Consider the following 56,520-nt stretch of genomic DNA (forward strand, 5'->3'; position numbering starts at 1 on the left):
GTCGGCACTTATGGGGACGGCCGGTTGATCCCGCCGCCGAATACGCCGGAGCGGCTGCGCTATACCTATTGGCTGCACTACGCCGAGGGCTCGGCGATGCCGCCGCTGCTGCTGAAACTGCTGTTCTCGATGATGCCGAAGCGTGCCCCGGCGCTGGTGCGGCCGCTGGTGAAGATGGTGGCGTCCGGCGCGCTGACCGGCTTCGTCGATCCGCAGCTCAAGCTGCACATGGATTATTGGGAAAGCGAGCTCGGCAAGGCCGCGTATTTCGCCGGCGACGAATTCACCGCCGCCGACATCCAGATGAGCTTCCCGCTGGAAGCAGCCGCCTCCCGCGGCGGCCTCGACCAGCGCTACCCCAAGGCGCTGGCCTGGCTCGACCGCATCCACGCCCGCCCGGCCTACAACCGCGCGCTGGAAAAAGGCGGGCCATACGAAATCGGCAAGGCGTAGTCTCTCAATCTCGTCATTGCGAGGAGCGCAGCGACGAAGCAATCCAGCTCAGTGCACGGAGCCTGGATTGCTTCGCTTCGCTCGCAATGACGATCCGGTCTTATGCCCTCACCCCATCGGCAGCGGCGTGACGGTGACGCCGGGCGGCGGCACGCTGTCGTCGGGCACGAAGAAATCCGACATCAGCGGTACGCTCGGATCGACCCGGTACGGCTCGAAGTCGCGCACGCCGGCCTCGTACAGCACGGTGTCGTCGATGCAGAACTGCCCGGTGAAGTCGCGCGACGGCTTGGTCAGGATCGCGTGGGCGGCGTCGCCCATGATCTCCGGCGTGCGGCTGGCGCGGATCATCGCGTCACCGCCGAGCAGATTGCCGACCGCGGCGGTCGCGATCGTGGTGCGCGGCCACAGCGCGTTGACGGCGACGCCGGCGTGCTTCAGCTCGCCCGACAGGCCGAGCGCCACCATGCTCATGCCGAACTTCGCCATGGTGTAGGCGGTCGATGCCGCGAACCACTTCGCCTTCATGTCGAGCGGCGGGGACAGCATCAGGATGTGCGGATTGGCGGCCTTCTTCAGGTGGGGGATGCAATATTTCGACACCATGAAGGTGCCGCGGGTGTTGATCCCCATCATCAGGTCGTAGCGCTTCATCTCGGTCGCCTGCGAGTTGGTCAGGCTGATTGCGCTGGCGTTGTTGACGCAGATGTCGATGCCGCCGAACTCCGAGACCGTCTTGCCGATCGCGTCGATCACCTGCGCCTCGTCGCGGATGTCGCAGACCAGCGGCAGCGCCCTGCCACCGGCCGCGACGATCTCCTCGGCCGCTGTATAGATCGTGCCCTTCAGCTTCGGATGCGGCTCGGTCGTCTTGGCGGCGATCGCCACATTGGCGCCGTCCCGCGCCGCCCGCAGCGCGATCGCGAGCCCAATGCCGCGGCTCGCGCCAGTGATGAACAGCGTCTTGCCCTGCAGTGATGCCATCTGACGTCCTCTCTCCTCGTGCAACCCGGATCGGTCTCCCGCGAAGGTAGCGCCGGTTCTCTGAAAATCGAAGTCATCGAAGGCTAGCAGGCGCCCGCCGGGTCCACTTGCGGCGAGAGGTTGCGTATCAATACCCCGCCGCCGTCGCGCCGCGGGTCCGCGGATCAGGCGCGCCGTGGAAGCCGTCGGCGTCGATCAGAATCGAATTCACCGAAGTCTGGCCGAGCGGGGTGACGACGCGGTGGCCCATGGCGCGAAGCGCGTCCAGCGTCGCGTCCGGAAATCCGTGTTCGACCCGCACCTCGTCCGGCATCCACTGATGGTGCAGCCGCGGCGCCGCCACCGCGGCCGCCACGTTCATCCGATAATCGATCACATCGACGATCACCTGCATCACCGCCGAGATGATGCGGCTGCCACCGGGCGAACCGGTGACCAGCACCGGCTTGCCGTCCTTGAGCAGAATCGTCGGCGACATCGAGGACAGCGGCCGTTTGCCGGGCGCCGGCAGATTGGCGGCGAAGCCGACCAGCCCGTAGGCGTTGGAGGCGCCGGGCGCGGCGGTGAAATCGTCGAGTTCGTTGTTGAGCAGCACACCGGTGCCGTCCGCCACCAAGCCGACGCCGTAGGAGAAATTCAGCGTGTAGGTATTGCTGACGGCATTTCCGGCGGCGTCGGCGACCGAGAAGTGCGTGGTGTTCTGGCCCTCGCGCGGCTGCGGCAACGGTTGGCTGACAGGCGTGGCGCGCTGCGGATCGATGCCGGCGCGCAGGCTCGCCGCGTAGTCCTTCGACAGCAGCTTCGCCACCGGCGCCTCGCTGAATGCCGGATCGCCGAGATAGCGGGCGCGATCCGCATAAGCGCGCTTCATTGCTTCGATCAACAGATGCAGCGACGGCGGTGTGCCCTGCCCGAGGTCGCGCATCGCGTAGCCTTCGAGGATGTTCAGGCTCTCGATCAGCACGACCCCGCCGGACGAAGGCTGCGGCATGGCGACGATATCGTAGCCGCGATAGCTGCCGCGCAGCGGGGTGCGCAGCACCGGCCGGTAGCCTGCGAGGTCTTCCGGCGTGATCAGCCCGCCAGCGTCGCGAATGCCGCGCGACAATTTCTCGGCGATCGGGCCACGGTAGAACCCGTCCGGCCCCTGTTTGGCGATCGCCTCGAGCGTTGCAGCCAGATCGGGCTGCACCAGCCTGTCACCCGGCTGCAGCGGCGAGCCATCGGGGCGGGCGAACACCTTGCGTGTCGACGGCCAGCGCGCCAGCCAGCGGTGCCAATCCGGCAGCGTATCGGCGGTGTCGTCGGCGATCTCGATGCCGTCCCGCGCCAACGCGATCGCGGGCGCGACCACGTCCGCGAGCGTGAACTTGCCGGAACCATATTTGTCCAGCGCCAACGCCAGACCCGCCACGGTGCCGGGCACGCCGATGCCGAGTGCGGATTTGCGCGATTTGTCCGGGTCGGGTTTGCCATCGGTCAGGAACATGTCCTGGGTGGCGGCCTGCGGCGCGGTTTCGCGATAGTCGACCGCCACGTCCTCATTCTTCGCCGCGGAATGAATCACCATGAAGCCGCCGCCGCCGAGATTGCCGGCGCGCGGATAGGTGACCGCCATGGCAAAGCCGGTCGCCACCGCCGCATCGATCGCGTTGCCGCCGCGGGACAGGAAGCTGGCGCCGATTTCGGCGGCCAGCCGCTCCTGCGCCACCACCATGCCGTGTTTGGCGACCACGGCTTGCACCGGCCCGCGGACCATGCCGCCGCGCATATCCTGCGCCGGCGCGGCGAGCGGGATCACCACCAGCGCCAGCGTCGACAGCGTCATCAAAATGCGATGCGGGATGCGCAGTCTGATCATCAAGAGACTCCGATTTCTGCCGCGCAGGCTGCCACGCGCCGGACGAATCCTATAGGCAATCGGAGCGGAGAGGCAAAACGCGGGCCCAGCGCGCGGAAGGAACAAGATGTCGTCATCGCTTGCGGAAGGCATCGCGCAAACTCGTGAACCGATCCGCTATCCGCCGCAGAGCGCCGTCGTCGGCTGGATCCTGTTCGACTGGGCGGCGCAGCCTTACTTCACGCTGATCACCACCTTCATTTTCGCGCCCTATTTCGCCACCTACGTGGCACCCGATCCGGCGACCGGCCAATCGATGTGGGGTTTCGCCACCGCGGCGAGCGGTTTCGTCATCGCGTTGGCATCGCCGGTGCTGGGTGCGATCGCCGATGCCAGCGGCCGGCGCAAGCCGTGGATCGCGCTGTTCGGCGGCATGCTGGTGATCGGATCGATGCTGATGTGGTTCGGCAAGCCCGGCGAACCGCACACGATTCTGCCGCTGCTGATCGCCTACGCGATCGCCACGATCGGGGTCGAGTTCGCCACCGTGTTCAACAACGCGATGATGCCCAACCTGGTGCCGCCGGAGAAGATCGGCCGACTGTCCGGCACCGGCTGGGCGACCGGTTATGTCGGCGGCATCCTGTCGCTCGTCCTGGTGCTCGGCTTCCTCGCCGCCAGCCCGGAGACAGGCAAGACTCTGCTCGGCCTGACGCCGTGGTTCGGGCTCGATCCTGCGCTGCACGAGGGCGACCGTATCAGCGGGCCGCTCACCGCGGTGTGGTTCGTGGTGTTCGTGTTACCGATGTTTCTGCTGACACCGGACTTCCCGGCCAAGATGGCGCCCCGCGCCGCGATCCGCGAGGGCCTGCGCGAACTCGGCGAGACGCTGCGCGATTTGCCACGGCGACGCTCTCTGGCGATCTTCCTGCTCGCCAACATGATCTACACCGACGGCCTGGTGTCGCTGTTCGCGTTCGGAGGCATCTACGCCACCGGCACCTTCGGCTGGAGCACAATCCAGATCGGCACCTTCGGCGTGATCCTGGCAATCGCCGCCACCATCGGCGCCTTCGTCGGCGGCAGGCTCGACGATGCGTTCGGTTCCAAACGGGTGATCACCGGCTCGCTGGTCCTGTTGCTGATCGCAATCGCCGGCATTCTGATGATCGACCCAGGTCACGTGCTGCTGATCGAGGTGACGCCGCCGCAACCGGGCGGCGCACTGTTCGCATCGCCGGCCGAGCGCGCCTACTTGCTGCTCGGCTGCCTGATCGGCATCGCCGGCGGCCCGCTGCAGGCCGCATCGCGCACGCTGCTGATCAGGATCGCTCCGCGGGAGCGGATCGCGCAGTATTTCGGCCTGTTCGCCCTCACCGGCAAAGTGACCTCGTTCATCGGTCCACTGCTGATCGCGAGCGTCACCGCGCTCGCAAACAGCCAGAAGGCCGGCATGTCCGTGCTGGTGCTGTTCTTCGTCGCCGGACTGGCGCTGCTGACCCAGGTGCGGCGCTCGGCGGACTGATCACGCCGGTGCGTGGACAAACATGCCGATCTGGGCTATAGGAGCGGCCATGATCCACCTGTCCGCCTCGTACTGGTACTTTTATTTTAGCAGCTCGCTGGCGGCGGGAGGATTTCGCGCGATCTAACGATTGCAGCATCGAAGTCCGAAAAGCCGCCAGACCTGGCGGCTTTTTCGTTTGAGCCGGCAGGTCTCCTTCACAAGGAGCAAACTGCCGTGTTGACCACCACCGACGACCTTCGCCTGCAGAAACTCACCGAACTCAGCACGCCTGCCGAGGTGATGGGCGAGATTCCGCGCACGCTGACCGCGACACGCACCGTTGCGGCGAGCCGCAGCGCGATTCACGCCATCCTCACCGGAGCCGACGACCGGCTCCTCGTCGTGGTCGGCCCCTGTTCGATTCACGATCCGGCCGCGGCCATGGACTATGCCAGCCGTCTGGCGGCGCTGCGCGAGACCTTGGCCGACCGGCTCGAGATCGTGATGCGGGTGTATTTCGAGAAGCCGCGCACCACGGTGGGTTGGAAAGGCCTGATCAACGATCCCGACCTCGACGGCAGCTTCCGGATCGACAAGGGGCTGCGGCTGGCGCGTGAAGTGCTGTCGGCCGTGAACAATCTCGGCCTGCCGGCCGCCACTGAATTCCTCGACCTGATCACGCCGCAATACATCGCGGATCTGGTCGCCTGGGGCGCGATCGGAGCGCGGACCACCGAGAGCCAGATCCACCGCGAACTCGCTTCGGGCCTATCATGCCCGATCGGCTTCAAGAACGGCACCGACGGCAACGTCCGGATTGCGGCGGAAGCGGTGAAATCCGCCGCGCAGCCACATCATTTCATGGCGGTGACCAAGGGTGGACGCAATGCCATCGCGGCCACCACCGGTAACAGCGACTGCCACGTCATCCTGCGCGGCGGCGTCACGCCGAACTACGACGCCGCAAGCGTCGAAGCAGCTGCTGCGGTGCTCGGCAAGATCGGCCTGGCGCCGCGACTGATGATCGATGCCAGCCACGCCAACAGCAGCAAGCAGCCGGACAACCAGCCGAAGGTCACGGCCGACATCGGGCGTCAATTAGCGGCGGGCGATGATCGCATCATCGGCGTGATGATCGAGAGCAATCTGGTGGCCGGTCGGCAGGACGTGGTACCGGGCCGGCCGCTGCACTACGGCCAGAGCATCACCGACGGCTGCATCGACTGGGCGACGACCGAGACGGTGCTGCACGAGCTGGCCACTGCGGTCGACAGCCGGCGAGCTACGCGGCACGCCGCGAGGGCTCAGGAGGAAGGTGCTGCGGCTTGAGCAGCTGAGCGCGGGGCGGCAATCGTTTCTGTTGCTACCTTACTCTGCGTCATCCTGAGGAGCCCACCGGGCCGCGCTATGCGCGGCACGGCGGGCCTCGAAGGATGAGCCGCCGGCACCCGTAGCCGCATCCTGAGGCGCGCTGCGCGCGCGCCTCAGGATGACGACGCTGACCTTCACTCAGCCGAGGAAACGCCTCAGTGCCGGAAGTGCCTTGTGCCGGTGAACACCATGGCGATGCCGGCGTCGTCGGCGGCCTTGATCACTTCGTCGTCGCGGACCGAACCGCCGGGCTGGATCACCGCGGTGGCGCCGGCTTCGATGCAGGCCAGCATGCCGTCGGCGAACGGGAAGAACGCATCCGAGGCGACCACCGAGCCCTTGGTCATCGGCGCGGCGAGCTTCAGCTCGGCCGCCGCATCCTGCGCCTTGCGGGCGGCGATGCGGGCCGAATCCACACGGCTCATCTGGCCGGCGCCGATGCCGACGGTGGCGAGGTCCTTGGCGTAAATAATCGTGTTCGACTTGACGTGCTTGCCGACGCGGAACGCGAACTTCAGGTCGCGCAGCTCGGCTTCGGTCGGCTGCCGCTCGGTGACGACCTTCAGCGCCATGTCGTCGACCACCGCATTGTCGCGCGACTGCACCAAGAGGCCGCCGGCGACGGTCTTGTAGGTCAGGCCGATCGCGCGCGGATCGGGCAGCGCGCCCGCCAGCAACAGCCGCAGATTCTTCTTTGCCGCGACGATCGCGATCGCTTCCTCGGTGGCGTCGGGCGCGATGATCACCTCGGTGAAAATCTCGGTGATGGCACGCGCGGCTTCCGCATCGAGGGTGCGGTTCAGCGCCACGATGCCGCCGAACGCCGACACCGAATCGCAGGCCAGTGCCTTGCGATAGGCGTCGAGCAGACTCGCGCCTTCGGCGACGCCGCACGGATTGGCGTGCTTGACGATGACGCAGGCCGCGGTGCGCGCCGCATCGAACTCGCCGACGCACTCATAGGCCGCGTCGGTGTCGTTGATGTTGTTGTAGGACAGTTCCTTGCCCTGCACCTGGCGCGCGGTGGCGACGCCAGGGCGCTTCTCCGACGTGGCGTAGAACGCCGCGGTCTGGTGCGGATTTTCACCGTAACGGAGGCTCTGGATCAGCCGGCCGCCGATCGCACGGAAGTCGGGCGCGTCGGTCTTGAGCTGCAGTGCGAACCAGTTGGAGATCGCCGCATCATACGCGGCAGTGCGCGCATAGGCCTTGGCGGCGAGCCGCTTGCGCAAGTTCAGCGTCGTCGCGCCGTTGTTGGCCGCGAGTTCGTCGAGCACCGCCCGATAGTCGTTGGCTTCGACCACCACCGCGACGTCGTCGTGGTTCTTCGCCGCGGCGCGAATCATCGCCGGCCCGCCGATGTCGATGTTCTCGATGCAGTCTTCGTAGCCAGCGCCTTTGTCGACGGTGGCTTCGAACGGATACAGGTTCACCACCAACAGATCGATCTGCGGGATGCCGTGCGCGGCCATCGCCTGCTTGTGGTCGTCATTGTCGCGGATCGCCAACAGGCCGCCATGCACCTTGGGGTGCAGGGTCTTGACCCGGCCGTCCATCATCTCGGGGAAGCCGGTCAGCTCGGAGACGTCCTTGACCGGAAGACCGGCCGCAGCGATCGCCTTGGCGGTGCCGCCGGTCGAGACCAGCTCGACGCCGTGGCCGGCGAGCGCACGGGCGAAATCGATCAGTCCGGTCTTATCGGACACGGACAACAGGGCACGGGTGACGCGACGGGGATTCTGGGTCATGGGGCACGATCTTCTGTTGGAAGGAAAGCTATGCCCAGGCGCGCGGCAGATACGTCCCGCGCTTCCCGATGGTGCTCCATCCTAACGTCGCCAGTCGCGCGAGGCGTGGGTTCGGTAGCAGTTTTCACCGCTCCCGACAACGGCGACCAAGGTCACCGCAAGCCTCATATTTTAAGGAATGCGCTTCAGAGCGGCAGTTCAGGCTCGTGGCGGGCAGCGCGGCGGGCGCTGGTCGCCTGCGGTGAGGCATTAGAGCGGATCAGGCTCCAGCGCACGTTAGGCGCCTCGATCGAATTCTGCCGGATCACGATCTGGGTCGAACGCCGCGGTCCGTCATTGCCGGCCAGGAACACGGTCTCTTCGAGATCGACCTTGTCGTCGGCCGCCTCGAAGGTCCAGACCTCGCGATTGGGCAGCACCAGCATCACCCCGCGGGCATCGTGCAGCCGGCTGGCCTTGACCAGCGGATGCAGATGAAACCGCACGGCGTAATCGGCATGCGCGGCGCGGTGGCGGCCACCCTGCACCGGAGTGAGGCTGTCCTCGCCGTCGACCCGGCTGCCGTCGTGCTTCACCATCAGCACGCGCCGGTGCAGCACGCCGAATTTGTCACGGTAGCCGTCGTGCGACGTCGTCAGCAGGACGCCGCCCGCAACCTCTTCGCGGCGGTTCTCGACTTGACGCGGACCGCCGACCACCGGCGAGCCGTGCAGGAACCGTTTCATTGCGGAGCGCTCGACGAAACTGCAGGACGACGTGTCGTGGCAGGTGACGGTGGAATGCGCCACGGTCGAGCGGGCAAAGCCGCGCCAGCTCTCGCGATTGGTGGTCGGCATGCCGCTATTGATCACGATCCGGCAAGCCCCCGACGACAATTCGAACGACAGGCAGCCGGCGTGCGCCTCCTGGCTGACATTGGCAGGCGGCGGCGTTCCGGCATCGACAATCACCAGCGTAGTGCCGGCGTCGATCCGCTGATAGCCCGAATGCGGCATGCTGGCGAGCGGCGTGCCCTGGCTGTCGTCATAGGCCAATAGCGTCGCGAGCAGATCCGACGGCGTCGCGCTCATGCCGTTGAACAGCGCAAAATTGCCGTCGCCGTGGCGGAAGAACCGCAGCATCGGCATCATCCGGTCGATCGCGTTCAGCAGCGCCGGCGGCGGCGCGATATTGCGAGCCGCAAAGGTCTGGCGCAGCGGCAGCAGATCGATCAACAGTTCGATCAGCGCGCCCGGATTGCGCGAGATGTGGCCGCCATCCGGGAGGATCTGGCGCTGCAGCTCGTCCGACAGCTTCTTGGTGGCGGCGCGGATCTGCCGCGCCTGGTTGGCGAGGCACAGCGACGCGTAGCACAGCGCGATCAGCACCTGCAGCCGCGGCACGCCGTCCTGCACATCGAGCAGTGCGTAGCGCAGCGAGCGGATTTCGCGGGTCAGGCCGCGCAGATAGCGGCGATAGAATTTGCCATCGGTGTCGGACAGCACCAGCGGCGCCTGCGACAGCAGCGAGATCACCCGCCGCGCCAGCACGTCCGGCCGTCGCCCGACCGGCCCGGTCCGCGACATGTTGCTGAGCCAGTCGTCGACCAGGGAACGGGCGTTGGCGCGGGTGATGGCGGTATCGGCGGCGCGCAGATGGCGTAGCCAGCCGAAGCCGAGCAACGCGGCTTCCCAATCGTCGGAAGGCGGCTCGAGATCGAAAATCGAGCGGCCATGGCAGGTGACGATCTTGCCGGCGAAGACGAAGCGGCCGGCATAGATTTCGGCGGCGCGGGTCGCGTCCGCGGTGCGCAGATCATGCGGCGCGATGATCAGCCGATCGGTGCGGCCGGGCCACAGCCGAGTCACCGCCACCGAACCACTGGAGGCGCGCGCCATCATGGTCCGCGCGAAGCGGCCCATGATCAGCGTCGAAATTCCTCTGCGGGGCGCGGCCGACACCTGCGCTAGAGCCCCGGGTCGTTGGTACGCATCACGTTGCTGCCCTCTGCGGACGGCCGACGTCAGGTCGCGCAAGACGTCGGACAATCGTCCAGCCCGGTACAGCTTCGACTGAAACGGCTCTGCAGACATGCGCGCAGCTGAGACGAAAGATTGTTGTGAACCAAAGCAACCTCAAGTTAACGAAAATTCGTTGCGAATCCTTTTAATCTGGAATTCTCCGTCACACACCCTCGCGATAGGCGAATGTGGACGGGCGCTGCTGCGCCACGTCCCGACAGCCGGTCAATCTTGAGGGGTTACAACGACTTCACCAGCCGCGCGGCATAGAAGCCGTCGAATCCGGCGAGCCGCGGATCGCTGTGCGGCAGATGGCACGGCAGGGTTCGCAGCGCACCGTCAGCGGTGACGATCTCCGCGAGCCCGGCGACTTCGGCCGGATCGATCGGCTGCCGGCGCATCGACGGCTCGATGTCGAGCAGCGCGGCGATCGCCTGCTCGCCCTCCTCGGGCTCGAGCGAACAGGTGCAATATACCAACGTACCGCCGGGGCGCAGCAGCGACACCGCCTTCGCCAGCAGCCGGTGCTGAACCGCAGCGAGCGCCCCGATATCGCTCCCCTGCTTCAGCCATGCCACATCAGGATGCCGCCGAATCGTGCCGGTCGAGGCGCAAGGCGCGTCGATCAATACGGCGTCGAACTCGGCGGTCGCATCGCCCCGCCATTCCGCCGCATCAGCCACGGCAGTTTCGACCTCCAGCGACAGCCGCGCCAGATTTTCGCGCAGCCGCGCGACCCGCGCGGGCGACCGATCGATCGCGGTGACCCGGGCGCCGGCCGCGGCGAGCTGCGCGGTCTTGCCGCCTGGGGCGGCACAAAGATCGGCGACGCTTTTGCCGGCGATGTCGCCGAACAGCCGTGCCGGCAGCGCGGCGGCAGCATCCTGCACCCACCACTGGCCTTCATCATAGCCCGGCAGCATCCGCACCGAGCCCTGCAGCAGCGTGCGCACGGTGCCGGTCGGCAGCACTTCGCCATGCAGCCGCGCCGCCCAATGCGCCGAGTCGGCTTTCACCGTGAGATCGAGCGACGGCTCGTGGCTGATCGCCTGCGCGATCGCGCGCGCGGTGTCGGCGCCGTAATGCGCGCTCCAGCGCTCGAGCAGCCATTGCGGCACGTCGGGCGTGCCGGCCGACAGTTCCTCGACCAGCGGCAGGCCTTCACGCGCACAGCGGCGCAGCACGGCGTTGACGAGACCGGCATATTTGGCGGCGCGACGGTCGGACTGCACCAGCCGCACCGACAGATCGACGGCGGCGTGATCGGGCACGTCCATCCAGAGAATCTGCGCAGCACCGATCAACAGCGCGCTCTTGGCGCGCGGCGCGTCGGTCGGCACACCGCGATCTAGCAGCTTGGCGAGCAGGCCCTCCAGTGTTCCGAGCCGGCGCAGAATCGTCGCCACCAGCCGGCGCATCAGCGCGCGGTCGCGATCCGACAGCGTCTTCAGGCCCGGATGCGCGGCCGGGCCTTCGAGCTGGTCGTCGAGCATGCGGCGCTTCTGCAGCACCCCGTCCAGAATGTCCGCGGCGATACGGCGCGCGGCGAGGCCGGGCACCTCGGAAGCTTGGGCGAATCTTGGAGCAGGCATGGATTGAGGGTATCACAGCAGGAGGAGAGACGCCGCGCGAGGCCGCGCGCTGGTCTGCCGTGGATGGCATTCGAATATGCCAAATGTAAGAATCGCTCTCGCGCACCGCGATGGCGACCGCCAGCGCCCCGCGCGATGAAGAAAGGCATCTGCCGATGACCAAACCCGACCCGCACTCCGCAGCCCCGGATGTCACCCTGCGCAAGGATCTCCCCGAAGCTGCCAAGCGTGCGCTCGCTGAAGCCGAAGCCCGCCGCGTCGAAGCCGCCAAGTACGCCGAGGCACGCGCCAAGGAATTTCAGGGTCCGAAGGGTCCCGAACCGACCCGCTACGGCGACTGGGAAGTCAAAGGCATCGCGTCGGACTTCTGAGCGAATTGCCGCAACCTGCGGGTTATTCCGCAGCCCAGCACTGCGGTCGTTGTTGCGTGGTCTCCCGACTCGGCCCATTGCAAAAATATGCGCCCACACTCCAGAACGAACCGGGCACGGATCTCGCGGCTGCCGTGGCGCAGCCGGCTGGGGCCATGGGTGTTCGTGCTCGGGGTTGCGGCCGGCACGATGCTGCCGGCGCGGCATTGGCTGCACCTGCCTTGGCTGCAGCCGCCGGCCTCGCAGGGCATCGATAACGACAGCGAGACGGTGTGGCGGCGCGCCGGCAATCCGACCACCCGGCATCCGGTCGACGTGCTGTACACGATCGACGGCGACACCTTCGATGCAGCAGTGCATCTGTGGCCAGGGGCGGAGCTGCGCACGCGGGTCCGGCTGCGCGGCATCGATGCGCCGGAGCTGAAGGCGCAATGCGCTCGCGAATTGCGGATGGCCGAGGCTGCTGCCGGAGCTTTACGTCGGCTGCTCGCCGAGGGCGAGGTGGCGATCTACAATATCGGGCCCGACAAATATCAGGGCCGCGTCGTGGCGGATGTCGCCACCAAGCGCACCGCCAATGTGTCGAGCGCGCTGCTCGACGGCGGTTACGCCCGCGCCTATGGCGGCGGGCATCGCGACGGCTGGTGTGATGGCCGCTGAGATTCAGGCCACTGCGCCGAACTTGGGTTCGGCGGGAAGATCGCGAGCCGCATCGGCTTCAGCCGTCAGCGGCGCCAGCGACGGCGAAGTTTCGCAATCCTCTATCGACGGGACGAACGGCCCGTCATTATCCGCCACCGGCTTCGGCTTGTCGGCCCAATGCAGCGCCGTGTAGTCGAAGCCGTTGACGATGGTCGGCTTCACCACCTCGAAATACGGCGAGATGTCGAAATCGCGCGGCATGTACAGCGACGAATGCCGGATGTGCAGGATCTCGCGCCGCGCCGCCCGGCTGCCGGCCCTGGTGATCTTCGGCAGGATCGGATAGCGCACCGCCTCGAACGCCTGAGCGATCAGCGCCGAACAGATGATCTTGGTCGGATCGCCGGAGCCGAGCGCAATCATGCGCCGGCGCCAGCGCTGCGGCAACGGCATCGGAACTAGATAGCGCATCAGGTCGATGATGTTCTTGGTGTCGTAGCCGAAGCCGATCCGGTTGATGGCATAGCGACACACCGTATGACGGTCTTCGTAGGAAAGGCCTACCGGACGACACAACCTGGTATGATAGGCCAGATGCCGCGACAGCGGCGAAGAGCTTACCCCCTCGCCGATATTGGCCTCGACCAGGACATGCGGCTCGCCGTCAGGCTCGGTCACGCCATCGATCGGGCCTACATACAGCGCCGCGTGCGACCAGGTCGATTGCGTCAGATACTTGATGATGCCGGCGATCCGGCTGTTGCCCTCGACCAACAGAACGTCGCCGGGCTCCATGATGGGACGCAGATGGTCCGGATCGCTCGGGGTGAACGGCTCGTAGCCCGGCTCTTCCTTCTGCAAGTAGCCGGCGATCAACTTGCCGATGGTCTCGAGCACCACACCCATTGCTGCGCTCCTGCGGGATCATTGGTCCGTCATCGTCACATCGCATTCGTCGATGATCGTCGAGCAAAGCCGTTGCAGTTTAGTTCATCTGGTTGCTCGCAAGTTTACGTATCGTTCACCACGAACGGTTGCCGGGCGGGGGCGACTCCGGCAAGTTGGCCGTATCGGATGGCCGAGCGGGGCCGCCGAGCCGGGCGGCGGACGGCGCGAAACGCGACGGAGTTCAACACATTGGTCACAGTCGCAAGACGCCGTAGCGTCGCCCTTCCAGGGACTCGCCGCGCCGGCCGCCTGGGGCGGTGCCGGTGGCTTGTCCCCGCCGCCTCCAAGCTTTCGGAAACCATGCCATGACGATTTCGCGACGCAGCCTGCTCCAGGGCCTGCTCGGTGCCTCCGCCGGATTGGCGCTGCTGCCGGCGTTCGGCGGGCGGGCGATGGCGGCGTTGCCGCGTGAGGTCGAGATCGTGGTGGTCGGCGCCGGCGCCGCCGGAATCGCGGCGGCACGCCGGATCGCGGCCGCCGGACGCAAGGTGATCGTGGTCGAAGCGGCATCCGAAGTCGGCGGCCGCTGCGTGACCGATACCACCAGCTTTGCGGCGCCGTTCGACCGCGGCGCGCGCTGGCTGCACAACCCCGACAGCAACCCGCTGGTCCGGCTGGCGCGCAGCTCGGGTTTCGCGGTGACGCCGGTCGCACCCGGACAGAAGATCCGAGTCGGGCGGCGCAACGCCCGCTCCCGGGAGACCGAAGATTTCCTCGCCACCTTCGTCCGGGCCAGCCGCGCGATCAGCGAGGCGGCGCGCGGCAAAACCGACATGTCCTGCGCCGCGGCGCTGCCGAACGACCTCGGCGATTGGTCCGCAACGATCGACTACTTGCTCGGCCCGGCGGCGACCAGCAAGGATCTGCGCGCGCTATCGGCGATGGACACTGCGCGGACGCTGGGTCGCTCCGCGCTGATCGGCTGCCCGCAAGGCGTCGGCAGTCTGCTGACTCAGCTCGCATCCTCGCTGCCGGTTGCGCTGTCGACGACGGTGAAGCGGATCGTGTGGAGCGGCCGCGACCTCGCAGTCGAAACCGCGGCCGGCCGGATCGGCGCGCGCGCCATCATCGTCACCGCATCGACCAATGTGCTGACCTCCGGCAATCTGGCGTTCTCCCCCGAACTGCCGAAGCGGCAGCTCGACGCCGCGGCGCGGCTGAGCCTCGGCAGCGCCGACCGCATCGCGCTGCAGTTCAAGGGCAACCCGCTCGGGCTGTCGCGCGACGAAACCATTATCGAACGCGCCGACGACATCCGCACCGCGACGCTGGTGGGCAATATCGGCGGCACGTCGCTGTGCACCGTCGACGTCGCCGGCTCGTTCGGCCGCCAGCTCGCCGCGCAAGGCGAAGCCGCGATGCAGGATTTCGCGATCGAATGGCTCGGCAAGTTGTTCGGCAGCGACATCGCCAGCGCCGTCGAGCGCAAGGCCGCGACGCGCTGGAACGAGATGCCCTACATATTGGGCGCAATGTCGGCAGCGGAGCCCGGCGGCCAACCGTCGCGCAAAGTCTTGGGCGAACCGCTCGGCAATCTGTTCTTCGCCGGCGAAGCCACGCACGAAACGCTGTTCGGCACGGTGCAGGGCGCCTGGGAATCCGGCGAACAGGCTGCCGAGGCCGCGCTGAAGAAGATCGGCGCGATCAAGCAACCGACGCCGGAAAAGCCCGCACGCAAGCAGAGGCCGCGGCGCGAGCCGAGACGCCGGCGCGAACAGCGACCGCCCGCGGCCGCGAACTCGGCGCCGTCATGGTGGCGCTGAGCGGACTTTAGCCGCGCAAGCTGCCACCGGTCTTCTTGGCGACTTCCGCCACGATCTTGGCCGCGACCGCTTCGATCTCCTGATCGGTCATGGTCTTGTCGCGCGGCTGCAGCGTCACGGCGATCGCCACCGACTTCTTGTCGGGATCGATGCCCTTGCCTTCATAGACGTCGAACACGCTGACCGAGGTGATCAGCCTCTTGTCGACGCCCTGCGCGGCGCGGACGATGTCGGCGACAGCAACCTTGCGCTCGACGATGAAGGCGAAGTCGCGCGACACCGGGTGGAACGCGGAGAGCTCAAGCGCCGGCTTGGCGCGGGTCGGGCGCTGCTTCGGATCGGGGATCTTTTCCAGGATCACCTCGAACGCCACCAGCGGGCCGTCGGCGCCGAGCTGTTCGAGCACCCGCGGATGCAGCTCGCCGAAATAGCCGAGCACGTTCTGCGGCCCGATCTGGATCGCGCCGGAGCGGCCCGGATGCAGCCAGGCCGGCAGCTTGCCCGTCGCGACCTGCAGTCCCGCCATTGGCGCACCGGCCGCAGCCAGCACCGCGAACGCGTCGGCCTTGGCGTCGAGCGCCGTCGCCTGCGCCGAGCCGGACCAGTGCCGGCCGAGGCCCGCGGAGGACGCGACGCCGCGGCGGACGCCGCTCGCGGCCATGAACTGATCCTGCGGCCGGTCGCCCTTGAACACCTGCCCGACTTCGAACAGCGCCAGATCGGGCGAGCCGCGATCGGCGTTGGCCTGGGCGGCGGCGATCAGACCGGGCAGCAGGCTCGGCCGCATGTCGGACAGATCGGACGCGATCGGATTGGCGAGCGCCAGCGCGGGCTGGCCGCCGCCGAACGCTTCGGCGAACGGCTTGGAAATGAACGACCAGGTCACAGCCTCGGTCAGGCCGCGCGCCGCCAGCGCACGCTTGGCGCGGCGGGTACGCGTCTGGATCTGGGTCAGCACCGGCTTGCGCGGGTTGTCGCCACGCTCGAACGGCGTCAGCGGCACCTTGTCGACGCCGACGATCCGAACGATTTCCTCGACGATATCGGCTTTGCCGTGAACGTCGCTGCGCCACGACGGCACCGCGACCTTCACCACCGGGGCCTGACCAGCGACGGTGAAGCCGAGATGGTTGAGGATGCGGCGGATCTCGGTCAGCGACACTTCGATGCCGGCGAGCCGCTTCACCTCGGCGAGCGGGAAGTCGATGATCTTGTCGTCGGCGAACGGATTGCCGACCACCACCACGTCCGACGGCGTGCCGCCGCAGAACTCCATCACCAGCTTGGTGGCGAGCTCGAGCCCGGGCAGCATGAAGGCCGGATCGACGCCGCGCTCGAAGCGGTAGCGCGCATCGGTGTTGATGCCGAGCTTGCGGCCGGACTGGGCGATGTTGATCTCGTTCCACAGCGCCGATTCGATCAGCACGTCGGTGGTCTCAGCCGAACAGCCGGACAGCTCGCCGCCCATGATGCCTGCGAGCGACTCGACGCCGTGATCGTCGGCGATCACGCAGACCGACGAGTCCAGCGTGTAGGTCCGGCCGTCGAGCGCGAGCAGCGTCTCGCCGTCCTTGGCGTGGCGCACGACCAGATCGCCCTTCACCTTGGCGGCGTCGAACACGTGCAGCGGACGCGAACGGTCGAACGTCAGGTAGTTGGTGATGTCGACCAGCGCGTTGATCGGGCGCAGCCCGATCGCGGCCAGACGCTTCTGCAGCCATTCCGGCGACGGGCCGTTCTTGACGCCCTTCACCAGCCGCAGCGCGAAGCCGGGGCACAGCTTGCTGTCTTCGACGGTGACGCTGACCGGGCACGGGAATTCGCCCTTGATCGGCTTGATGCCCGGGTCTTTGAACTTGCCCATGTCGGCGGCGGCGAGATCGCGCGCGATGCCGTGCACGCCGGCGCAGTCCTGCCGGTTCGGCGTGAGATTAATGTCGAGCACCGGATCGCCGAGCCCGGCCCAGGCGGCATAAGCCGTCCCGACCGGCGCGTCCGCCGGCAGCTCGATGATGCCGTCGTGGTCCTCGGAGATTTCCAGCTCGGCCGCCGAACACAGCATGCCACGGCTTTCGACGCCGCGAATGTTGCCGATGCCGAGCGTGAAGTCCTTGGCCGGAATGTAAGTGCCGGGCGCCGCGAACACGGTGACGAGGCCGGCGCGCGCGTTCGGCGCGCCGCACACCACCTGCACCGGCGCAGCCCCGTCACCGACGTCGACGGTGCAGACCTGCAGCTTATCGGCGTTGGGGTGCTTGGCGGCGGTCAGCACCTTGGCGATGGTGAACGGCGCCAGCACCTTCGCCTTGTCCTCGATGCCCTCGACCTCGAGCCCGATCATGGTGAGCTTGTCGGCGAGCGCGTCCAGCGTCTCGTCGGTGTCGAGATGATCTTTCAGCCAGGAGAGGGTGAGTTTCATCGTTTGTTACTTCCGTCTGGCGCAGTGCGTGGATCGTTCTTTGTCGAGAGGCTCTGCCGCGCCTCGCCCTCACCCCAGCCCTCTCCCGCAAGCGGGAGAGGGAGCCGGCCGTGCCGAATGGAGAGGTTGCGGGCCATGTCGTTAGTCCGAATCGTCCGATGACGGGCGCTGCGTGCGTGTAGGCCGCTGCTTCACCCCTCGCTCGGCGCGCCCCCTCTCCCGCTTGCGGGAGAGGGTTGGGGTGAGGGCACTTGCCGCGAGCACATCTGCAATGCTCTGCAACACCCCTGCTCGATTAGTCATGACCTCATGATTGCTGAAGCGGATCACCCGAAACCCGCGGGCCTCGATCGCGGCTGTGCGCGCCGCGTCCGCGCGTTCTGCCTCGTCGGGAAAATGCTGACCGCCATCGAGTTCGACCACAAGCTTCTTCGCGTGGCAGGCGAAGTCGGCGATGAACGGCCCGATCGGCACCTGACGCTTGAACGAGAAGCCGTTGAGCTGCTTGTCGCGCAGCGCCGTCCACATCAGCCGTTCGGCGTCGGTGGATTTCTTGCGCAGCTCGCGCGCGTGGCGGCGCTGGCCCGGGGAGACGTTCCAGGTCGGTTTCGGCGTCGGCTGCTTCGGATCGTCCATCGCAAGCTCCGTGCCCGTGTCGCCCTCACCCCACCCCTCTCCCGCAAGCGGGAGAGGGAGCGCGCCGTGCGCAATGGCGAGGTCTTCAATCATCTCGACGACAAATCTTCTTAACTAACCGGCCGCATTTGAGCTGAGCTCCCGCAAACACAGCCTGCTCCCTCTCCCGCTTGCGGGAGAGGGCTGGGGTGAAGGCCCTGACGCCAAGCACGGCGCGCGCAACACTCACGAACTCAATCCCCCCGCCAGCGTCGGGATGTCGAGCGGCTTGAAGCCGTAGTGATTGAGCCAGCGGGCGTCGGCTTCGAACAATTGCCGCAGGTCGCTCATGCCGTATTTCAGCATCGCGATACGATCGATGCCCATGCCCCAGGCGAAGCCCTGATACTCGTCCGGATCGAGGCCGCAGGCGGTCAGCACGTTGGGGTGCACCATGCCGCAGCCGAGAATCTCCAGCCAGTCCTCGCCTTCGCCGAACCGGATCTCGTCCTTGCCGCGGCGGCACTGGATATCGACTTCCAGCGACGGCTCGGTGAACGGGAAGAACGACGGCCGGAACCGCATGTTGACGTTGTCGACCTCGAAGAACGCCTTGCAGAACTCGTGCAGGATCCACTTCAGGTGGCCGAGATGGCTGCCCTTGTCGATCACCAGCCCTTCGACCTGATGGAACATCGGCGTGTGGGTCTGGTCACTGTCACTGCGATAGGTCCGGCCGGGACAGATCACCCGGATCGGCGGTCGCTGCGACAGCATGGTCCGGACCTGCACCGGCGAGGTGTGGGTGCGGAGCAACAGGCGCGAGCCGTCTTCCTTCGGATTGAAGTAGAAGGTGTCGTGCATCTCGCGGGCCGGATGGCCCTCGGGGAAGTTCAGCTTGGTGAAATTGTAGTCGTCGGTCTCGATGTCCGGACCTTCGGCGATCGAGAACCCCATGTCGGCGAAGATCGCGGTGAGCTCGTCCCACACCTGGCTGAGCGGATGCAGCCGGCCCTGCTCGGCGAGCGGCTCGCGCATCGGCAGCGTGACGTCGATGGTTTCGGCGGCGAGCTTGGCGTCGAGCGCGGCGGCCTTCAGCACGTCGCGGCGGGCGGTCAGCGCCTCGGTCACCGCTTCCTTGGCGCGATTGATCGCGGCGCCTTCGGTCTTGCGCTGCTCCGGATCCATCTTGCCGAGGGTGGCGAGCAGCGCCGAGATCGAGCCCTTCTTGCCGAGCGCCCCGACACGGACCGCTTCCAGCGCGGCTTCATCGGCCGCCGCAGCGATGTCGGCGAGGATCTGGGATTGGAGGTCTTGAAGGTTCGACATGGCGAAGCCACTCCCCAATGTAGTCATGCCCGGGCGTGACCCGGGCATCCATCGCACTTGAAAGATGGATCGCCGGATCAAGTCCGGCGATGACGATCAACCCGGTAGCGGGCCTTTAGGCTGCGAGCGCAGCCTTGACCTTCTCGGCGATCGCCTGGAACGCCGCCGGCTCGTTGATCGCGAGGTCGGACAGCACTTTGCGGTCGACGACGATGCCGGACTTGGCGAGGCCGTTGATGAACACGCTGTAGGTCATGCCGAGCGGACGCACCGCGGCATTGAGGCGCTGGATCCACAGCGCGCGGAACGTCCGCTTCTTGCGCTTGCGATCCCGGAACGCGTACTGGCCGGCCTTGTCGACCGCAGCCTTGGCGGTGCGGATCGTGTTCTTGCGACGACCGCGATAGCCCTTGGCGAGCTTGTAGACCTTCTTATGCTTGGCGTGAGCCGTCACACCGCGTTTGACGCGAGCCATGACTGATCTCCTTCATCTGAATTTGGTTTGGACGGCCGCGCGGACGCGGCCCGATGATGAGGTTGCCGCGCGCAGGCGCGGCCAGAACGGTCAGGCGTTCGGCAAGAAGTACTTCTTGATGTTGTCGCCGTCGGTCTTGAAGATCACGCGGGTGCCGCGAAGCTGACGGATCTGCTTCTTGGTGCGCTTGATCATGCCGTGGCGCTTGCCGCGCTGGGCGGACACCACCTTGCCGGTGGCGGTGACTTTGAAGCGCTTTTTGGCGCCCGATTTGGTCTTCAACTTGGGCATTTGGCTCTCCTTTGCCACGCGCGAAAAGCGCCCCGGGGGCGCTCTGCGGCGGCGGACATGCTCGTTAGAGCGTTGAAATTGCACGACCATTCCCAAAATCGAGGCAGGTCGGCAGGGCCATCGCCACGGCAGCCCTTGATCAGCCGGGCGATGAAGGCTGCGCTTATGGCAGAGCGGAGGCCGGTTGGCAACGTATAAGGCGGAGGATCACTCCGCGCCGACACAGGCTGACCAACCGATCGACCAAGTGGCCGGCAAAGAAAAAGGCCCGTCAGATCGCTGGCGGGCCTTGTTCGTTCTGAAATCGAAACTCGGATCGGCGTCAGCGCGGCGCCAGCACCATCACGACCTGTCGGCCTTCGAAGCGGGCATCCTGCTCGACCTTGGCGATTTCAGCGACGTCGTTCTTCACCTTTTCGAGCAGCTTGGTGCCGATCTCCTGGTGAGCCATTTCGCGTCCCCGATAGCGCAAGGTGATCTTGACCTTGTCGCCTTCCTCGAAGAAGCGCTGCATCGCCTTCATCTTCACGTTGTAATCGTGGTCGTCGATCATCGGGCGGAGCTTGATCTCCTTGATCTCGACGATCTTCTGCTTTTTGCGCGCCTCGGCGGCCTTTTTCTGCGCCGAGTACTTGTATTTGCCGTAGTCCATGATCTTACAGACCGGCGGCGACGAGGTCGGCGCAATCTCGACCAGATCCATGCCTGCATCCATCGCCATTTTGATCGCGACGATGGTCTCGACCTTGCCCTGGTTCACACCGGTCTGGTCGATCAGCTGGATCTCGAAGTTGCGGATTTCATCGTTGGTGCGCGGCCCGTCCTTGGCTACGGGGGGCGGCGCTCTGTTGGGACGGCGAATGGGTTCTTCTCCACACTTGTGAACGTTGACGGCGAACGATGGATCGATGCACGACTGCTGCTGGTCGGATCCACGCGCTTCATATAGGGCGAAGCACGACCCGACGCAAAACCAACCGCGTCGATACCAGGGTCAATGCCCTTTTTGATCCGCGCGCAGTTTGGCGGAAGAACCGCCGAGCGGCAAGCAGACTTCCGCATAAACGCAGAATCAGACGCTCCGCCGCGCAGCTTCCGTCACGCTACGCCCTGAAGGCGCCCGGCATTGACGGCGCCTTGCCGCGTACTGCAAACCAACCCGGCAACGAGGTTGTTGATCCATGACAAAATCATCCGAACCGGCGCCGGGCTTCGTCATCGTCGGCGACGGCGCCACGGAGCGGCGAATCGCGGTCCGCCCCCGCCCCGGCGCCTCCCCCGGCCTGTTTTGGCTCGGCGGCTTCAATTCCGACATGACCGGCACCAAGGCGACCGCGCTCGACCAATGGGCCCAGGCCCGCGGCCGAGCCTGCGTCCGGTTCGATTATTCCGGCCATGGCGAATCCTCCGGCAGCTTCGCCGAGGGCACCATCGGCCGCTGGCTGGAAGAGAGCCTGGCGGTGTTCGACGCCCACTGCCGCGGTCCGCAGATCGTGGTCGGCTCGTCGATGGGCGGATGGATGGCGCTGCTGCTGGCTCGGGCGCTGCGCCGCCGCGGCGGCGAGTCGGGCGCAAGCTTGGCCGGACTGGTACTGATTGCACCGGCGCCGGATTTTACCGAAGCGTTGATGTGGAAGAGTTTTTCGCCCGAGATCCGCGCCGAGATCGAAACCAAGGGCGTCTGGCACCGCCCTTCGGAGTACGGGGAGCCCTACCCGATCACCAAGGCGCTGATCGAAGACGGCCGCAATCACCTCGTGCTCGGCGGCATGATCGAGCTCGGCTGCCCGGTGCGCATCCTGCAAGGCAAGCAGGACGAAGACGTGCCGTGGCGCCACGCCTTCGAACTGGCAGAGCGACTGCCGACTGACGACGTCGTCCTGACCATGATCCAGGACGGCGACCACCGCCTCAGCCGCCCGCAGGACATCGCCCGGATGCTGGCCGCGGTCGAGGAGATCAGCTGACGGCAGGGCCCGCCGGCGTCGCCCAGCCGCATCACAAATCGTCATCGCCCGCGCAGGCGGGCGAACCAGTATTCCAGAAAGATTGGTTCATCGGCGCCCTGGGATACTGGATCCCTCGCCTTCGCGAGGGATGACGTTTGGTCGGGATCAAACCTCCTCTTCAGCATCGCCCCCGCCCCACTCCGCGCGCACGCCCTGATCTGGCTCGCCGGCAAGATGCGGCGCTTTCAGTCCGGCGAACCGCTCCGGCGGCAGCAGCTGCGCCAGAGCCCACACCGCCGCGCCGCGGATCGTCGGGCTTGGATCGGCGAGTAGCCGCTCGGCCTCCGGCGCCGACCCGCGATCCCCCGAATTGCCGATCGCGATCAGCACGTTGCGGATGAATCGATCGCGGCCGATGCGCTTGACCGGCGATTTGGTGAACAGCGCCCGGAACGACGGGTCATCGAGGCCCACCAGTTCAGCGAGGGCCGGCGCGCGCAGGCCGTCGCGGGCGGCGAGCTTCGCCTCGCGCCCCGCCTGGGCGAACTTGTTCCACGGACATGCTGCAAGGCAGTCGTCGCAACCGTAGATCCGGTTGCCGAGGCGGCCGCGAAATTCGTGCGGGATCGGGCCTTTGTGCTCGATCGTCAGATACGAGATGCAACGCCGGGCATCGAGCTGGTAGGGAGTCGGAAACGCGGCTGTCGGGCAGGCATCGAGGCAAGCGCGGCACGAGCCGCAATGATCGCGCTCGGCCTCGTCACGCGGCAGATCGAGCGTGGTGAACACCGCACCCAGAAACATCCAGGAGCCGCGGCCGGCCGACACCAGATTGGTGTGCCGGCCCTGCCAACCGAGGCCTGCGGCCTGGGCCAGCGGCTTTTCCATCACCGCGGCGGTGTCGATGAACACCTTCACATCGCCGCCGGCGCTGGCGACCATCCCGCGAGCGAACTGCTTCAGCCTCGCCTTGATGACATCGTGATAATCGTCGCCCTGCGCGTAGACCGAAATCGCGCCGCGGTCTTTTCGCGCCAGCACGGCGCGGGGATCGGTGTCCGGCCCATAGTTGAAGCCGAGCATGATGACGCTTTTGACCTCGCTCCACATCACCCGGGGGTCGGAGCGGCGCTCGGGGCGGTCGGCGAGCCAAGCCATATCGCCGTGATAACCAGCGTCGAGGAACGCGCGTAGCCGCGCCGGGGCTTCAGGGATAGAGTCGGGAGCGCAGATTCCGAACGCATCGAAGCCGAGCGCGCCCGCCTGTTCGGCGAGCTGCGCCTTCAGGGCATCGCCAGCTCGGTGCGATGCCGGCTGCGCGGCAGCGGCGCTCAGAAATCCAAATCCACGTAGGTCCGCGACGCCGGCACCCCCGCCAGCCATTCGCTGAGCAGCGGACGGAACGAGGGGCGCGACTTGATGCGCGCGTACCACGCTTTTGCCGCCTCGTCCTCGATCCATGGCACGTCGCCCAGGTAATCGATCGCCGACAGATGCGCCGCGGCGGCGAGATCCGCATAGCTCATGCGATCGCCGGCGAGAAAGTTCCGGGTGCGCGCCAGCCAGCCGATATAAGCGAGATGATAGCGCACATTGGCGTTGGCGGCGCGGATCACGTCCATCGCCGGCGGGCCGCCGCCATCCTCCTCGCTCATGAAGCGCTTGTAGATGCGCTCGGTCATCAGCGGACCGGACGCCTCCTCGAAGAACTTATCGTTGAACCACGACAGCAGCCGCCGCACCTCGATGCGTTCGGCGGTGGACTGCGGCAGTAACCGGCGATCGCCAAGCTCGCTGCCGTGCACCTCGTCGAGAAACTCCACGATCACACCGGCCCCGGGGACCGGCGGCCGCCCTTCGGCGACCAGCACCGGCGTGGTTCCAGCAGGGTTCAGCGCCAGGAAAGCAGTTCGACGCTCCCAGGACCGTTCCTCCACCAGTCTGAGATCGAGACCGTGCTCGCCGAGCGCAAGGCGGATGAACCGCGACAGCGGGCAGAACGGATGGTGGAACAGGGTGTACATGCTGACCTAGATAGTTTCGAAGAGCTTAACAAACCGTGGCGGATCGCACCGAAAACAGCCCTTCGCGAGGCCGCCAAACTAGTCTCATGCGACGCGGACGCAAGGCATCGAAAGGCGCATTTTTGCCGTTGCGACCCCCGGGGGAATAGGCGACAAGGTCCGGCCTCGCGGGCCCCCAATCCCTTGCAGCGGACAGTTCCATGCTCACCGATATCATCAGAGCCGTCATTCTCGGCATCGTCGAGGGTGTCACCGAATTTTTGCCGGTGTCTTCGACCGGCCACCTGTTGCTGGCGGAACGGTTCTTCAACCTCGGCGAAGGCAATTTCTGGAAGAGCTTCGCGGTGCTGATCCAGCTCGGAGCGATCCTGGCGATTCTGGCGCTGTATTTCGTGAAATTGTGGCGAATCGCGCTCGGGATGTTCAGCGACCCGGCGGCTCGGCGTTTCGTCATCGGCGTGCTGGTGGCGTTCCTGCCGGCGGCGGTGATCGGCGCGGCGTTCGGCGGCTACATCAAGCACTTCTTATTTAACCCGTGGGTCGTGTGCTTTTCGCTGATCGTCGGCGGCGCAATCCTGCTGTGGGTCGATCAGCTCGACTTGAAGCCGCGCTATCACGACGCCACCGCATTCCCGCTGCTGACCTATTTCTACATCGGCTGCGCGCAATGCACCGCGATGATCCCGGGCGTATCGCGCTCCGGCGCCAGCATCGTGGCGGCGATGCTGCTCGGCACCGACAAGCGCTCGGCGGCCGAATTCTCGTTCTTCCTGGCGATTCCGACGATGCTGGGCGCGTTCGTGTACGATCTCTACAAGAACCGGGCCGACATGACCGCCGACAATATCACCATCGTGGCGATCGGCTTCGTGGTGTCGTTCATCACGGCGATCATCGTGGTGAAGACGTTCCTGAACTACGTCACCCGCCACGGCTTCGAGCTGTTCGCGTGGTGGCGCGTGATCGTCGGAACGCTCGGACTGATCGCCCTCGCGCTCGGGATGTAAGGAACTCGGAGCCGGAGCGCGGCGTCCCGACGGGACGCCGCTGATTGGTGTTACGCGGGCCTCCGCGCGAACTGTCCGGTCTTGCGGAACCGCCACAGATAAGACGGCACCACCGCCTCCAGCGAGTCGGGCTGAATGCCGAGTCCCTGCAGCGTCAGCCCCGCCGTCTTGGCGGCTTCCGACACCACGTTGTCGACCTCGAGCATCCGCACCTGATCCGGCGTCAGCTTGAAAGCGCCCGGCGCGAACTGCAGCAGCATCGCCTGCAGGCTGGCAAGGCCGAACGGCAGCGGCACCAGCAGCGGATTGCGATCGGTGGTCTGCAAAATGATGCGTATGATTTCGCGCATCGTCAGCACTTCCGGGCCACCGAGTTCGTAAATCGCACCCGGCTTGGCGAGACCGTCGACCGCATCGGCGACCGCGGTGGCGACGTCGCCGACATAGACCGGCTGCAACTTGGTGTCGGCCCCGACCAGCGGCAACACCGGCGACAGACGCGCCAGCCCGGCGAAGCGATTGGTGAACTGGTCTTCCGGACCGAACACCACCGAGGGGCGGAAGATGGTCGCCTGCGGCGCAGCGGCGAACACGGCCTGTTCGCCGGCGGCCTTGCTGCGGGCATAACGCGCCGGCGAATCCGGATCGGCGCCGATCGCCGAGACGTGCACCATCCGGGCTCCGGCGGACGCGGCGGCCTGCGCCACGTTGCCGGCACCGGTGCCCTGGACCGCATTGAATTTCTGCCGGCCGCCCTCGGCCAGGATCCCGACTAGGTTGATCGCCACATGGGCGCCGCGCATCGCTGCCGCGACCGATTCGGGATAGCGCAAATTCGCCTGCACGGCGTGGATCTGTCCGACGCGGCCGAGCGGCTGCAGATGCCCGGTCAGCTCCGGCCGGCGCACCGCGACCCGAATCCGGTAGTCGCGCCGCGCCAGCGCGCTGACGACGTGCCGGCCGAGGAAGCCGGAGCCACCGAAAACCGTGACGAGCGTGTCGATATTCGAAGTCATGCGGGCAGGTCCTGATCGCAGAGGAGCGTCTTTTGACGTCCGGGAATTCTCGGACATTCTGGCGGTTTCGCGTTACGCCATCAACCTTTCCCTGTACAGCGCAATTGGTCTGCGGAAGCCATTTGACTTTTCCGTAACGCCTCCCTATCAAGCGCCCCGGGCCCAGGTGGCGGAATTGGTAGACGCGCTGGTTTCAGGTACCAGTGGGTAACACCGTGGAGGTTCGAGTCCTCTCCTGGGCACCATTGCCCACGCCCTTCTCCTCACATCTCTCCTCACACCGACATCTGTCAAAGACATCGGTTCGAGAGCTCCATCGCAAGGTGGCTCCCCCTCGCGTCGCGCGGATCGGGGCGATAGGTTGGGCAGTCGATTCGGGGCGTTCGGCGCTCTTTATCCATGGCCCAAAGGTTTGCGACACATGACGATCCGCCTGCATCGCGGCGACCTGCCGGATCTTTCCCGCTATACGAATTCGGTGGCGATCGACACCGAGACGATGGGGCTGCATCCGCATCGCGACCGGCTTTGCGTGGTGCAGCTGTCGAACGGTGACGGCAGCGCCGACGTGGTTCAGATCCCGCAAGGCACAACCGACGCGCCGAACCTGAAGAAGCTGCTCGGCGATCCGGCCGTGGTGAAGATCTTCCACTTCGCCCGATTCGATCTAGCGGCGCTGTACAAGGCGTTCGGCGTGATGCCGCAGCCGGTCTACTGCACCAAGATCGCCTCGCGCCTGACCCGCACCTACACCGACCGCCACGGCCTGAAGGACCTGGTGCGCGAACTGCTCGGCGTCGATCTGTCGAAGCAGCAGCAATCCAGCGACTGGGGCGCCGACAGCTTGAGCGACGCGCAGCTCGCCTATGCGGCTTCCGACGTGCTGCATCTGCATGCGCTGCGCGACAAGCTCGACACCATGCTGGCGCGGGAGAATCGCACCGACCTGGCCGCGGCCTGCTTCAATTTCCTGCCGGTGCGCGCCCGGCTCGACCTCGACGGCTGGAGCGAAGAGGACATTTTCGCTCATTCGTGAACGGCTGAGCGGCGCAACCGGCGGTTCCGACGCCGGAGCCGCCGCCGGCGCCGCGTTTCGGTCATACTCCTCCGCCTGATGGGCCAGGGCCTGCCATGGCCCTCCCCTGCCGGGGTGATTAAGATAAACTTAAGGATGTGTTGCAGACTGGAGGCCGCGCCGCCAAGCGGCACTCCGGAGGACGGAGCGCATGGCTCCGTAACAAGCGCGAAACGAGCTCGGGAGCAGCGGTGACGGCGGTTCAGATGTCGTCCTATCAGGCCGGAATGGAAGCGCGCTTCGCGGCAGCGGCGCGCCATAGCCGCTTGGTGCGAACGCTGCGGATCGCGGTGCCGCTGGTGGTGGCGCTGTCGATGGCCGTGATCGTCGCGATCTCGGTGTTCAACCCGTTCCGCTATCTGTCGAAACTGCCGCTCGACGTCGGCGACCTGGTGGTCTCGGGCACCAAGATCACGATGGAAGCGCCGCATCTGGCCGGCTTCACCGACGACGGCCGCCCCTACGAGATGTGGGCCCGTACGGCGACCCAGGATCTCACCAGCCAGGATCACGTCGACCTGCATACGCTACGCGCCAAAGTGCTGTCGGAAGACCAGTCCACCGTGGTGATCGAAGCCCGCGAGGGTCAGTTCCAGACCAAAGCGCAGCTGTTGAAGCTGGACAAGGATGTCTATCTGCACAATTCGAGCGGCACCGAAGCCTGGATGACGCATGCGGATGTCGACATGGGCAAAGGCACCGTCACCTCGGATGCGCCGGTCGACGTCAAATGGGAGGGCGGCACGCTCCGTGGCCAGCGGATGCGCATCACCGAAAAAGGTGACCTGATCCGCTTCGAAGGTGGCGTGGTGATGAATCTCGACAATGCCTCGCTGGCAGAACCGCCCGCGGCGTCTGCCCCGCAACCTGCACCGCCCGCTGTCCCGGCCAAGCAACGGCCAGCGCCCCATTCCAGCCAGCGGGCTCCCGCGAGGTGACTTCGACAATGCCGATTGCCACCCTTCTCCGCCTGCGCCGCGGCCCGGTCGTGCTCGTTGGCGCCGCGCTGGTCGCCCTGTCCGCCCTCGGGGCCGGTCAGGCGGCGGCGCAAAGCGCCGTGCAGGGCGTGCCGAACGCGATGCAGGGCTTCTCGCAGAACCGCGACAAGCCGATCCAGATCGAATCCGACACCCTGGAAGTGCGCGACAAGAACAAGGAAGCGACCTTCACCGGCAACGTCAAAGTGGTGCAGGGCGACACCACCATGACGTCGCAGTCGCTGGTGGTGTTCTACGACCAGGATCAGGCGCCGGCGAAGGGCGCCAAGGGCAAGCCGATGCCGGCGGCCGCCCCCGGACCGGACGGCGCCTCCTCGATCCGGCGGCTGGAAGCCAAGGGCCACGTCGTGGTCACCCAGAAGGACCAGGTCGTCACCGGCGACAAGGCGGTGTTCGAGACCAAGACCAACCTGGTGACGATGACCGGCAATGTGGTGCTGACTCAGGCGCGCAACGTCGTGCGTGGCGATCGCCTGCTGGTCGACATGACCACCGGCGTGTCGCGGGTCGAATCCGACAGCGGCCGGGTGCAGGGCCTGTTTCAATCCTCCGGAGCGAGCGGAGGGAGCAGCGGTGGTCCGCTGCCACTCGTGCCGCAGAGCGGCTCGGGCAAGCCGAAGTGACCGGCCGGGATCGGCAGCAAGGAACCGGCAATGTTGAACAGGATGCTTCCGGCCTGTAACAGCGGCCAGACAGCGCGGCGCAAGCCGCCCTGCTTCGCCCAGGCAAGGCATGACACGAGCGATCCGTCCTGCGCTCCGGCGGCACGGCTGATCACAGGACGGGGTCGGTAACAACATGGTGGATCTTCGCGGCATGTTCCGTCGGCGCGGCCCGAAAACTCCCGGGCCCGCAGCCGCGCGGAACGACATCACCGGCTATGGCGCCGCTGTCGGCGATCTGTTGACCGTGCCGGTGCGCGATGCACCGCCGATCACGCGGAGCGACGCCTACGCCCCTCAGCAGCGACAGCCGGCCGCAGCCGCACCGCCGCGCCGAGTCGCTGCCCCCCAGGCCGCTGCTCCGCAGCCGGCCCCAGCATCCAGTTACCTAGCGGTCCATAGCATCGAGAAGAGTTTCGGCACCCGCAAGATCGTGCGCGGCGTCAGCATCTATGTCCGCCGCGGCGAGGCAGTCGGTCTGCTCGGCCCGAACGGCGCCGGCAAGACCACGGTGTTCTATATGATCACCGGACTGATCAAGGCCGATCGAGGCGCGATCGAACTCGACGGCCACAACGTGACCAAGCTGCCGATGTATCAGCGCGCGCGGCTGGGCATCGGCTACTTGCCGCAGGAAGCCTCGATCTTCCGCGGCCTCACCGTCGAGCAGAACATCCGCGCGGTGCTCGAAGCGGTCGAGCCCGACAGGCGCAAGCGCGAAGCCCAGCTCGACAATCTGCTGCAGGAATTCAACATCGAACGCTTGCGCAAATCGCCGTCGATCGCGCTGTCGGGCGGCGAGCGTCGCCGCGTCGAAATCGCCCGCGCGCTCGCCAGCCGACCGAACTACATGCTGCTCGACGAACCGTTCGCCGGCATCGACCCGATTGCGGTCGGCGATATTCAGGACCTAGTGCGGCATCTGACCAATCGCGGCATCGGCGTGCTGATTACCGACCATAACGTCCGCGAAACGCTCGGCCTCACCGACCGCGCCTACATCGTCTATGCGGGCGAGATCCTGACCGAAGGCACGCCTGAAGACATCGTCAACGATCCGGACGTGCGCCGGCTTTACCTGGGCGAAGAATTCCGGCTGTGAACGCGGTTGCGATTTAGAGCCGACAGGTCCATGATTACCGGGTCCGGTCTGATCCTGAGGCGCGATCAGAACTACTAAAATACCGGAATGGATTTTCTGCCCGCAGGGCCGCCGCCTCTACTCCAAATTTCCCATCCGTCAAGACGTGTACATCCGCCCAGGAAAGGCGTAAGCAAGAAACGGACCAATTACCGTTTCCTGGCCACCATGGCGCTATCGCAACGTCTCGAATTCCGCCAGACTCAGTCTCTGGTGATGACCCCGCAACTGATGCAGGCGATCAAGCTGCTTCAGTTGTCGAATCTCGACCTCGCGGCCTTCGTCGAGGACGAGATCGAGAAGAACCCGTTGCTCGATCGCGCCGGAGACAATGCGGAACCGCCGGTCGCCGGTGAAGCCGCGCCGGAAGGCGCCGAGGGTGGTGGCGAATTCGGCGCAAGCGGCGGCGGCGACTTCGGCAATGATGGGACGCCCGATTTCGTCGATCCGGCCGGTACCGGCGCGTTCGAGCCGGGCGCCGAAGACTGGATGCACCGCGACCTCGGCAGCCGCAGCGATATCGAGCAGACGCTCGATACCGGCATGGAAAACGTTTTCCCCGAGGAGCCCGCCGAAGCTGCGGCCCGCGCCGCGCAAGACAGCGCGCCGGCCTCCTACACCGAATGGGGCGGCGGTGCGTCGTCGGACGAAGGCTACAATCTCGAAGCCTTCGTGGCGGCCGAATCGTCGCTGGCCGATCATCTCGCCGAACAACTCGCCGTGGCGGTGACGACGCCCTCGCAGCGCCTGATCGGACAGTACCTGATCGATCTGGTCGACGACGCCGGTTACCTGCCGGCTGATCTCGGCGATGCCGCCGAACGGCTTGGTGCCAGCCAGCCGGAAGTCGAGGCGGTGGTGCAGGTGCTGCAGACCTTCGACCCGCCCGGCATCTGCGCGCGCAACTTGAGTGAATGCCTCGCCATCCAGTTGCGCGAGCGCGACCGTTACGACCCGGCCATGCAGGCGCTGGTCGAACATCTGGATCTGCTCGCCAAGCGTGATGTCGCGAGCTTGCGCAAGATCTGCGGCGTCGACGACGAAGACCTCGTCGACATGATCGGCGAGATCCGTCACCTCGACCCGAAGCCGGGCCTGAGGTTCGGATCGTCGCGGGTGCAGACGATCGTGCCCGACGTGTTCGTCCGCCCCGGCCCCGACGGCGGCTGGCTGGTCGAGCTCAACAGCGACACGCTGCCGAAGGTGCTGGTCAACCAGTCGTATTATTCCGAGCTGTCGAAGACCATCCGCAAGGACGGTGACAAATCGTACTTCTCCGACTGCCTGCAGAACGCCACCTGGCTGGTACGCGCACTCGATCAACGCGCCCGGACCATCCTCAAGGTCGCGACCGAAATCGTGCGCCAGCAGGACGGCTTCTTCACCCACGGCGTCAAGCATCTGCGGCCGCTCAATCTGAAAGCCGTGGCCGACGCGATCCAGATGCACGAATCGACCGTGTCGCGCGTCACCGCCAACAAATACATGGCAACCAACCGCGGTACCTTCGAGCTTAAGTATTTCTTCACCGCATCGATCGCTTCCGCCGACGGTGGCGAAGCGCATTCGGCCGAAGCGGTGCGGCACCAGATCCGCCAATTGATCGACAATGAAGATCCGTCAGCAATCCTGTCGGATGATACGATCGTCGAACGGCTTCGTGAGGCCGGCATCGACATTGCGCGCCGCACCGTCGCGAAATATCGCGAGGCGATGCGCATACCTTCTTCAGTGCAGCGCCGCCGCGACAAGCAGAACATGCTCGGCACGTCGGCGGCCGCAGCGAGCCGGTCCCGCGACACAGCCCCAGCTTGATTGCGCCACCCTGCTCTGACTAGAGTCGTCTCCCCAACTGTGAATCGAGGCACTGCCATGACCATCCGGATATCCGGCAAGAGCATCAGCATCGGCGAAGCGCTGCGCGGTCGCGTGAGCGAACGCACCGAAGAGGTGCTGCGCAAATATTTCGATGGCAATTATTCGGGGCACTTCACGCTCAGCAAAGACGGCTTCGGCTTCCGCACCGATTGTGCGCTGCACCTCGATTCCGGCATCACTCTCGAGGCGGAGTCCAATGCAGCCGACGCGTATGTGAGCGCCGATCAGGCGCTGGCGCAGATCGAGAAACGTCTGCGCCGCTACAAGAGCCGCCTGAAGGATCGCTCGGCGCGCAAGGCTCATGCCGAAGCGAATGCCCTGGCCGAGCTCGGCACGCCGATGGACGTCCCCAGCTACGTCATCGAGGCGCCCGGCGACGAAGAGCATCAAGAAGACGCCTACAACCCGGTGATCATCGCCGAGGCGACCACTGCGATGAAGCGGCTGTCGGTGAGCGAGGCCGTGGTCGAGCTCGACCTCACGGGTGCACCGGTGGTGGTGTTCCTGCATGGCAGCTCGGGCCGCGTGAACATCATCTATCGCCGCGCCGACGGCAACATCGGCTGGATCGATCCGCCGGTGCTGAACGGCGCTGCGAACTGATGCGCCAAAACGCCTCGCGGGACGACCACGATGGGAAACTCCGCGAGGCATTGACGCCCGAGCAACGCTCTGCCTATGGTCCGCCGCTTTTCGGCGGACCGCCGGTGCATTTTACGACAGCCGGCAGAACTGCTAGACTTAAGTTAGGATGATGAATTCAGAAGCGTTTTGACCGCGATGGGGAAATCGCGCGGCGCTTCCCGGATCGAACGCTTGACGCAACCCACCGCCGTCCTATTTCACCCCGGACCGCACCAACACCCCCGGAACGCCTGATGACGATTACGGATCTTGTCGCGCCCGAGGCCGTCATCCCGGCGCTGAAGGTGATCAGCAAGAAGCAGGCGCTGCAGGAACTCGCGGCGCGCGCCAGTGAACTGACAGGCCAGAACGAGCGCACGATCTTCGAGGTGCTGCTGCAGCGCGAGAAGCTCGGCACCACGGCGGTCGGCTACGGCGTGGCGATTCCGCACGGCAAGCTGCCGAAGCTGGAAAAACTGTTCGGTCTGTTCGCACGGCTGGAACGGCCGATCGATTTCGAAGCGATGGACGGCCAGCCGGTGGATCTGGTCTTCTTGCTGCTCGCGCCGGAAGGCGCAGGCGCCGACCATCTCAAGGCGCTGGCGCGGATTGCCCGGCTGTTGCGCGACCAGGACGTCGCCAAGAAGCTGCGTGCCTCGCGCGACTCCCAGGCGATCTACTCGGTGCTCGCGCTGCCCCCCGCGACCGCGGCGTAACGCCGCGAGCTCGACTGCGCGGGATGGCTCGACCTCCCGAACATGCTCGTCGAGCGCGTTTTGCCCAAGAATCGCTCGCAATCAATCGCTCGCAATCGGCCGTTTCCGATCCGGGCATCGAATCACCAGCGACCGCTTCCGATCGCAACCAACCATCGACGCCGGCCCAACACTCGGTCCGGCGACGGCACGATGTTCGGCTCTTCGCGCAGGACCTCGTAGCCCAAAGATAGTGCAGGCTTCGCCTATTTTCTGACGCCCCGACATCCAAGTAATAGGGCGCTTGGAGACAAGCCGCTTCCCGGCGGCAGCTCTTACGCTTCTTCGCGGTTCGCACATGGCCTCCGCCATGACGATGTCGAAGGAGCGATCGAATGATTTCAATCCCTGTCCCCGCATTCCGCAAACTAACGAGCGCAGCACTGCTCGGCGCGGTCGTCATGGCCGGCGCCGCCGCGCCGATCACCGTGCACGCCGCCCCGGCCGCTTGCGTCGCCCTCCAGGAGAAATATCCCGACTGGAAAGGCAAGACGCTGGTCAATGCCATCAACCCGCACACGCCGGGCTACGAGTCGATCGACCCAAAGGATCCGACAAAATATGTCGGCTACGATATCGATCTCGGCGAGGCGATTGGTGACTGCCTCGGCTTCAAGCTGACCTACAAGGCCGTGACCTTTGCGGCGCTGCTGACCACGCTGTCGAGCGGCCAGGCCGACATCGTCATTTCCGACATCTACGCCACCAAGGAGCGCGCCAAGGCGGCCGACTTCATCACCTACTCCAAGGTGTTCGACGGCGTGCTAGTCGCCAAGGGTAACCCGAAGAAGATCACCGGCATCAACACCTCGCTGTGCGGCGCCGCTGCGGCCGAAAACACCGGCTATGTCGAAGTGCCGCTGATCCAGGCGATTGCGCCGGAGTGCAAGAAGGAAGGCAAGCCGGAGCCGACGATTCAGCTCTACGACAACAACGCCAACTGCATCCAGGCGATCCTCGCCGGCCGCGCCGACACCTACATCAACGACGTCAACACCGTCGACAACGCGGTGAAGGCCTATCCGGACAAGCTGGAGAAGGCGATCGCGGTGACGATCCCCTATCAGGTCGGCATCGCCGTTCCGAAGGACAAGCCGAAGTTTCGCGATGCGGTGAAAGAGGCGCTGACCGAGATCTACAAATCCGGCGATCAGCTCGCGCTCTTGAAGAAGTGGAAGCTCGATCCCGAAAACCTGATCGAGCCCGGCCTGCTGATGGTCAAGTAACAGCCGTCACTCCGTAGGGTGGGCAAAAGGCGCTCTTGCGCCGTGCCCACCACTCGGCGCCACGAAACATCGTGGGCATGGCGCTTCGCGCCTTTGCCCACCCTACAAGCTGAGAACTAACCAAGGATCTCGCCGCCATGGAGCTGTTTCTCCATTATCTGAGCATGCCCTACATGATCCAGGGCATCGAGGTGACCTTGCAGGTCACCGCCCTCGGTCTCGGCGGCGGACTGATCCTCGGCGTGATCCTGGCGGGGATGCAGCTCAGCCGCTTCCGGCTGCTGTCGTCCACCGCCCGGATCTACACTGTCATCTTCCGCGGCACGCCGCTGATCCTGCAGATGGTGTTCGCCTACGACGCGCTGCCGCACATCGGCATCAAGCTGCCAGCGATCCTCGCAGCCGGCCTCGCGCTCGCCTGTAACGAAGCTCCCTTCATCGCCGAGATGCTGCGTGCCGGCGTGCTCGGCGTCGAAAAAGGCCAGATCCTCGCAGGGCAGGCGCTCGGCATGACGCCCGGCGTGCTGATGCGCCGGATCATCGCCCCGCAGGCGATCCGCACCATGATTCCGGCGTTCGGCAACGAGGCCGTCAGCGCGCTGAAGAACTCGTCATTAGCCTCGGTCATCGCCGTGCAGGAACTGACGCTGCGATCGACACAGCTCGCCTCCTCGACCTTCGACTTCTTCTCGATCTTCTTCGCCTCCGGACTGATCTATCTGCTGCTGACCTCGGCGATCTCGGCGCTGCAGATCTTCCTGGAGTGGTTGTTCGATCTCGACCGCACCTCCAAGCAAGTCACGCTGATGCGCTTCCTGCCGTGGTATCGAGCCCAGGGCATCGACGATCCGCTACAAGATCAGGAGCCCACGCCGGAGATTCTGCCGGACGGCGGCGTCGCCGAACTGCCTCCGGCGCGTGTGGCCCAGAGCCGCATTGATCGTGCCGAGCGCGCCAAGACGCTCGTCCACAATGATGTCGCCGTCGCCGTGAAGGCGCTGCGCAAGAACTACGACGCCAACGTGGTGCTCGACGGTGTCGACCTTACCGTGCGCAATGGAGAAGTCATTGCGCTGCTCGGCCCATCCGGCTCCGGCAAGAGCACGCTGCTGCGCTGTATCAACAATCTCGAATTGTGGAACGACGGTACCATCGAGGTCGGTGGTCGCCGGCTCGGCTTCAATCATCTCGGCCGGCCGCTGTCGCCGCGGATGGCCGCACAGGCCCGCGCCGAAGTCGGTGTCGGCATGGTGTTTCAGCAGTTCAACCTGTTCGGCCATCTCACTGCCAAGGAGAACATCGCCGGTCCGTTGCGCTGGGTGCACGGCGTCGCGCCGGCCGAGGCCGAGCGGCGGGCGCTCGAACTGCTCGAACGGGTCGGCCTGTCGCATCGCGCCGATGCGTTGCCGCGGCATCTGTCCGGCGGCCAGCAGCAGCGCGTCGCCATCGCCCGCGCCATTGCACCGAACCCCAGCGTGCTGCTGCTCGACGAGCCGACCTCCGCGCTCGATCCCGAACTGGTCAACGAGGTGCTGGAAGTGATCCGCCGCCTCGCGGTCGAGGACGGCCTCACCATGATCATCTCGACGCACCAGCTCCGCTTCGCCAGCGAGGTCGCCGACCGCGTCGTGCTGCTCGCCGGCGGCGCGATCATCGAGGAAGGCACCGCCGACCAGGTGCTCAACCATCCGAAGAACCCGGTCGCACAACGCTTCCTCAGCGCCATGGAGGCCGAGTGATGCGCCGTTTCTCTTTGCTTTTTCTGTCGAGGACCTCAGCATGACCAAACACCATCTGCCTGCCACGCCCGATACGGTTCATTGGGGGTATTTCAGCCATAGGCTGAAGCCGGTGCTGACGCTGAAGTCCGGCGAGCGTGCGGTGATCGAAACCATCACTCACCACGCCAATGACGACTACGAGCGCATGATCGCCGGCGACGAGGCGGCCGAAGAGCTGTTCCGCTGGACCAAGGATCAGAAGACCATCGGTCGGCGCGGTGCCGGCCGAACCGAAGGACCGTTCACCATCGGCAACGGCGAAGGTGTCGGCGTCCATCTGCTTACCGGCCCGATCGCGATCGAAGGCGCGGAGCCTGGCGACGTGCTCGAAGTGCGCGTCATCGACACCTATCCGCGTCCCAGCGCCAACCCGGCCTATGCCGGCCGGTTCTTCGGCTCCAATCCGTCGGCGAATTGGGGCTTTCAGTACAACGACCTGATCGAAGAGCCGAAGCCGCGCGAGGTCGTGACAATCTACGAGCTGGATATGGCGGAGCGGAGCGTTTCGGCTCTGTATTCCTATCAATGGACGCCGCAGACCGATCCCGACGGCATCGTCCACGCCACTATCGACTATCCGGGCGTACGGGTCGATCACGCCACCATCGTCAAGAAGGAAGGGGTGCTGGCGGGCATCAAGGTGCCGGCTCGTCTGCATTTCGGCACCATGGGGTTGGCACCGGCGGAAGCGGATTTCGTCTCGACGATTCCACCGAACTACACCGGTGGCAACATGGACGACTGGCGCATCGCCAAAGGCACGACGATGTACTACCCGGTCGCAGTACCCGGCGCGCTGTTCTCCTGCGGAGACGCCCATGCGGCGCAGGGCGACAGTGAGCTCTCGGGTACGGCAATCGAAATCTCTCTGACCGGCGAATTCGAGTTCATCCTGCACAAGAAGGTCGATCTGCCAGGGACGATCCTCGAAGGCCTCGACCATCCGTTGCTGGAGACCGACGACCTGTGGTCGGTGTACGGCTTCAGCGTCACCAACTATCTCGCCGAACTCGGCCCGGACCACCAGCAGGCAATCCTCAGCCGCGGCAGTCTCGACACCGCCATGCGCGATGCCTTCCGCAAGCTGCGTCGTTTCCTGATGACGGTCCACAAGCTCACCGAGGACGAAGCGATCTCGCTGATGTCGATCGCCGCCGATTTCGCCGTGACCCAGGTGGTCGACGCGAACTGGGGGGTGACCGGGTCGATCCGCAAGAGCCTGTTCATGAAGGATTGACAGATGCGGAGTCGAGGAGGTCGCCGGCCGAACGCTGGGACGGTGCGATGAACCGGCTCGTGCTCGGGGGCTGCTCCCCGAGCTTCGGCATGGCACGCGAGTTGCTTCGCTTCGGCCAAGAAGGTCGAAGCATGACGCCGCGTCCGTTCACCAGCGAGTCCTACAGCGAAGGCGAGCGCCCGGAGGCGTGGCGCGATGTGCTGGCGAGCGTCGGATTGCGGCCGGCCGTCGCCGAGCTGACCCATAAGGGCCATGCGACCGCGGTGCGTCGCAGCTTCGAGGGCATCACGCTGGCGACGCTGTCGGCCGGCCCGCAGACGGTCGCGGCGCTCCCGGACGCCGCCACAGACCATCCATTGCTGCTGTTGCCGCTGGATGATGGGGTTACGCTGAAGGCTGCCGGCGGTTACACCATCGCCGCCGCAGGCCATCTTCTGCTGCTGCCGCGGCTCGGCGACTGGAGCGTCGCGTTCCAACGCGATCTGCGCGCGGTGGTCCTGTGCGTGGACCACGATTCGACACACCGCCGCGCCGCAGTTCTCGACCTGACCGAACCGCAGCAAATCGCACCAGGCGGCTTCGGCGACCTGGTCGGGCGGATGCTCGACACCACGGCGCGGCATCTCGAAACGCTGTCGGCCCCTGAATGGAGCGCAGCGGCTCGGACTCTCTGCGAGTTGCTGCCGACGCTGCTGCAGCGATCTGCCGCGCCGGCCACCGACCTCAGCGCGGGCACGTCGAGCAAGGCGGCGACGCTGCACCGGCTGTGCCAGACCATCGAACGCCGGCTCGACGACCCGGAGCTCTCGCCGGCCAAAGTGGCGGCCGCCGAGGGGATCTCCGAACGCTACTTGCAGAAGCTGTTCGGCGGCGCCGGGTCGAGCTTCACCCATTACTTGCGGGAGCGCCGGTTGCAACGAACCCGCGCCGACCTGTCCAATCCGGGCGAAGCACATCACTCGATTTCCGAGATCGCATTCCGGGCCGGATTCAACGATTCGGCGCATTTCAGCCGCGCCTTCCGGCATCGCTTCGGCGTCTCGCCGCGCGAATTCCGACAGGCCGAAACCGAGCGCCATGCGACGACCGCCGCCGCCGCGGCTCAGCGAGGATGGCCGCAGCAAGCGCTGGCGCAACTTCGCAGCCGCCCCCCGACGACGACCGTCCGCAAGCCGGATGCAGCCGCGCTACAAGGCCCGCGTGCACGCCCGGCACCGGAGCCGCAGCATCATCACCTCGCGGCTGACGCGTCGAAAGTACATTGGGGCTATTTCAGCAGGTCGCTGGCGCCCCAGATCGAGATCGCGTCGGGCGACACCATCACGATCGAGACGCTCACGCAGCACGCCTCCGACGATCCCGAACGGATGATCCTGGGCGATGCCGGCGCCGAGAACGTGTTTCATTGGACGCACGATCAAAAGAACGTCGACCGTCGCGGCGCGGGGCCGGTCGACGCCTCGATCTACGGCCGCGGCGCCGGCGAAGGGTTCGGCGTGCACATCTGCACCGGGCCGGTGGCGGTGAAGGACGCGCAGCCCGGAGACGTGCTGGAAATCCGCATCCTGGATATCGTGCCGCGTGCCAGCCGCAACCCGGACTTCAAAGGGCGGGTGTTCGGCAGCAGCGTCGCGGCGTGGTGGGGCTATCACTACAAGGAATTTCTCGCCGAGCAGCACGCCCACGAGGCGGTGACAATCTACGAGATCCATCACGACGCCGACGCGCCCTATGCCCGGGCGCTGTATTCCTATCGCTGGGAGCCGCAGACCGATCCGTTCGGCACCGTGCACGCCACCTACGACTATCCCGGCGTGCCGGTGCAGCCGTCCTCGGTGCGGCGGCGTCACGACGTGCTCGACGGCCTTCGCATTCCGCTGCGACCGCATTTCGGCGTGATTGCGCTGGCACCGCGCGAGGCCGACTTCGTCGACTCGGTGCCGCCGGCTTACTTCGGCGGCAACCTCGACAATTGGCGGCTCGGCAAGGGATCGACCGTGTACTTGCCGGTGTCGGTGCCCGGTGCGTTGCTGTCGGTCGGCGATCCCCACGCCGCACAGGGCGACGGCGAGCTCGGCGGCACCGCGATCGAATGCTCGATGACCGGCACCTTCGAGGTGGTCCTGCACAAGAAGACCGAGTTCGCCGACAAACCGTTCGCCGATCTCAGCTACCCACTGATCGAAACGGCCACCGACTGGGTGCTGATGGGCTTCAGCCATCCCAACTATCTGGCGGAGTTCGGCGCGGGCGGCCAGAGCGAGGTCTACGCCACGTCCTCGCTCGATCTCGCGATGAAGGATGCGTTCCGCAAGATGCGGCGCTTTCTGATGACCATCAAAGGGCTGAGCGAGGACGAGGCGATCGCGCTGATGTCGGTCGCGGTCGATTTCGGCGTCACCCAAGTGGTCGACGGCAATTGGGGTGTCCATGCGATTCTCAGCAAGCGCGTCTTCGCCGATGCGCGCTGCTGATCTTCTGATGAAAGGTTCGTCTTGCAATTCCACATGATCGCCGGCGGGCCGAAGCCGGTCGCGCCGTTCAGCCATGCGGTCGAAACCGATGGCTTCGTCTTCGTCACCGGCCAGATGCCGGACACACCGCAGGCGCCCGGCGTGCTGCCGGACGGCATCGCGGCGCAAACCCGCGCGGTGATGGAGAATCTGCGCCTGATCCTCGGGGGGCTCGGGCTCGGCCTGGAGCACATCGTGATGAGCCGGATCTATCTGACGGAGTTCAAGCGCGACTATGCGGAGATGAACGAGGTCTACCGCAGCTACTTCCCGGCAGGTCGTCTACCGGCGCGCACTTGCGTCGGCGTCACCGGCCTTGCCTATGACGCGCTGATCGAAATCGATCTGGTTTGCCGCCGGCCAAGCTGACAGCCCGCAGGCAAGGACTTAACAGAGGGACTTAACGGAGGGAGGGACTTAACGGAGGATTGACACGACCAAGACCGCCTGCGCTCCAGCAGGCGCGGGGGCCGTCACCGGACACCCCGCGTCGCGTAACCGTCTTGTCAGTCAGCGCTTAGTGGACGCTGACGGCCTGCAGTTCCTGGCTCCAGGCATTCGCGATTGCCGCTTCGCGGCTGTCGGTCAGCATGATCGGCGTGCCGTCTGCCGAATGCAGCGCGAACAACTTGAGGCCCGGGGCGATCTCGGGAGCCTGCGGAAACAGCCCAGGCACGTCTTCGGAGCGGATCTGCTTCACATAGGCGATGTGGCCTTCGCCCAGATGCGCCAGCGCTTCCGGCGTGACGCCCACATTTTCAAGCACAGTACCAGCTTCAGTCATGGTCTCGACTCCTCTAGGAGACAAAGCGGTCGAGTCCGCTACTCGTTCCATTATTCGTGTTCGGTGATGGCGATTGTCTTAATGACCCTTTCCGGCTCGGGCCGGATCAGATCGATGGACAACAACCCGTTCTTCAGGTCCGCGCCCAGCACCTGCATCCCGTCGGCCAGCACGAAAGTCCGCTGGAAGTGACGTGCGGCAATGCCGCGGTGGATGTATTGCCGAGTTTTGTCATCCTGCTGCCGGCCCCGGATCACCAGTTGATTTTCCTCAATTGTGACATCGAGTTGATCGCGGGTGAATCCAGCCACCGCCAGTGTGATACGCAGCTTTTCGGGGTCACCGTTGCTGCGTTCGCACCGTTCGATGTTGTACGGGGGATACCCGTCGGCGCCTTTGACGACGCGATCGAGCGCACGCTCGATCTCGTCGAATCCCAGCAAAAAGGGACTTGATAACGAAGGAACACGAGACATCACAAAGTCCTCTCGAAGCGACTTTGAGGGGGTCCTTGCGGCACCCCATCGACCGTCCGGCACCTCGCCGTCCAGTCCAGACCAATATGGGCAGTGCAAAAGAACTGTTCAAGAAGGCCACAACAGCGAATTCCACCAGTAGCTTACGGCCCGCTAGCCGGCAATCCGGCGGCGCCCGTCGGCGGAAAACAGATGCAGGCTGTGCGGCGCCGCCGCAACCGTGACGCGCTCTCCGACCGCCGGCGAGCTTTGCCCGGGAACCCTGACGATGATGTCCCCGCCAGCTGCTTCGCCGGGCCTGCCCGCGACCACCGGCCGCGCCTCATCGCCGGCGCGGATCCCATAGACGAACGTCTCGGGCCCGACCCGCTCGATCGCCTCGACGGTGATGTCGAGCGCCAGCCCGCCCGCCACAGGCGCCCCTGAGCCGATCACGAGGTCCTCAGGCCGCACCCCGAGAATGCCAGCATCCGGCGGCGTACTGCCGAACTGCCCCCGCAGTGCGTCGGAAAGCGGCAACAGGTTCATCGGCGGCGCGCCGATGAACGACGCCACGAAGGTGGTGGCCGGCTTGGCATAGACGTCGAGCGGCGAGCCGATCTGTTCGACCACGCCGCCGTTCATCACCACCAGCATGTCGGCCAGCGTCATCGCCTCGAGCTGGTCGTGGGTGACGTAGATCGCGGTGGTCGCCAGCCGGCGCTGCAATTTCCGGATCTCGACCCGCATCGCGACGCGGAGCTTGGCGTCGAGATTGGACAGCGGCTCGTCGAACAGGAACACTTTGGGCTGGCGCACGATGGCGCGGCCCATCGCGACGCGCTGGCGCTGGCCCCCGGACAGCTGCCGCGGCTTGCGTTCCAGCATCGCGCTAAGTTCCAGGATGCGCGCCGCCTCCTGGACGCGGGCGTCGATCTCCGGCTTGGCCATGCCGCGGTTGCGCAGTCCGTAGGCCATGTTGTTGTAGACGCTCATATGCGGATACAGCGCGTAGTTCTGGAACACCATCGCAATGTCGCGGTCGGCCGGCTCGACCTGATTGACGACGCGGCCACCGATCTCGATGTCGCCGGAGGTGATCGTCTCCAGCCCTGCCACCATCCGCAGCAGCGTGGACTTGCCGCAGCCCGAGGGGCCGACCAGCACGCAGAACTGGCCGTCACCGACCGCGAAGTCGACACCCTTGATGGCCTCGAAGCCTCCCGGATAGGTCTTGCGGACATTGCGGAGAACGACATCGGCCACGATTACTTCTCCGTCTCGACCAGACCGCGCACGAACAGCTTCTGCATCAGCACCACCACGGCGACCGGCGGCAGCATCGCCAGCACCGCGGTCGCCATCACGATCGGCCACTCGGTCAGTGCGTCCGAGGTGACGATCATCTTGCGGATACCGATCTGGACGGTCTGCATGTCGTCACGCGTGGTGATCAGCAGCGGCCACAGATATTGATTCCAGCCGTAGATGAACAGAATCACGAACAGCGCCGCCATATTGGTGCGCGACAGCGGCAGCAGCGTATCCCAGAAGAACCGCAGCGGCCCGGCGCCGTCGATCCGCGACGCCTCCAACAGCTCGTCCGGCACCGTCATGAAGAACTGCCGGAACAGCAGCGTCGCGGTCGCAGACGCGATCAGCGGCAGCGCCAGACCCGCGTAGCTGTCGAGCAGATTGAGGTCGGCGGCGATCTTGTAGGTCGGATAGATCCGGACTTCGACCGGCAGCATCAGGGTGATGAAAATCACCCAGAAGATCGTCATCCGCAGCGGAAAGCGGAAATACACGATCGCATAGGCCGAGATGATCGAGATCGCGATCTTGCCGAGCGCAATCGACATCGCCATCACGAAGGAGTTGAACAGCATGCTGGCGACCGGCTCGCGCGTGGTGCCCGAGGAGCCGACGAAGATCGTCTTGTAATAGGTTTCGAGGAAGTGCCCGCCCGGCAGCAGCGACATCTGGCCGTTGGCGATGGTGGCGTTGTCCTGGGTCGAGGCAACGAACGCCAGATACACCGGGAACGCCACGATCGCGACGCCGACCCACAGGATCAGGTGCGGCACCAGGTTTCCGAACTTCCGGTGCTCGACCATCAATAGTTCACCTTGCGCTCGACGAAGCGGAATTGGATTGCCGTCAGCGCGATCACGATGCCCATCAGGATCACCGATTGCGCCGCCGAGCTGCCGAGATTGGAGCCGAGCAGGCCGTCCTGATACACCTTGTAGACCAGCGTCTCGGTGGCCTTGGCGGGGCCGCCGCGGGTCATGGTGTCGATGATGCCGAACGTGTCGAAGAACGCGTACACGATGTTGACGATGATCAAAAAGAAGATCGTCGGCGACAGCAGCGGGAAGATGATGGTCCAGAACCGTCGCATCGGCCGGGCGCCATCGATCGCCGCGGCTTCGATCACGCTGGACGGGATCGCCTGCAGCCCGGCGAGGAAGAACAGGAAGTTGTAGGAGATCTGCTTCCACGCCGCGGCGAGCACGATCAAGAGCGCCGCCTGATCACCGTCGAGCAGCGGATTCCAATCGACCCCGATCGAGCGCAGGCCGTGAGCGATCACCCCGAGCGAGGGGTTGAGCATGAACACCCACAGCACGCCGACCACTGGCGGCGCTACCGCGTAAGGCCAGATCAGCATGGTGCGGTAGAACGTCGAGCCACGCAGCGGCCGGTCGGCCATCACTGCCAGGAGAAGTGCCAGCGACAGCGACGACAGCGCGATCGCAAAGGAAAACGCGAAGGTGCGCAGGATGGCGGCGAAGTAATCCGGATCGGCCAGCAGTTCTTTGTAGTTATCGAACCACACGAACACGGTCGACAGACCGAACGCATCCTGCAGAAGGAACGACTGAATCACCGCCTGCACGGCGGGCCAATAGAAAAACACCAGCACCACCGCGAGCTGCGGCAGCACCAGCAGATACGGCAGGAACTTGGATTGAAAGACGGCCTGCTTGAGCATCGACTAGCTCCCCTCCCCCCGCTCTTGCGGCGGGGAGGGGTCGGGGGTGGGGGGAGCCGCGCGGACGGCGTCTACGATGGTCTGCATCACACCGTCGATGTTGTTCAGGACATCGTTATTCCAGAACCTGAGCACGCGATAGCCCGCCGCATTGAGATAGTTGGTTCGAACAACATCGGACTCTGATCCCGCGTGCTGCCCGCCGTCGAGTTCAATCACGAGGCGGAGCGCATGGCAGGCGAAGTCCGCATAGTACGGGCCAATCGTGGCTTGCCGGCGGAAATGTGCCTCACCGAATGCAGGGCGACGCAGTCGTTGCCAAAGCTTCCGCTCCGCGTCCGTCGGTTTTTGACGAAAGCTCCGCGCTCGTGGAACCCGTTGGTCGATTGTTCTCGCCATCAGCGTTCGTGCCTGGGGCTCCCCCCACCCCCGACCCCTCCCCGCCGCAAGGGCGGGGGGAGGGGAGGACGAGAGCGCGTTGTGAAGTAGCTACCTCACCGCCGTCTTCTCGAACTGCCGCAGCATGACGTTACCGCGGGTGACGGCGGCGTCGAGGGCTTCCTGGGCGGTCTTCTTGCCGGCGAGCGCTTGCTCGATTTCTTCGGCCCAGACGTCGCGGAGCTGCACCATGTTGCCGAGGCGCAGGCCGCGGGAGTTTTCGGTCGGCGGCTTGTTGGTGAGTTCCTTGATCGGCGTTTCGAGATAGGGCTGATCCTTGTAGAAGCCCTCGGCCTTGGCCTTCTCATAGGCCGCCTTGGTGATCGGCAGATAGCCCGACGCCTTGTGGATCGCGACCTGGCGGTCGGTGTCGGACAGGAAGGCGAGGAACTTGGCGACGCCCTTGTACTCTTCCGGACTCTTGCCGCCCATCACCCACAGCGAGGCGCCGCCGATGATCGAATTCTGCGGCGCGCCCTTCACGTCCGGATAGTAGGGCATCGGCGCGTTGGTCCAGTTGAACTTGGCCTGGTTCTTGACGTTGCCGAAGAAGCCCGACGAGGTCAGGAACAGCGGGCATTCGCCCGAGGTGAAGCGACCCTCGCCGGTGTTGGTGCGGCCGGAGTAATCGTAGGTCTTGTCCTTCTGCAGCTCGATCAGCTTTTCGAGATGCTTGACCTGCACCGGGCCGTTGAATTCCAGCTTGGTGTCGAAGCCGTCGAGGCCGTTGGCCTTGGAGGCGAGCGGCACATTGTGCCAGGCCGAGAGCTGTTCGAGATTGGCCCAGGTGACCCAAGCGGTCGAGAAGCCGCAGGTGGCGTAGCCGGCCGCTTTCAGTTTCTTGGCGTCATCGAACACCTCGGGCCAAGTCTTCGGGATCTCGGCGATGTTCGCTTTCTTCAACGCGTCGAGATTGACCCACATCACCATCGACGACGAGTTGAAGGGGAACGACAGCATCTCGCCCTTGGACGTCGAGTAGTAGCCGGTGATCGCCGGCAGATACGCCTTCGGGTCGAACGGCTCGCCGGTTTCCTGCATCAGCTTGTAGACCGGCTTCACCGCACCGGTCGCCGCCATCATGGTGGCGGTGCCGACTTCGAACACCTGGAGGATGTGCGGCGCGTTGCCAGCGCGGAACGCGGCAATGCCGGCATTCATGGTATCGGCGTAGCCGCCCTTATAGGTCGGCACCACCTTGTAGTCGCTCTGCGCGGCGTTGAATTCGTTGGCCAGCTTGACGATGACATCGTTGTTGCCGCCGGTCATCGCGTGCCACCACTGAATCTCGGTGACCGCATGCGCCGGCGCAGCGAGCGCCAGCGTCGCAGCAATCGCCGTTGCGGCGATCGCAGTCAGGCCAAAGGGTCGAAATGCCATGAAAACCTCCCGGTGGGCACGTCACTGTCGTGGTGGGCGCGCGTAGCAGCGCGCAATGACAGGCACATGACCGTATAAGCGAGGGGCAGCCGGGTAGGGAAGCGGCGGCATCGCGACCGCTCGGAAACCTATGATGCAACGCAAGAATTGTTGCGTCGCGGTATTCGGCGCCGGCTTTGCTGCCGGCGCCGTTCCGATCAGCGCTTGCGCTCCGGGCCGCTGACGATGCCGTCGGCGACCAGCTTGGAGATGTCGTCCTCCGAATAGCCGAACTCGCCCAGCACTTCGCTGGCGTGTTGGCTGAACTTTGGCGGCAGACCGCGCAGGCTCGCCTTGGTGCGCTCGAACCGGATCGGCGAGGCGACGCCCTTGTACCAATCCTTCTCGATCACATCGCCGCGGTAGGCGGTGTGCGGGCTGGTGAGGGCCTTGTCGATCGACTGCACCGGGCCGGCAGGCAGGCCGGCATTGAGCAGCCGGTCGCACAGCGGCACGGCGTCGTGCTGGCTGAACACCGCCTCGAGTTCGGCACGGAGCGCGGCGCGGTTGGCGATGCGGTCCTTGTTGCGCGCGAAGCGCGGATCGGTGCCGAGTTCCGGCTTGCCGATCTCCTTGCACAGCTTGCGGAAGGTTCCGTCGTTGCCGACGCCGGTAAAGATCTGACCGTCGCGAGCGTTGAAGGTCGAATATGGCACCAGATTCGGGTGCTCGTTGCCGGTCAGCGATGGCGGCTTGCCGTGCAGGAAGTAGTTCGCGGTATGCGGATGCATGATCGCGAGACCGGTTTCGTACAGCGTCGTCTCCACAAACTGGCCCTTGCCGGAGCGCTCGCGTTCCGCCAGCGCCATCAAGATCCCGATCGTCGCATACAGACCGGTGGTGATGTCGACCAACGGCACGCCGATTCGCACCGGACCACTCTCCGGCGAACCGGTGGCCGCGATCATGCCGGTCATCGCCTGGATGATGGCGTCGTAGCCGGGGTTGCCGCCGCGCGGGCCGTCGGCGCCGAAACCCGAAATCCGGCAATGCACCAGCCGCGGAAACTTCTCGCGAATCACCTCGTTGGAGAGGCCCCATTTGTCGAGCGTGCCGGGTTTGAAGTTCTCGATCAGCACGTCGGCATCTTCGAGCATCTTCAGCAGCACTTCGCGTCCGCCCGGCGAGGCGAGATCGAGCCCGATCGAACGCTTGTTGCGGTTCACGCCGAGAAAATACGCTGCGTCCTCGTCGTGGAAGGGAGGGCCCCAGTCGCGCACCTCGTCGCCGGCCGGCGGTTCGACCTTGATGACGTTGGCGCCGTGGTCGGCGAGGATCTGGGTGCAATAGGGGCCGCCGAGCACGCGAGTAAGATCGATCACTCGCAATCCGGCGATCGCGCCGGGCATCAGGGGAGAAGTCATGAGGGCTTTCTTATTGAAGCTTTGATGGGGAGATGAACCTACCGGTCAGAGGCGGGTCTTGGCAAATCCGACGACGGCTCACGCGCCAATCACGACATGTCGGAATGTCAGGACGCATGGTCTCGCGGCCTATGCCGCGGCATTCCTTCGTGTGCGTCGTGACGAAAGGACGATAGGGCTTGCCGAGCCAAAGCCTGCGAAGCAAGCGAAGGATGGTGGAGCCAGGCGGGATCGAACCGCCGACCTCTTGCATGCCATGCAAGCGCTCTCCCAGCTGAGCTATGGCCCCTTACCCTGGGTGCGCGGCGCAAATCAAAATCGGCCGCGCGGCAATCGTTGATCACATATCGGCGACGATCTCAAGTCTCCTCATCGCCAGAAACGTCACCAATGATGTCCGTGACGTCTTCATCCTCTTCTTCTTCATCGGCGATGAAGGTCGAATCGTCGTCATCGTCGTCGATCGTCTCGTCGATTTCGATGTCGTCTTCGGATTCCGGCACCACGGCCTTGACCTTGCCGGTGTTCTCCTCGGCATCGGCCTCTTCCAGCGACACCAGCTCTTCGGCCTCCACGGCCTCAGGCGCCTCGGTATCGGCGCCAGCGGTGGCACGCTGGTCAGCACGAGTGCGCGGCACGGCAACCGGCGCGATCGGCACCACCTCGCCGGTGTAGGGCGAGATCACAGGATTCTTGTTCAGATCGTAGAACTTTTTGCCTGTCGTCGGGCAAATACGTTTGGTTCCGAGATCGGATTTCGCCACTTGTGCAACCTTGGGATTTCTTGAAAAACGGTGCTTCACTTGGCTAGTTGGCACGCCGCTGTCAATAGCGGTTTATGCCGAAGGCCGCGAGGCGGGCCGTGGCGCCGAGCCGAATCACCCGCAGACGCGAGGGACCACAACCTTGACCGTTTCGAACCAGCCGACGCCGCTGCAGGCGCGCAAGAGCCATGCATTGCAAGGTACCGTGCGCGTCCCGGGCGACAAATCGATCTCGCATCGGGCGCTGATTCTCGGCGCGCTGGCGGTCGGCGAGACCCGAATCTCCGGCCTGCTCGAGGGCGAGGACGTTCTCAACACCGCCAAAGCGATGCGCGCGCTCGGCGCCAAGGTCGAGCGCACCGGCGATTGCGAATGGCGGGTGCACGGTGTCGGCGTCGCAGGCTTTGCGACGCCGGAAGCACCGCTGGATTTCGGCAATTCAGGCACCGGTTGCCGTCTGGCGATGGGCGCGGTGGCGGGATCTCCGATCGTCGCAACCTTCGACGGCGATGCCTCGTTGCGCAGCCGGCCGATGCGGCGCATCGTCGATCCGCTGGAGCTGATGGGCGCCAAAGTTGTGTCGAGCAGCGAGGGCGGCCGGCTGCCGCTGGCCCTGCAGGGCGCCCGCGACCCGCTGCCGATTCTTTACCGCACCCCTGTACCGTCAGCGCAGATCAAATCCGCCGTGCTGCTTGCCGGCCTGTCGGCCCCCGGCATCACCACGGTGATCGAGGCCGAGGCGAGCCGCGACCATACCGAGCTGATGCTGCAGCATTTCGGCGCCACGGTCGTCACCGAACCGGAAGGCGTCCACGGCCGTAAGATTTCGTTAACCGGCCAGCCGGAATTGCGGGGCGCCCCGGTGGTGGTGCCGGCCGATCCGTCGTCGGCCGCCTTCCCGATGGTGGCGGCATTGGTGGTCCCCGGCTCCGACATCGAGCTGACCGACGTGATGACCAACCCGCTGCGCACCGGACTGATCACCACGCTGCGCGAAATGGGCGCCTCGATCGAGGACAGCGACGTCCGGGGCGACGCTGGCGAGCCGATGGCCCGCTTCCGGGTGCGCGGCTCGAAGCTGAAGGGCGTCGAGGTGCCGCCCGAGCGCGCGCCGTCGATGATCGACGAGTATCTGGTGCTGGCAGTCGCCGCCGCCTTCGCCGAAGGCACCACCGTGATGCGCGGCTTGCACGAATTGCGGGTCAAGGAAAGCGACCGGCTCGAAGCGACGGCGGCGATGCTGCGGGTCAACGGCGTCGCGGTCGAGATCGCCGGTGATGATCTGATCGTCGAGGGCAAGGGCCATGTGCCCGGCGGCGGCGTGGTCGCCACCCACATGGATCATCGCATCGCGATGTCGGCCCTCGCCATGGGGCTCGCGTCCGACAAGCCGGTGGCAGTCGACGACACCGCCTTCATCGCCACCAGCTTCCCGGACTTCGTTCCGATGATGCGGCGGCTCGGCGCGGAATTCGGCTGAGCCTCAGGCCGCTTCGACCGGCTGAAGGCCGACGATTCGGTCGGTTTCGTTCTGCGCGGCGGTCAGAGCCGCCTGCAGCCGCTCCGCGATCTCTGCGGTCGGCGAGCCCGCCTCGACGGTGATCGGCTCGCCGAACCGGATCGCGACCTTGGCGAAAAGGCCGGGCAGCATCAGCCGATCCCAGCTCCGAAGCAGCTTGTGACGCGACAGGCTGACCGAGACCGGCAGGATCGGCAGACCGGTCAGCCGCGCCATATCGAGAACGCCCTCGCTGTTGATGCGCATCCGCGGACCGCGCGGGCCGTCGGGCGTGACGAACAGGCTGTGGCCGGACTTTCCAAGCCGCATCATTTCGCGCGCCGCCCGCATGCCACCGCGCGAGGACGAACCGACCGCGGTCTGAATCCCGAACGCGGCCCCGACCCTGGAGATGATCTTGCCGTCGCGATGCCCGCTGATCAGCGCGACCAGCGGCTTGCTCTTGGTCTGCAGCATCGGCAGCATGATCAGCCGCCCGTGCCACATCGCCAGGATGTAAGGCTCTGGAATCGGAGGGGCCTGCCGGTCGTATCGGCCGGTCCACATCACGAACTTAAAATAGACCTTGGAGAAGTTGACGCCGAGCGACAGGACCGCATCCGATCGCGTAATGCGTTTGACGAAAGCGGGCGTGGCCATCCAGGAAGGGTCCGGGCAGAGATTGATAGGAAATCGCCAACGAGGCTGGCTTCGGCGGATCGCGGGTTTATACCGAGTTGTTCACGGCTGCAAACCACTGCGGGACCTCGTCGAAACGCCGCGCTGCCCGTGAAAGGCTCACCAAGCCAATTGGAATGCAAAAGAGAATGATCATCGCAATCGACGGACCGGCCGCATCGGGCAAGGGCACGCTCGCCAAACGGCTGGCCGCTCATTACGGCCTCAGGCATCTTGATACCGGCGTAATTTATCGCGCCGTCGCCAAGGCGATGCTGGACGCCGGCACCGACCTCACCGACGAGGCGCGCGCCGCCGACGTCGCCCGCACGCTCGACCCGGCCCGGTTCGACGACCCGGCCCTGAAGAGCCACACCGTCGGCGAGGCGGCCTCGGTGGTGTCGGCGCATCCGCAAGTTCGCGCCGCACTGGTCGAGTTCCAGCAGAGCTTTGCCGCGACGCCGCCCGGCGCCGTGCTCGACGGCCGCGACATCGGCACGGTGATCTGTCCGGACGCCGAGGTGAAGATCTTCGTGGTCGCCTCGGCCGAAGTCCGTGCCCACCGCCGCTTCCTGGAGGCGCAGTCCCGCGGCGAACCCGCCGACGAGGCGATGATCCTGGCCGACATCCTCAAGCGCGACGAGCGCGACAAGAACCGCTCGGCGGCGCCGCTCAAGCAAGCACCGGATGCAGTCTTGCTCGATAATTCCTATTTGGATATAGAAGGCGGCGTCCGGGCCGCCATCGATATTGTCGAGGCCGTTCGAGCGGGCCGGCGTCGGGTCTAACGACCAAACCGACGCCGTCATTGGAGGTTCGCCCGCTCCGCCGCCACCGCCGCGATGGCCGGATGAAGACCGCGAGATCCGCTTCGGATTCGTCGCGCCTTTCGCCGCCGGACGTTCTGCTGGAATGCCCCAATCTGCGATCCGCCTCACCGCGGATCAACGTCTCGACCGTGCAGGCATGCTGCCGGCCCGCTCCGCACCGATGTGCAGGGCGGTCGTCAGGTTCGCGGACCCCTGACACTGCGCGCGCGAGACGGCCCTCAACCGAACTGCCGGCGACATCCGCATCTGGAGAACAAATGGCTTCGACTGACACTTACAATCCGACCCGCGACGATTTTGCCGCGATGCTCGACGAGTCCTTCGCCGGCGGTAACCTGCAGGAAAGCTCGGTTATCAAGGGCAAGGTGGTCGCGATCGAGAAGGACATGGCCGTCATCGACGTCGGCCTGAAGACCGAAGGCCGCGTGCCGCTGCGCGAATTCGCCGGTCCCGGCCGCGACAACGAGATCAAGGTCGGCGATACCGTCGAGGTGTTCCTCGATCGGATCGAGAATGCGCTCGGCGAAGCCGTGCTGTCGCGCGACAAAGCGCGCCGCGAAGAGAGCTGGGGCAAGCTCGAGAAGGCCTTCAACAATAACGAGAAGGTGTTCGGCGTCATCTTCAATCAGGTCAAGGGCGGCTTCACGGTCGACCTCGACGGCGCCGTGGCGTTCCTGCCGCGCAGCCAAGTCGACATCCGTCCGATCCGCGACGTCGCGCCACTGATGAACAACTCGCAGCCGTTCCAGATCCTCAAGATGGATCGCCGCCGTGGCAACATCGTCGTGTCGCGCCGGACCGTGCTGGAAGAGACCCGCGCCGAGCAGCGCCAGGAGCTGGTGCAGAACCTCGAAGAGGGGCAGGTGATCGACGGCGTCGTCAAGAACATCACCGATTACGGTGCGTTCGTCGACCTCGGCGGCATCGACGGCCTGCTGCACGTGACCGATATCGCCTGGCGCCGGGTCAATCACCCGACCGAGGTGCTGACCATCGGCCAGACCGTCAAGGTCAAGATCATCAAGATCAACCACGAGACCCACCGCATCTCGCTCGGCATGAAGCAGCTGCTGGACGATCCGTGGCAGGGCATCGAGGCCAAGTACCCGCTGAACGCGCGCTTCACCGGCCGCGTCACCAACATCACCGACTACGGTGCGTTCGTCGAGCTCGAGCCGGGCATCGAAGGCCTGATCCACGTCTCCGAGATGTCGTGGACCAAGAAGAACATGCACCCCGGCAAGATCGTTTCGACCTCTCAGGAAGTCGAAGTGCAGGTGCTCGAGGTGGATTCGGTCAAGCGCCGGATCTCGCTCGGTCTCAAGCAGACCATGCGCAATCCGTGGGAAGTGTTCGTCGAGAAGCATCCGGTCGGTTCGACCGTCGAAGGCGAGGTCAAGAACAAGACCGAGTTCGGTCTGTTCCTGGGTCTCGACGGCGACGTCGACGGCATGGTCCACCTCTCGGACCTCGACTGGAAGCTGCCGGGCGAGCAGGTGATCGACAACTTCAAGAAGGGCGACATGGTCAAGGCCGTGGTGCTCGACGTGGACGTCGAAAAGGAGCGCATCTCGCTCGGCGTCAAGCAGCTCGAAGGCGACCCCTTCGCCGAGCCGGGCGACGTCAAGAAGGGCGCTGTCGTGACCTGCGAAGTGCTCGACGTGAAGGAATCGGGCATCGACGTGCAGATCTCCGGCACCGACTTCACCACCTTCATCAAGCGCTCGGAGCTGGCGCGCGACCGTAACGACCAGCGCAGCGACCGCTTCGCGGTTGGTGAGAAGGTCGACGCCCGCGTCATCCAGTTCGACAAGAAGGCCCGCAAGGTCCAGGTGTCGATCAAGGCGCTGGAAGTGGCCGAGGAGAAGGAAGCCATCGCACAGTACGGCTCGTCCGATTCGGGCGCGACGCTGGGCGACATTCTCGGCACCGCGCTCAAGCAGCGCGACAAGTAAGCCTCAGGCTTACCTCACGACATCAAGGGCTCCGGCATCGCCGGGGCCCTTTTTCGTGGCGCGAGATCAGCCGCGCGGCGTCAACGCCTGCGGCCGCAGCCCGCGCACGGGGCGCGAACCGAACCATGTTTTCTTCATATTGGATTGTAATTGATGTATTTCGCTCACGGGACGTCAACGATCCCGCCTGACAACCGAACGATGGCCGCCGACCGGAGAACCGCAGATGTCACTTGATTCCGATGTGATCGTCGATCGCCGCCGGATGCGCAGGAAGTTGACGTTTTGGCGCGTGGCCGCCGTTCTGGTCGCGATCATCGCCGTCGTGGCGGTCGGTGCGATGCTGTCTCCGGCCGGGCGCGGCGCGCTCTCCTCGAGCGGGTCGATCGCGCGCATCAAGATCGAAGGCCTGATCCGCAGCAATGACGAGCGTGTCCAAGCGCTCGACCGGCTCGGCAAGTCGTCCTACTCGGCCGTGATCGTGCACATCAATTCACCCGGTGGCACCACCGCGGGCTCCGAGGAATTGCACGATGCGCTGGCGCGGTTGAAGGCGAAGAAGCCGATGGTGGTGGTGGTCGAAGGGCTCGCCGCCTCCGGCGGCTACATCGCCGCCCTCGCCTCCGAACACATCGTCGCGCAGCAGACCTCGCTGGTCGGCTCGATCGGCGTGCTGTTCCAATATCCGAACGTGTCCGAGCTGCTGAAGACCGTCGGCGTCAAGGTCGAGGAAGTGAAATCGTCGCCGCTGAAGGCTGCGCCGAACGGTTTCGAGCCGACCAGCCCCGAGGCGCGCGCTGCGATCGAGGCGCTGGTGAAGGATTCCTACGCCTGGTTCCGCGGCATGGTGCAGCAGAGCCGTAAAATGACCGACGATCAGCTCAACGTCGTCGCCGATGGCCGCGTGTTCACCGGGCGCCAGGCCGTCGGCCTGAAACTGATCGACGAACTCGGCGACGAGAAGACCGCGATCGCGTGGCTGGAGAAGGCGAAGAGCGTCAAATCCGGCCTGCCAGTGCGCGACTACAAGCTGGCGCCGCAGTTCGGCGATCTCACCTTCCTGCGCGCCGCAGCGTCGGTCGCTTTCGACGCTGCGGGCCTCGGTGTGATCGCACGGCGCGTTGAACAGAGCGGTGCGATGCAGTCGGTCGAACGGCTCGGCCTCGACGGCATGCTGGCATTGTGGGCGCCGTCAGCGGGTCAATGATCTCTGCCCGCGGAGCGTGCAGCCGCGTGCGGTATTTTTGACCCCGAAAGCAACCGCAATCGCGCTTCCACGGTGCCCTCCCTCCGAGCGGAGATCCGATTTAGCGTCTTGACAGTTCACGGCATTTTCACGGAAATGGCGGTCCGCACGCACGGACCGCATCCTCGATGATCAAATCCGAACTCGTTCAGCGTATCGCCGAGCACAACCCGCACCTGTACCAGCGGGACGTCGAGAACATCGTCAACGCGATCCTCGATGAGATCGTCGAGGCGTTGGCGCGTGGGGATCGGGTCGAGCTTCGCGGCTTTGGCGCATTCTCGGTGAAGCATCGTCCGGCACGGGCCGGGCGCAATCCGCGCACCGGGGCCCATGTGCCGGTCGAGCAGAAGACCGTGCCGTTTTTCAAGACCGGCAAGGAAATGCGTGAGCGCCTGAACCGCGACAGCGGCGACGACGCCCCAACCACCGATACCGCGTAGCGCGACGCCCCATTGCCGAGCCAGGCGAGCGAATGACATGCAGAAGTTTCTGACGGCCCTGGTGCTGATCCCGCTCGGTTTGATCCTCGTGGTGTTCGCGGTCGCCAACCGCCACATGGTCGACGTGTCGTTCGACCCGCTCGACCCCACCAACCCGCTCGGCCACATCCGGCTGCCGCTGTTCGTGGTGATTATCGCCACCGCGATCGTCGGCGTGATCCTCGGCGGTATCGCCACCTGGTTCGGACAACGGCGCTGGCGACGCGCCGCCCGCCGGCATCAGGCCGAAGCGATCGAAGCCCAGAACCAGCTCGCCAGCCTGCGTGCCAGCATCGCGACACCGGCACAGAGCGAGCCGCGCCGCCTGCTGCTTGAGAGCGGTTCCAACGGCGCCGGGCGCGACAAGTCCCGCGCGACGTTGTAAGACTGCGCATTCTCTGCGGCGCCCTGGCGCGCCGGCAACCCAGATTCAGCGCACAGCCATGTCCACCATTGTGAAAATCTGCGGTCTGACGACCGCCGACACGCTGGAAGCAGCGGTCGAAGCCGGCGCCGATATGGTCGGCTTCGTGTTCTTTCCTGCTTCCCCCCGTCATCTCGACATCGACTTCGCCGATGCGCTCGGCCGTCAAGTCCGCAGCCGCGCCGCCAAGGTCGCGCTCACCGTCGATGCCGACGACGACCTGCTCGACGCCATCGTCGAGCAGCTTCGGCCGAACTGGCTGCAATTCCACGGCAACGAGAGCCCGGAGCGGGTGCGTTCGATCAAGCGTATCTATGGCCTGCCGGTGATGAAGGCGATCGCGGTCGCGAGCCCGGAAGATCTTTCGGTGCTGCCGGACTACGCGGCAGTGGCAGACCGCATCCTGTTCGACGCGCGGCCGCCGAAGGACGCCCCCCGCCCCGGCGGGCTCGGCGCAGCGTTCGATTGGAAGCTGCTCGACGGCGTCGACCTCAAACTGCCGTTCCTGGTTTCTGGCGGGATCAACGCCGGCAACGTCGCCGAAGCGCTGCGGGTGACGCGCGCGCACGGCGTCGACGTGTCGTCGGGAGTTGAAACTTCCCCCGGCGAAAAGGACCCGGACCTGATCCGCGACTTCATCCGCGCCGCCCGCGCGGCCTAACCCAAGAGCTGACATGAACCAAGCTTTGCCGAATTCCTTCCGGTCCGGCCCCGACGAGCGCGGGCATTTCGGCATCTATGGCGGCCGCTTTGTCGCCGAGACGCTGATGCCGCTGATCCTCGATCTGGAAAAGGCCTATGCGGAAGCCAAGATCGACCCGGCGTTCCGCGCCGAGATGGACGGCCATCTCAAGCACTATGTCGGCAGGCCGTCGGCGCTATATTTCGCCGAGCGGCTGACCGAGCATTTCGGCGGCGCCAAGATCTACTTCAAGCGCGAAGACCTCAACC

At 65.5% G+C, this 56,520-nt stretch carries 53 protein-coding genes, 2 tRNA genes and 1 riboswitch (2 of these 56 running past the window's edge); of the genes, 29 read left to right on the plus strand and 26 right to left on the minus strand.

Annotated features, from left to right (window positions below):
• Window positions 1-453, plus strand: partial view of a glutathione S-transferase gene (locus tag DNX69_RS14820; protein ID WP_110786729.1) — the 3' portion only. The gene continues 216 nt to the left of window position 1, outside the view; the window shows 453 of its 669 coding nt (coding positions 217-669); the start codon falls outside the window, past its left edge; it ends in the stop codon at window positions 451-453.
• A gap of 108 nt (window positions 454-561) precedes the next feature.
• Here the strand turns inward: DNX69_RS14820 and DNX69_RS14825 are convergent, their stop codons facing one another.
• Complete coding sequence (locus tag DNX69_RS14825) at window positions 562-1,437, minus strand: SDR family oxidoreductase (protein WP_110786730.1); 876 nt, start codon at window positions 1,435-1,437, stop codon at window positions 562-564.
• Between the two features lie 127 nt (window positions 1,438-1,564).
• Window positions 1,565-3,298 (minus strand): gamma-glutamyltransferase, encoded by a 1,734-nt coding sequence (gene ggt / locus DNX69_RS14830; protein ID WP_110786731.1) that lies wholly within the window; start codon window positions 3,296-3,298, stop codon window positions 1,565-1,567.
• 106 nt (window positions 3,299-3,404) lie between these two features.
• On the opposite strand from ggt, the gene DNX69_RS14835 reads away from it, so the two are divergent.
• A complete protein-coding gene (locus DNX69_RS14835) occupies window positions 3,405-4,802 on the plus strand; it encodes an MFS transporter (RefSeq protein WP_110786732.1) in 1,398 nt (465 codons plus the stop codon).
• Between the two features lie 216 nt (window positions 4,803-5,018).
• On the plus strand, window positions 5,019-6,113 hold the full coding sequence (locus DNX69_RS14840; RefSeq protein WP_110786733.1) for a 3-deoxy-7-phosphoheptulonate synthase: 1,095 nt from the start codon (window positions 5,019-5,021) through the stop codon (window positions 6,111-6,113).
• Between the two features lie 197 nt (window positions 6,114-6,310).
• On the opposite strand, the gene purH is transcribed toward DNX69_RS14840, so the two are convergent.
• From purH to DNX69_RS14855, 3 genes are all read right to left on the minus strand, one after another.
• Complete coding sequence (gene purH, locus DNX69_RS14845; protein ID WP_110786734.1) at window positions 6,311-7,903, minus strand: bifunctional phosphoribosylaminoimidazolecarboxamide formyltransferase/IMP cyclohydrolase; 1,593 nt, start codon at window positions 7,901-7,903, stop codon at window positions 6,311-6,313.
• Window positions 7,904-7,928: 25 nt separating this feature from the next.
• A riboswitch (ZMP/ZTP riboswitch) is annotated at window positions 7,929-8,011 on the minus strand.
• Window positions 8,012-8,088: 77 nt separating this feature from the next.
• The gene (locus tag DNX69_RS14850) at window positions 8,089-9,804 is read right to left on the minus strand and encodes a heparinase II/III family protein (RefSeq protein WP_165825267.1); all 1,716 of its coding nucleotides are present in this window, start codon (window positions 9,802-9,804) and stop codon (window positions 8,089-8,091) included.
• A 338-nt stretch (window positions 9,805-10,142) separates the two neighbouring features.
• On the minus strand, window positions 10,143-11,495 hold the full coding sequence (locus DNX69_RS14855) for an RsmB/NOP family class I SAM-dependent RNA methyltransferase (RefSeq protein WP_110786736.1): 1,353 nt from the start codon (window positions 11,493-11,495) through the stop codon (window positions 10,143-10,145).
• 155 nt (window positions 11,496-11,650) lie between these two features.
• On the opposite strand from DNX69_RS14855, the gene DNX69_RS14860 reads away from it, so the two are divergent.
• Window positions 11,651-11,866, plus strand: a complete 216-nt coding sequence (locus DNX69_RS14860) for a DUF1674 domain-containing protein (RefSeq protein WP_110787636.1) — start codon at window positions 11,651-11,653, stop codon at window positions 11,864-11,866.
• 87 nt (window positions 11,867-11,953) lie between these two features.
• On the plus strand, window positions 11,954-12,526 hold the full coding sequence (locus tag DNX69_RS14865; protein ID WP_110786737.1) for a thermonuclease family protein: 573 nt from the start codon (window positions 11,954-11,956) through the stop codon (window positions 12,524-12,526).
• 3 nt (window positions 12,527-12,529) lie between these two features.
• On the opposite strand, the gene DNX69_RS14870 is transcribed toward DNX69_RS14865, so the two are convergent.
• Window positions 12,530-13,414 carry a YiiX/YebB-like N1pC/P60 family cysteine hydrolase gene (locus tag DNX69_RS14870; RefSeq protein ID WP_110786738.1) on the minus strand — a complete coding sequence of 295 codons (885 nt, stop codon included), beginning with the start codon at window positions 13,412-13,414 and terminating at the stop codon, window positions 12,530-12,532.
• Between the two features lie 347 nt (window positions 13,415-13,761).
• Between DNX69_RS14870 and DNX69_RS14875 the strand changes: the two genes are divergently transcribed.
• A complete protein-coding gene (locus tag DNX69_RS14875; protein WP_110786739.1) occupies window positions 13,762-15,219 on the plus strand; it encodes a flavin monoamine oxidase family protein in 1,458 nt (485 codons plus the stop codon).
• A gap of 7 nt (window positions 15,220-15,226) precedes the next feature.
• Here DNX69_RS14875 and pheT read toward each other — a convergent pair whose 3' ends face one another.
• The 6 genes from pheT to infC all read right to left on the minus strand — a co-directional run bounded on the left by pheT (window position 15,227) and on the right by infC (window position 21,210).
• The gene (pheT, locus tag DNX69_RS14880; protein WP_110786740.1) at window positions 15,227-17,638 is read right to left on the minus strand and encodes a phenylalanine--tRNA ligase subunit beta; all 2,412 of its coding nucleotides are present in this window, start codon (window positions 17,636-17,638) and stop codon (window positions 15,227-15,229) included.
• Window positions 17,639-17,779: 141 nt separating this feature from the next.
• Window positions 17,780-18,274, minus strand: a complete 495-nt coding sequence (locus DNX69_RS14885; protein ID WP_110787637.1) for an endonuclease domain-containing protein — start codon at window positions 18,272-18,274, stop codon at window positions 17,780-17,782.
• A gap of 225 nt (window positions 18,275-18,499) precedes the next feature.
• Window positions 18,500-19,582: a phenylalanine--tRNA ligase subunit alpha gene (pheS, locus tag DNX69_RS14890; protein ID WP_110786741.1), complete on the minus strand. Its 1,083-nt coding sequence runs from the start codon at window positions 19,580-19,582 to the stop codon at window positions 18,500-18,502.
• 115 nt (window positions 19,583-19,697) lie between these two features.
• Window positions 19,698-20,057, minus strand: a complete 360-nt coding sequence (gene rplT / locus DNX69_RS14895) for a 50S ribosomal protein L20 (RefSeq protein ID WP_110786742.1) — start codon at window positions 20,055-20,057, stop codon at window positions 19,698-19,700.
• A 90-nt stretch (window positions 20,058-20,147) separates the two neighbouring features.
• Window positions 20,148-20,348: a 50S ribosomal protein L35 gene (rpmI, locus tag DNX69_RS14900; protein ID WP_013499886.1), complete on the minus strand. Its 201-nt coding sequence runs from the start codon at window positions 20,346-20,348 to the stop codon at window positions 20,148-20,150.
• A gap of 322 nt (window positions 20,349-20,670) precedes the next feature.
• A complete protein-coding gene (infC, locus tag DNX69_RS14905) occupies window positions 20,671-21,210 on the minus strand; it encodes a translation initiation factor IF-3 (RefSeq protein WP_110786743.1) in 540 nt (179 codons plus the stop codon).
• 319 nt (window positions 21,211-21,529) lie between these two features.
• Here infC and DNX69_RS14910 point away from each other — a divergent pair, with 319 nt between their 5' ends.
• Window positions 21,530-22,315, plus strand: coding sequence for an alpha/beta hydrolase (locus DNX69_RS14910; protein ID WP_110786744.1), 786 nt, complete (start codon window positions 21,530-21,532; stop codon window positions 22,313-22,315).
• 147 nt (window positions 22,316-22,462) lie between these two features.
• Here the strand turns inward: DNX69_RS14910 and queG are convergent, their stop codons facing one another.
• Window positions 22,463-23,680, minus strand: coding sequence for a tRNA epoxyqueuosine(34) reductase QueG (gene queG, locus DNX69_RS14915; RefSeq protein ID WP_110786745.1), 1,218 nt, complete (start codon window positions 23,678-23,680; stop codon window positions 22,463-22,465).
• Entirely contained in the window at window positions 23,629-24,321 is a 693-nt protein-coding gene (locus tag DNX69_RS14920; protein WP_110786746.1) for a glutathione S-transferase family protein, read from the minus strand. Before DNX69_RS14920 ends, queG begins: the two co-directional genes overlap by 52 nt.
• Before the next feature lie 200 nt (window positions 24,322-24,521).
• Between DNX69_RS14920 and DNX69_RS14925 the strand changes: the two genes are divergently transcribed.
• A complete protein-coding gene (locus DNX69_RS14925; RefSeq protein ID WP_110786747.1) occupies window positions 24,522-25,328 on the plus strand; it encodes an undecaprenyl-diphosphate phosphatase in 807 nt (268 codons plus the stop codon).
• A 50-nt stretch (window positions 25,329-25,378) separates the two neighbouring features.
• Here the strand turns inward: DNX69_RS14925 and DNX69_RS14930 are convergent, their stop codons facing one another.
• On the minus strand, window positions 25,379-26,344 hold the full coding sequence (locus tag DNX69_RS14930) for a complex I NDUFA9 subunit family protein (protein ID WP_110786748.1): 966 nt from the start codon (window positions 26,342-26,344) through the stop codon (window positions 25,379-25,381).
• A gap of 160 nt (window positions 26,345-26,504) precedes the next feature.
• Here DNX69_RS14930 and DNX69_RS14935 point away from each other — a divergent pair.
• The 13 genes from DNX69_RS14935 (at window position 26,505) to DNX69_RS14995 (ending at window position 40,603) form a co-directional block, all read left to right on the plus strand.
• A tRNA-Leu gene (locus DNX69_RS14935) sits at window positions 26,505-26,589 on the plus strand.
• Window positions 26,590-26,765: 176 nt separating this feature from the next.
• Window positions 26,766-27,380 (plus strand): ribonuclease D, encoded by a 615-nt coding sequence (locus tag DNX69_RS14940; protein ID WP_110786749.1) that lies wholly within the window; start codon window positions 26,766-26,768, stop codon window positions 27,378-27,380.
• 230 nt (window positions 27,381-27,610) lie between these two features.
• A complete protein-coding gene (gene lptC, locus DNX69_RS14945; protein WP_110786750.1) occupies window positions 27,611-28,357 on the plus strand; it encodes an LPS export ABC transporter periplasmic protein LptC in 747 nt (248 codons plus the stop codon).
• An 8-nt stretch (window positions 28,358-28,365) separates the two neighbouring features.
• The gene (locus DNX69_RS14950) at window positions 28,366-29,040 is read left to right on the plus strand and encodes an LptA/OstA family protein (protein WP_110786751.1); all 675 of its coding nucleotides are present in this window, start codon (window positions 28,366-28,368) and stop codon (window positions 29,038-29,040) included.
• 175 nt (window positions 29,041-29,215) lie between these two features.
• Window positions 29,216-30,181, plus strand: coding sequence for an LPS export ABC transporter ATP-binding protein (lptB, locus tag DNX69_RS14955; RefSeq protein ID WP_110786752.1), 966 nt, complete (start codon window positions 29,216-29,218; stop codon window positions 30,179-30,181).
• Between the two features lie 207 nt (window positions 30,182-30,388).
• On the plus strand, window positions 30,389-32,035 hold the full coding sequence (rpoN, locus tag DNX69_RS14960; protein ID WP_110786753.1) for an RNA polymerase factor sigma-54: 1,647 nt from the start codon (window positions 30,389-30,391) through the stop codon (window positions 32,033-32,035).
• A gap of 57 nt (window positions 32,036-32,092) precedes the next feature.
• Window positions 32,093-32,701 carry a ribosome hibernation-promoting factor, HPF/YfiA family gene (gene hpf, locus DNX69_RS14965; RefSeq protein WP_110786754.1) on the plus strand — a complete coding sequence of 203 codons (609 nt, stop codon included), beginning with the start codon at window positions 32,093-32,095 and terminating at the stop codon, window positions 32,699-32,701.
• 275 nt (window positions 32,702-32,976) lie between these two features.
• Entirely contained in the window at window positions 32,977-33,438 is a 462-nt protein-coding gene (gene ptsN / locus DNX69_RS14970) for a PTS IIA-like nitrogen regulatory protein PtsN (RefSeq protein WP_013499900.1), read from the plus strand.
• A 374-nt stretch (window positions 33,439-33,812) separates the two neighbouring features.
• Window positions 33,813-34,703: an ABC transporter substrate-binding protein gene (locus DNX69_RS14975; protein ID WP_110786755.1), complete on the plus strand. Its 891-nt coding sequence runs from the start codon at window positions 33,813-33,815 to the stop codon at window positions 34,701-34,703.
• 137 nt (window positions 34,704-34,840) lie between these two features.
• Complete coding sequence (locus DNX69_RS14980; protein WP_110786756.1) at window positions 34,841-36,442, plus strand: amino acid ABC transporter permease/ATP-binding protein; 1,602 nt, start codon at window positions 34,841-34,843, stop codon at window positions 36,440-36,442.
• 40 nt (window positions 36,443-36,482) lie between these two features.
• Window positions 36,483-37,721, plus strand: a complete 1,239-nt coding sequence (locus DNX69_RS14985; protein ID WP_110786757.1) for an acetamidase/formamidase family protein — start codon at window positions 36,483-36,485, stop codon at window positions 37,719-37,721.
• Window positions 37,722-37,852: 131 nt separating this feature from the next.
• Window positions 37,853-40,195 carry an acetamidase/formamidase family protein gene (locus DNX69_RS14990; protein WP_110787638.1) on the plus strand — a complete coding sequence of 781 codons (2,343 nt, stop codon included), beginning with the start codon at window positions 37,853-37,855 and terminating at the stop codon, window positions 40,193-40,195.
• Between the two features lie 21 nt (window positions 40,196-40,216).
• Complete coding sequence (locus DNX69_RS14995) at window positions 40,217-40,603, plus strand: RidA family protein (protein WP_110786758.1); 387 nt, start codon at window positions 40,217-40,219, stop codon at window positions 40,601-40,603.
• Between the two features lie 148 nt (window positions 40,604-40,751).
• Here the strand turns inward: DNX69_RS14995 and DNX69_RS15000 are convergent, their stop codons facing one another.
• From DNX69_RS15000 to DNX69_RS15045, 10 genes are all read right to left on the minus strand, one after another.
• Window positions 40,752-41,018 carry a DUF1150 family protein gene (locus tag DNX69_RS15000; protein WP_110786759.1) on the minus strand — a complete coding sequence of 89 codons (267 nt, stop codon included), beginning with the start codon at window positions 41,016-41,018 and terminating at the stop codon, window positions 40,752-40,754.
• Window positions 41,019-41,068: 50 nt separating this feature from the next.
• The gene (locus DNX69_RS15005) at window positions 41,069-41,494 is read right to left on the minus strand and encodes an Hsp20 family protein (protein WP_110786760.1); all 426 of its coding nucleotides are present in this window, start codon (window positions 41,492-41,494) and stop codon (window positions 41,069-41,071) included.
• Window positions 41,495-41,647: 153 nt separating this feature from the next.
• Entirely contained in the window at window positions 41,648-42,739 is a 1,092-nt protein-coding gene (locus tag DNX69_RS15010) for a sn-glycerol-3-phosphate import ATP-binding protein UgpC (protein WP_110786761.1), read from the minus strand.
• Window positions 42,740-42,741: 2 nt separating this feature from the next.
• Window positions 42,742-43,590: a sn-glycerol-3-phosphate ABC transporter permease UgpE gene (gene ugpE, locus DNX69_RS15015; protein WP_110786762.1), complete on the minus strand. Its 849-nt coding sequence runs from the start codon at window positions 43,588-43,590 to the stop codon at window positions 42,742-42,744.
• The gene (gene ugpA / locus DNX69_RS15020; protein ID WP_110786763.1) at window positions 43,590-44,471 is read right to left on the minus strand and encodes a sn-glycerol-3-phosphate ABC transporter permease UgpA; all 882 of its coding nucleotides are present in this window, start codon (window positions 44,469-44,471) and stop codon (window positions 43,590-43,592) included. Before ugpA ends, ugpE begins: the two co-directional genes overlap by 1 nt.
• A gap of 3 nt (window positions 44,472-44,474) precedes the next feature.
• Entirely contained in the window at window positions 44,475-44,870 is a 396-nt protein-coding gene (locus DNX69_RS15025; RefSeq protein ID WP_110786764.1) for an endonuclease domain-containing protein, read from the minus strand.
• Window positions 44,871-44,960: 90 nt separating this feature from the next.
• A complete protein-coding gene (gene ugpB / locus DNX69_RS15030; protein ID WP_110786765.1) occupies window positions 44,961-46,289 on the minus strand; it encodes a sn-glycerol-3-phosphate ABC transporter substrate-binding protein UgpB in 1,329 nt (442 codons plus the stop codon).
• A 197-nt stretch (window positions 46,290-46,486) separates the two neighbouring features.
• Window positions 46,487-47,692 carry a CaiB/BaiF CoA transferase family protein gene (locus DNX69_RS15035; protein ID WP_110786766.1) on the minus strand — a complete coding sequence of 402 codons (1,206 nt, stop codon included), beginning with the start codon at window positions 47,690-47,692 and terminating at the stop codon, window positions 46,487-46,489.
• Between the two features lie 213 nt (window positions 47,693-47,905).
• Window positions 47,906-47,981: transfer RNA gene (locus tag DNX69_RS15040), tRNA-Ala, on the minus strand.
• A 70-nt stretch (window positions 47,982-48,051) separates the two neighbouring features.
• On the minus strand, window positions 48,052-48,456 hold the full coding sequence (locus DNX69_RS15045; protein WP_110786767.1) for a TIGR02300 family protein: 405 nt from the start codon (window positions 48,454-48,456) through the stop codon (window positions 48,052-48,054).
• A 142-nt stretch (window positions 48,457-48,598) separates the two neighbouring features.
• Here DNX69_RS15045 and aroA point away from each other — a divergent pair, with 142 nt between their 5' ends.
• Entirely contained in the window at window positions 48,599-49,936 is a 1,338-nt protein-coding gene (gene aroA / locus DNX69_RS15050) for a 3-phosphoshikimate 1-carboxyvinyltransferase (RefSeq protein WP_110786768.1), read from the plus strand.
• Between the two features lie 3 nt (window positions 49,937-49,939).
• On the opposite strand, the gene DNX69_RS15055 is transcribed toward aroA, so the two are convergent.
• Complete coding sequence (locus tag DNX69_RS15055; RefSeq protein WP_110786769.1) at window positions 49,940-50,614, minus strand: lysophospholipid acyltransferase family protein; 675 nt, start codon at window positions 50,612-50,614, stop codon at window positions 49,940-49,942.
• A 167-nt stretch (window positions 50,615-50,781) separates the two neighbouring features.
• Here DNX69_RS15055 and cmk point away from each other — a divergent pair, with 167 nt between their 5' ends.
• The 7 genes from cmk to trpB form a co-directional block, all read left to right on the plus strand.
• The gene (gene cmk, locus DNX69_RS15060) at window positions 50,782-51,420 is read left to right on the plus strand and encodes a (d)CMP kinase (RefSeq protein ID WP_110786770.1); all 639 of its coding nucleotides are present in this window, start codon (window positions 50,782-50,784) and stop codon (window positions 51,418-51,420) included.
• Between the two features lie 299 nt (window positions 51,421-51,719).
• Entirely contained in the window at window positions 51,720-53,417 is a 1,698-nt protein-coding gene (gene rpsA, locus DNX69_RS15065) for a 30S ribosomal protein S1 (RefSeq protein WP_110786771.1), read from the plus strand.
• Between the two features lie 226 nt (window positions 53,418-53,643).
• A complete protein-coding gene (gene sppA / locus DNX69_RS15070) occupies window positions 53,644-54,624 on the plus strand; it encodes a signal peptide peptidase SppA (protein ID WP_110786772.1) in 981 nt (326 codons plus the stop codon).
• Window positions 54,625-54,791: 167 nt separating this feature from the next.
• Window positions 54,792-55,106, plus strand: coding sequence for an integration host factor subunit beta (locus DNX69_RS15075; RefSeq protein ID WP_110786773.1), 315 nt, complete (start codon window positions 54,792-54,794; stop codon window positions 55,104-55,106).
• A gap of 37 nt (window positions 55,107-55,143) precedes the next feature.
• The gene (locus DNX69_RS15080) at window positions 55,144-55,530 is read left to right on the plus strand and encodes a lipopolysaccharide assembly protein LapA domain-containing protein (RefSeq protein WP_110786774.1); all 387 of its coding nucleotides are present in this window, start codon (window positions 55,144-55,146) and stop codon (window positions 55,528-55,530) included.
• A gap of 58 nt (window positions 55,531-55,588) precedes the next feature.
• Complete coding sequence (locus tag DNX69_RS15085; RefSeq protein WP_110786775.1) at window positions 55,589-56,230, plus strand: phosphoribosylanthranilate isomerase; 642 nt, start codon at window positions 55,589-55,591, stop codon at window positions 56,228-56,230.
• A gap of 13 nt (window positions 56,231-56,243) precedes the next feature.
• Window positions 56,244-56,520 carry the start of a tryptophan synthase subunit beta gene (gene trpB, locus DNX69_RS15090; RefSeq protein WP_110786776.1) on the plus strand. The gene runs 938 nt beyond the window's last position, so 277 of the gene's 1,215 nt are visible here — the first part of the coding sequence; the start codon lies at window positions 56,244-56,246; the stop codon falls past the right edge of the window.

This window comes from Rhodopseudomonas palustris (genome assembly GCF_003226555.1).
GTDB classification, from domain to species: Bacteria; Pseudomonadota; Alphaproteobacteria; order Rhizobiales; family Xanthobacteraceae; genus Rhodopseudomonas; species Rhodopseudomonas palustris_I.

What these genes read in the sequence shown, in the direction of transcription:
- DNX69_RS14920 (WP_110786746.1), bottom strand. Translation starts at nt 24,321, where the DNA reads ATGTACACCCTGTTCCACCATCCGTTCTGCCCGCTGTCGCGGTTCATC.
- ugpE (WP_110786762.1), bottom strand. Translation starts at nt 43,590, where the DNA reads ATGGTCGAGCACCGGAAGTTCGGAAACCTGGTGCCGCACCTGATCCTG.
- hpf (WP_110786754.1), top strand. Translation starts at nt 32,093, where the DNA reads ATGACCATCCGGATATCCGGCAAGAGCATCAGCATCGGCGAAGCGCTG.
- DNX69_RS15000 (WP_110786759.1), bottom strand. Translation starts at nt 41,018, where the DNA reads ATGACTGAAGCTGGTACTGTGCTTGAAAATGTGGGCGTCACGCCGGAA.
- DNX69_RS14870 (WP_110786738.1), bottom strand. Translation starts at nt 13,414, where the DNA reads ATGGGTGTGGTGCTCGAGACCATCGGCAAGTTGATCGCCGGCTACTTG.
- DNX69_RS14855 (WP_110786736.1), bottom strand. Translation starts at nt 11,495, where the DNA reads ATGCCTGCTCCAAGATTCGCCCAAGCTTCCGAGGTGCCCGGCCTCGCC.
- DNX69_RS14850 (WP_165825267.1), bottom strand. Translation starts at nt 9,804, where the DNA reads ATGGGCCGCTTCGCGCGGACCATGATGGCGCGCGCCTCCAGTGGTTCG.
- rplT (WP_110786742.1), bottom strand. Translation starts at nt 20,057, where the DNA reads ATGGCTCGCGTCAAACGCGGTGTGACGGCTCACGCCAAGCATAAGAAG.
- DNX69_RS14930 (WP_110786748.1), bottom strand. Translation starts at nt 26,344, where the DNA reads ATGACTTCGAATATCGACACGCTCGTCACGGTTTTCGGTGGCTCCGGC.
- DNX69_RS14885 (WP_110787637.1), bottom strand. Translation starts at nt 18,274, where the DNA reads ATGGACGATCCGAAGCAGCCGACGCCGAAACCGACCTGGAACGTCTCC.
- pheS (WP_110786741.1), bottom strand. Translation starts at nt 19,582, where the DNA reads ATGTCGAACCTTCAAGACCTCCAATCCCAGATCCTCGCCGACATCGCT.
- ugpB (WP_110786765.1), bottom strand. Translation starts at nt 46,289, where the DNA reads ATGGCATTTCGACCCTTTGGCCTGACTGCGATCGCCGCAACGGCGATT.
- DNX69_RS14925 (WP_110786747.1), top strand. Translation starts at nt 24,522, where the DNA reads ATGCTCACCGATATCATCAGAGCCGTCATTCTCGGCATCGTCGAGGGT.
- queG (WP_110786745.1), bottom strand. Translation starts at nt 23,680, where the DNA reads ATGGCTGGCGGGGGTGCCGGCGTCGCGGACCTACGTGGATTTGGATTT.
- DNX69_RS14985 (WP_110786757.1), top strand. Translation starts at nt 36,483, where the DNA reads ATGACCAAACACCATCTGCCTGCCACGCCCGATACGGTTCATTGGGGG.
- DNX69_RS14910 (WP_110786744.1), top strand. Translation starts at nt 21,530, where the DNA reads ATGACAAAATCATCCGAACCGGCGCCGGGCTTCGTCATCGTCGGCGAC.
- DNX69_RS14940 (WP_110786749.1), top strand. Translation starts at nt 26,766, where the DNA reads ATGACGATCCGCCTGCATCGCGGCGACCTGCCGGATCTTTCCCGCTAT.
- DNX69_RS14875 (WP_110786739.1), top strand. Translation starts at nt 13,762, where the DNA reads ATGACGATTTCGCGACGCAGCCTGCTCCAGGGCCTGCTCGGTGCCTCC.
- DNX69_RS14835 (WP_110786732.1), top strand. Translation starts at nt 3,405, where the DNA reads ATGTCGTCATCGCTTGCGGAAGGCATCGCGCAAACTCGTGAACCGATC.
- DNX69_RS15055 (WP_110786769.1), bottom strand. Translation starts at nt 50,614, where the DNA reads ATGGCCACGCCCGCTTTCGTCAAACGCATTACGCGATCGGATGCGGTC.
- ugpA (WP_110786763.1), bottom strand. Translation starts at nt 44,471, where the DNA reads ATGCTCAAGCAGGCCGTCTTTCAATCCAAGTTCCTGCCGTATCTGCTG.
- DNX69_RS15085 (WP_110786775.1), top strand. Translation starts at nt 55,589, where the DNA reads ATGTCCACCATTGTGAAAATCTGCGGTCTGACGACCGCCGACACGCTG.
- lptB (WP_110786752.1), top strand. Translation starts at nt 29,216, where the DNA reads ATGGTGGATCTTCGCGGCATGTTCCGTCGGCGCGGCCCGAAAACTCCC.
- pheT (WP_110786740.1), bottom strand. Translation starts at nt 17,638, where the DNA reads ATGAAACTCACCCTCTCCTGGCTGAAAGATCATCTCGACACCGACGAG.
- DNX69_RS14975 (WP_110786755.1), top strand. Translation starts at nt 33,813, where the DNA reads ATGATTTCAATCCCTGTCCCCGCATTCCGCAAACTAACGAGCGCAGCA.
- rpsA (WP_110786771.1), top strand. Translation starts at nt 51,720, where the DNA reads ATGGCTTCGACTGACACTTACAATCCGACCCGCGACGATTTTGCCGCG.
- DNX69_RS15080 (WP_110786774.1), top strand. Translation starts at nt 55,144, where the DNA reads ATGCAGAAGTTTCTGACGGCCCTGGTGCTGATCCCGCTCGGTTTGATC.
- DNX69_RS15025 (WP_110786764.1), bottom strand. Translation starts at nt 44,870, where the DNA reads ATGGCGAGAACAATCGACCAACGGGTTCCACGAGCGCGGAGCTTTCGT.
- DNX69_RS14825 (WP_110786730.1), bottom strand. Translation starts at nt 1,437, where the DNA reads ATGGCATCACTGCAGGGCAAGACGCTGTTCATCACTGGCGCGAGCCGC.
- DNX69_RS14865 (WP_110786737.1), top strand. Translation starts at nt 11,954, where the DNA reads ATGCGCCCACACTCCAGAACGAACCGGGCACGGATCTCGCGGCTGCCG.
- DNX69_RS14950 (WP_110786751.1), top strand. Translation starts at nt 28,366, where the DNA reads ATGCCGATTGCCACCCTTCTCCGCCTGCGCCGCGGCCCGGTCGTGCTC.
- DNX69_RS14980 (WP_110786756.1), top strand. Translation starts at nt 34,841, where the DNA reads ATGGAGCTGTTTCTCCATTATCTGAGCATGCCCTACATGATCCAGGGC.
- purH (WP_110786734.1), bottom strand. Translation starts at nt 7,903, where the DNA reads ATGACCCAGAATCCCCGTCGCGTCACCCGTGCCCTGTTGTCCGTGTCC.
- DNX69_RS14860 (WP_110787636.1), top strand. Translation starts at nt 11,651, where the DNA reads ATGACCAAACCCGACCCGCACTCCGCAGCCCCGGATGTCACCCTGCGC.
- ggt (WP_110786731.1), bottom strand. Translation starts at nt 3,298, where the DNA reads ATGATCAGACTGCGCATCCCGCATCGCATTTTGATGACGCTGTCGACG.
- rpoN (WP_110786753.1), top strand. Translation starts at nt 30,389, where the DNA reads ATGGCGCTATCGCAACGTCTCGAATTCCGCCAGACTCAGTCTCTGGTG.
- cmk (WP_110786770.1), top strand. Translation starts at nt 50,782, where the DNA reads ATGATCATCGCAATCGACGGACCGGCCGCATCGGGCAAGGGCACGCTC.
- rpmI (WP_013499886.1), bottom strand. Translation starts at nt 20,348, where the DNA reads ATGCCCAAGTTGAAGACCAAATCGGGCGCCAAAAAGCGCTTCAAAGTC.
- DNX69_RS14990 (WP_110787638.1), top strand. Translation starts at nt 37,853, where the DNA reads ATGACGCCGCGTCCGTTCACCAGCGAGTCCTACAGCGAAGGCGAGCGC.
- sppA (WP_110786772.1), top strand. Translation starts at nt 53,644, where the DNA reads ATGTCACTTGATTCCGATGTGATCGTCGATCGCCGCCGGATGCGCAGG.
- DNX69_RS15005 (WP_110786760.1), bottom strand. Translation starts at nt 41,494, where the DNA reads ATGTCTCGTGTTCCTTCGTTATCAAGTCCCTTTTTGCTGGGATTCGAC.
- DNX69_RS15075 (WP_110786773.1), top strand. Translation starts at nt 54,792, where the DNA reads ATGATCAAATCCGAACTCGTTCAGCGTATCGCCGAGCACAACCCGCAC.
- DNX69_RS15035 (WP_110786766.1), bottom strand. Translation starts at nt 47,692, where the DNA reads ATGACTTCTCCCCTGATGCCCGGCGCGATCGCCGGATTGCGAGTGATC.
- ptsN (WP_013499900.1), top strand. Translation starts at nt 32,977, where the DNA reads ATGACGATTACGGATCTTGTCGCGCCCGAGGCCGTCATCCCGGCGCTG.